General features: G+C 44.3%; 38 protein-coding genes and 2 tRNA genes. 7 read left to right on the top strand and 33 right to left on the bottom strand.

What is annotated here, in order from left to right; translation table 11 throughout:
- Positions 1 to 79: 79 nt before the first annotated feature.
- Both fusA and radA read right to left on the bottom strand, forming a co-directional pair.
- Positions 80 to 2,167 (bottom strand): elongation factor G, encoded by a 2,088-nt coding sequence (fusA, locus tag ACED42_RS06640; RefSeq protein WP_009847514.1) that lies wholly within the window; start codon positions 2,165 to 2,167, stop codon positions 80 to 82.
- A gap of 234 nt (positions 2,168 to 2,401) precedes the next feature.
- Positions 2,402 to 3,781: a DNA repair protein RadA gene (radA, locus tag ACED42_RS06645; RefSeq protein WP_009847515.1), complete on the bottom strand. Its 1,380-nt coding sequence runs from the start codon at positions 3,779 to 3,781 to the stop codon at positions 2,402 to 2,404.
- Positions 3,782 to 3,942: 161 nt separating this feature from the next.
- On the opposite strand from radA, the gene ACED42_RS06650 reads away from it, so the two are divergent.
- On the top strand, positions 3,943 to 6,291 hold the full coding sequence (locus ACED42_RS06650; RefSeq protein WP_017096670.1) for a PilZ domain-containing protein: 2,349 nt from the start codon (positions 3,943 to 3,945) through the stop codon (positions 6,289 to 6,291).
- 104 nt (positions 6,292 to 6,395) lie between these two features.
- Here ACED42_RS06650 and serB read toward each other — a convergent pair whose 3' ends face one another.
- On the bottom strand, positions 6,396 to 7,376 hold the full coding sequence (gene serB, locus ACED42_RS06655) for a phosphoserine phosphatase (protein ID WP_371701916.1): 981 nt from the start codon (positions 7,374 to 7,376) through the stop codon (positions 6,396 to 6,398).
- Between the two features lie 109 nt (positions 7,377 to 7,485).
- On the opposite strand from serB, the gene ACED42_RS06660 reads away from it, so the two are divergent.
- Complete coding sequence (locus ACED42_RS06660; RefSeq protein ID WP_371701918.1) at positions 7,486 to 8,097, top strand: YtjB family periplasmic protein; 612 nt, start codon at positions 7,486 to 7,488, stop codon at positions 8,095 to 8,097.
- 132 nt (positions 8,098 to 8,229) lie between these two features.
- On the opposite strand, the gene deoD is transcribed toward ACED42_RS06660, so the two are convergent.
- The 12 genes from deoD to ACED42_RS06720 all read right to left on the bottom strand — a co-directional run bounded on the left by deoD (position 8,230) and on the right by ACED42_RS06720 (position 19,345).
- Positions 8,230 to 8,949: a purine-nucleoside phosphorylase gene (deoD, locus tag ACED42_RS06665; protein WP_009847519.1), complete on the bottom strand. Its 720-nt coding sequence runs from the start codon at positions 8,947 to 8,949 to the stop codon at positions 8,230 to 8,232.
- Positions 8,950 to 9,013: 64 nt separating this feature from the next.
- On the bottom strand, positions 9,014 to 10,234 hold the full coding sequence (locus ACED42_RS06670; RefSeq protein WP_371701920.1) for a phosphopentomutase: 1,221 nt from the start codon (positions 10,232 to 10,234) through the stop codon (positions 9,014 to 9,016).
- A gap of 76 nt (positions 10,235 to 10,310) precedes the next feature.
- Positions 10,311 to 11,639 (bottom strand): thymidine phosphorylase, encoded by a 1,329-nt coding sequence (gene deoA / locus ACED42_RS06675; RefSeq protein ID WP_102257750.1) that lies wholly within the window; start codon positions 11,637 to 11,639, stop codon positions 10,311 to 10,313.
- Positions 11,640 to 11,747: 108 nt separating this feature from the next.
- Positions 11,748 to 12,524, bottom strand: a complete 777-nt coding sequence (gene deoC / locus ACED42_RS06680; RefSeq protein WP_102433379.1) for a deoxyribose-phosphate aldolase — start codon at positions 12,522 to 12,524, stop codon at positions 11,748 to 11,750.
- Positions 12,525 to 13,061: 537 nt separating this feature from the next.
- Entirely contained in the window at positions 13,062 to 14,324 is a 1,263-nt protein-coding gene (locus tag ACED42_RS06685) for a NupC/NupG family nucleoside CNT transporter (RefSeq protein WP_009847523.1), read from the bottom strand.
- 204 nt (positions 14,325 to 14,528) lie between these two features.
- The gene (locus tag ACED42_RS06690; RefSeq protein WP_371701923.1) at positions 14,529 to 15,341 is read right to left on the bottom strand and encodes a TatD family hydrolase; all 813 of its coding nucleotides are present in this window, start codon (positions 15,339 to 15,341) and stop codon (positions 14,529 to 14,531) included.
- A complete protein-coding gene (locus tag ACED42_RS06695) occupies positions 15,322 to 15,477 on the bottom strand; it encodes a DUF5363 family protein (protein WP_012604693.1) in 156 nt (51 codons plus the stop codon). Before ACED42_RS06695 ends, ACED42_RS06690 begins: the two co-directional genes overlap by 20 nt.
- 98 nt (positions 15,478 to 15,575) lie before the next feature.
- A complete protein-coding gene (gene prfC, locus ACED42_RS06700) occupies positions 15,576 to 17,156 on the bottom strand; it encodes a peptide chain release factor 3 (protein ID WP_012604694.1) in 1,581 nt (526 codons plus the stop codon).
- Positions 17,157 to 17,328: 172 nt separating this feature from the next.
- The gene (gene rimI, locus ACED42_RS06705) at positions 17,329 to 17,784 is read right to left on the bottom strand and encodes a ribosomal protein S18-alanine N-acetyltransferase (protein ID WP_029222735.1); all 456 of its coding nucleotides are present in this window, start codon (positions 17,782 to 17,784) and stop codon (positions 17,329 to 17,331) included.
- Positions 17,777 to 18,175 carry a DNA polymerase III subunit psi gene (locus tag ACED42_RS06710; protein WP_009847529.1) on the bottom strand — a complete coding sequence of 133 codons (399 nt, stop codon included), beginning with the start codon at positions 18,173 to 18,175 and terminating at the stop codon, positions 17,777 to 17,779. The genes rimI and ACED42_RS06710 overlap by 8 nt, the downstream gene beginning before the upstream one ends.
- Positions 18,176 to 18,330: 155 nt before the next feature.
- A complete protein-coding gene (locus tag ACED42_RS06715; protein WP_009847530.1) occupies positions 18,331 to 18,834 on the bottom strand; it encodes a GNAT family N-acetyltransferase in 504 nt (167 codons plus the stop codon).
- Positions 18,818 to 19,345, bottom strand: a complete 528-nt coding sequence (locus tag ACED42_RS06720) for an SCP2 domain-containing protein (protein WP_009847531.1) — start codon at positions 19,343 to 19,345, stop codon at positions 18,818 to 18,820. Before ACED42_RS06720 ends, ACED42_RS06715 begins: the two co-directional genes overlap by 17 nt.
- 257 nt (positions 19,346 to 19,602) lie before the next feature.
- Between ACED42_RS06720 and ACED42_RS06725 the strand changes: the two genes are divergently transcribed.
- From ACED42_RS06725 to ACED42_RS06735, 3 genes are all read left to right on the top strand, one after another.
- Complete coding sequence (locus ACED42_RS06725) at positions 19,603 to 21,642, top strand: EAL domain-containing protein (RefSeq protein ID WP_371701926.1); 2,040 nt, start codon at positions 19,603 to 19,605, stop codon at positions 21,640 to 21,642.
- 167 nt (positions 21,643 to 21,809) lie between these two features.
- A complete protein-coding gene (locus ACED42_RS06730) occupies positions 21,810 to 22,823 on the top strand; it encodes a peptidase U32 family protein (protein ID WP_009847533.1) in 1,014 nt (337 codons plus the stop codon).
- Positions 22,824 to 22,841: 18 nt separating this feature from the next.
- On the top strand, positions 22,842 to 23,720 hold the full coding sequence (locus ACED42_RS06735; protein ID WP_009847534.1) for a U32 family peptidase: 879 nt from the start codon (positions 22,842 to 22,844) through the stop codon (positions 23,718 to 23,720).
- An 84-nt stretch (positions 23,721 to 23,804) separates the two neighbouring features.
- Here the strand turns inward: ACED42_RS06735 and ACED42_RS06740 are convergent, their stop codons facing one another.
- From ACED42_RS06740 to rlmE, 17 genes are all read right to left on the bottom strand, one after another.
- Complete coding sequence (locus ACED42_RS06740; protein ID WP_009847535.1) at positions 23,805 to 25,142, bottom strand: MATE family efflux transporter; 1,338 nt, start codon at positions 25,140 to 25,142, stop codon at positions 23,805 to 23,807.
- An 89-nt stretch (positions 25,143 to 25,231) separates the two neighbouring features.
- The gene (locus ACED42_RS06745; protein WP_041472897.1) at positions 25,232 to 25,639 is read right to left on the bottom strand and encodes a MarR family winged helix-turn-helix transcriptional regulator; all 408 of its coding nucleotides are present in this window, start codon (positions 25,637 to 25,639) and stop codon (positions 25,232 to 25,234) included.
- 174 nt (positions 25,640 to 25,813) lie between these two features.
- A complete protein-coding gene (gene nlpI / locus ACED42_RS06750) occupies positions 25,814 to 26,737 on the bottom strand; it encodes a lipoprotein NlpI (RefSeq protein WP_009847537.1) in 924 nt (307 codons plus the stop codon).
- Between the two features lie 124 nt (positions 26,738 to 26,861).
- Positions 26,862 to 28,982 carry a polyribonucleotide nucleotidyltransferase gene (gene pnp, locus ACED42_RS06755; RefSeq protein WP_371701929.1) on the bottom strand — a complete coding sequence of 707 codons (2,121 nt, stop codon included), beginning with the start codon at positions 28,980 to 28,982 and terminating at the stop codon, positions 26,862 to 26,864.
- A gap of 360 nt (positions 28,983 to 29,342) precedes the next feature.
- On the bottom strand, positions 29,343 to 29,612 hold the full coding sequence (rpsO, locus tag ACED42_RS06760; RefSeq protein ID WP_004734493.1) for a 30S ribosomal protein S15: 270 nt from the start codon (positions 29,610 to 29,612) through the stop codon (positions 29,343 to 29,345).
- A gap of 218 nt (positions 29,613 to 29,830) precedes the next feature.
- Positions 29,831 to 30,784, bottom strand: coding sequence for a tRNA pseudouridine(55) synthase TruB (gene truB / locus ACED42_RS06765; protein ID WP_012604702.1), 954 nt, complete (start codon positions 30,782 to 30,784; stop codon positions 29,831 to 29,833).
- The gene (rbfA, locus tag ACED42_RS06770; RefSeq protein ID WP_009847540.1) at positions 30,784 to 31,197 is read right to left on the bottom strand and encodes a 30S ribosome-binding factor RbfA; all 414 of its coding nucleotides are present in this window, start codon (positions 31,195 to 31,197) and stop codon (positions 30,784 to 30,786) included. Before rbfA ends, truB begins: the two co-directional genes overlap by 1 nt.
- A 135-nt stretch (positions 31,198 to 31,332) precedes the next feature.
- Positions 31,333 to 34,023, bottom strand: a complete 2,691-nt coding sequence (gene infB / locus ACED42_RS06775; protein ID WP_009847541.1) for a translation initiation factor IF-2 — start codon at positions 34,021 to 34,023, stop codon at positions 31,333 to 31,335.
- Positions 34,024 to 34,045: 22 nt separating this feature from the next.
- Positions 34,046 to 35,533 (bottom strand): transcription termination factor NusA, encoded by a 1,488-nt coding sequence (gene nusA / locus ACED42_RS06780; RefSeq protein ID WP_009847542.1) that lies wholly within the window; start codon positions 35,531 to 35,533, stop codon positions 34,046 to 34,048.
- Positions 35,534 to 35,568: 35 nt separating this feature from the next.
- A complete protein-coding gene (gene rimP / locus ACED42_RS06785; protein ID WP_004734501.1) occupies positions 35,569 to 36,024 on the bottom strand; it encodes a ribosome maturation factor RimP in 456 nt (151 codons plus the stop codon).
- Between the two features lie 237 nt (positions 36,025 to 36,261).
- Positions 36,262 to 36,338, bottom strand: a tRNA-Met gene (locus ACED42_RS06790).
- Between the two features lie 53 nt (positions 36,339 to 36,391).
- Positions 36,392 to 36,476 (bottom strand) — tRNA-Leu (locus ACED42_RS06795).
- A gap of 16 nt (positions 36,477 to 36,492) precedes the next feature.
- Positions 36,493 to 36,825, bottom strand: coding sequence for a preprotein translocase subunit SecG (gene secG, locus ACED42_RS06800; protein ID WP_009847546.1), 333 nt, complete (start codon positions 36,823 to 36,825; stop codon positions 36,493 to 36,495).
- A 278-nt stretch (positions 36,826 to 37,103) separates the two neighbouring features.
- Positions 37,104 to 38,444: a phosphoglucosamine mutase gene (gene glmM / locus ACED42_RS06805; protein ID WP_371701931.1), complete on the bottom strand. Its 1,341-nt coding sequence runs from the start codon at positions 38,442 to 38,444 to the stop codon at positions 37,104 to 37,106.
- Between the two features lie 21 nt (positions 38,445 to 38,465).
- Positions 38,466 to 39,296 (bottom strand): dihydropteroate synthase, encoded by an 831-nt coding sequence (folP, locus tag ACED42_RS06810; RefSeq protein WP_017101804.1) that lies wholly within the window; start codon positions 39,294 to 39,296, stop codon positions 38,466 to 38,468.
- Positions 39,297 to 39,385: 89 nt separating this feature from the next.
- The gene (gene ftsH, locus ACED42_RS06815; protein WP_371701933.1) at positions 39,386 to 41,353 is read right to left on the bottom strand and encodes an ATP-dependent zinc metalloprotease FtsH; all 1,968 of its coding nucleotides are present in this window, start codon (positions 41,351 to 41,353) and stop codon (positions 39,386 to 39,388) included.
- Between the two features lie 107 nt (positions 41,354 to 41,460).
- The gene (rlmE, locus tag ACED42_RS06820; RefSeq protein WP_009847548.1) at positions 41,461 to 42,090 is read right to left on the bottom strand and encodes a 23S rRNA (uridine(2552)-2'-O)-methyltransferase RlmE; all 630 of its coding nucleotides are present in this window, start codon (positions 42,088 to 42,090) and stop codon (positions 41,461 to 41,463) included.
- 114 nt (positions 42,091 to 42,204) lie between these two features.
- Between rlmE and yhbY the strand changes: the two genes are divergently transcribed.
- Positions 42,205 to 42,501: a ribosome assembly RNA-binding protein YhbY gene (gene yhbY, locus ACED42_RS06825; RefSeq protein WP_004734509.1), complete on the top strand. Its 297-nt coding sequence runs from the start codon at positions 42,205 to 42,207 to the stop codon at positions 42,499 to 42,501.
- 124 nt (positions 42,502 to 42,625) lie between these two features.
- On the opposite strand, the gene greA is transcribed toward yhbY, so the two are convergent.
- On the bottom strand, positions 42,626 to 43,099 hold the full coding sequence (gene greA, locus ACED42_RS06830) for a transcription elongation factor GreA (protein ID WP_009847549.1): 474 nt from the start codon (positions 43,097 to 43,099) through the stop codon (positions 42,626 to 42,628).
- 515 nt (positions 43,100 to 43,614) lie between these two features.
- On the opposite strand from greA, the gene ACED42_RS06835 reads away from it, so the two are divergent.
- Positions 43,615 to 44,676, top strand: a complete 1,062-nt coding sequence (locus ACED42_RS06835; protein WP_017097307.1) for a porin — start codon at positions 43,615 to 43,617, stop codon at positions 44,674 to 44,676.
- Positions 44,677 to 44,782: the final 106 nt, after the last annotated feature.

A 44,782-nucleotide genomic window follows, 5' to 3' on the forward strand; every position in this document is an offset into this window, starting at 1 on the left:
CGCAGTATATTACAAACAATAAAAAGCCCCGCAAGCTTTCACTTGCGGGGCTTTTTTAGCTAATTTAGAAAAGGGCTAATTACTTACCAGCTTCTTTTTCTGCTTTAACTTTTGCAATCACTTCGTCAGCAACGTTAGTTGGACATGGTGCGTATTGCGCGAATTCCATAGAGAATTGGCCACGACCAGAAGTGATAGTACGTAGGTGACCGATGTAGCCGAACATCTCAGAAAGAGGTACGTCAGCTTTAATACGAACACCAGTAACGCCAGCTTGTTGATCTTTGATCATGCCACGACGACGGTTAAGGTCACCGATAACATCACCAACGTGATCGTCTGGAGTGAACACGTCAACGTTCATGATAGGCTCAAGAAGTTGCGCGCCAGCTTTAGGCATAGATTGACGGAATGCGCCTTTCGCTGCGATTTCAAATGCGATAGCAGATGAATCGACTGCGTGGAAACCACCATCGAAAAGTTCAACTTCAACGTCTAGCGTAGGGAAGCCAGCTAGTACGCCGTTATCCATCATGCCAGCAAAGCCTTTCTCAACTGCAGGCCAGAATTCTTTAGGAACGTTACCGCCCACAACTACTGAGTTGAACTTGAAGCCAGAACCTGCTTCACCTGGTTTGATACGGTAATCGATCTTACCGAATTGACCAGAACCACCAGACTGTTTCTTATGCGTGTAGCTATCTTCAATTGCTTGAGTGATAGTTTCACGGTAAGCAACTTGAGGAGCACCAACTGTTAGGTCAACGCCGTAAGTACGCTTAAGGATATCTACCTTGATGTCTAGGTGAAGCTCACCCATACCTTTAAGGATAGTTTCGCCAGTTTCTTCGTCAGTCTCAACTTGGAAAGATGGATCTTCAGCAACCATTTTACCGATCGCGATACCCATTTTCTCAGAACCGCCTTTATCTTTTGGAGATACAGCGATAGAGATTACTGGAGTTGGGAAAACCATTGGCTCAAGCGTTACTTGGTCTTTTGGATCACATAGAGTGTGACCAGTTTGAACGTTCTTCATACCAACGATCGCAATGATGTCACCAGCTTGTGCGCTAGTTAGTTCGTTACGGTCATCAGCTTGCATCTCAACCATACGGCCAACACGCTCAGTTTTACCTGTGAATGAGTTAAGGATCGTGTCACCTTTGTTCAATTTACCAGAGTAAATACGAACGAAAGTTAGAGCACCGAAACGGTCATCCATGATTTTGAACGCAAGCGCTTTGAAAGTTTCTTCAGTAGAAACGATAGCGTGGTTGCCTGTTTCTTCGCCGTTCTCATCCATTAGAGGTTGAGGATCAACTTCAGTTGGAGAAGGTAGGTAATCTACTACAGCATCAAGGATAACTTGCATGCCTTTGTTCTTGAACGCAGAACCACAGAACGTAGGGAAGAATGCGATATCACGAGTACCTTTACGGATACAACGTTTGATGTCTTCGATAGAAGGCTCTTCACCTTCCATGTAAGCTTCCATTAGGTCATCGTCTTGCTCTACAGCAGTTTCGATTAGCTCTTCACGGTATTGCTCAACGTCATCAACCATGTCCGCAGGAACATCTGTGATTTCGTAGTTTTCAGGAAGACCAGTGTCATCCCAAACGTATGCTTTACGGCTTAGAAGGTCTACAACACCCACGAATTCATCTTCGCGGCCGATTGGTAGAACCATAACTAGAGGAGTTGCACCTAGAACGTTTTTAACTTGGTCAACAACGTTGTAGAAATCTGCACCCATACGGTCTAGTTTGTTAACGAAGATCAGACGAGATACTTCTGATTCGTTAGCGTAGCGCCAGTTAGTTTCTGATTGTGGTTCAACACCACCAGAACCACAGAATACACCGATACCGCCATCAAGTACTTTAAGAGAACGGTATACTTCAACTGTGAAGTCAACGTGTCCAGGAGTATCGATAACGTTTAGACGGTGACCGTTCCAGAAACAGCTTACAGCTGCTGATTGGATAGTAATTCCGCGCTCAGCTTCCTGTTCCATGAAGTCAGTAGTTGATTCGCCATCATGTACTTCACCAGTCTTGTGGATCTGACCAGTTAGCTTAAGGATACGCTCAGTGGTAGTTGTTTTACCCGCATCAACGTGCGCGAAAATACCAATGTTTCTGTATTTCGATAAATCTGCCATTGTCTTACTCTGTTAATAGGATATAAAATGCGCGCAGAGTATATCACAATCTGTGAGGACTGATAGCTTTGCATGCATTTGGGACTAAAAAACTTTGCCTTTTTCTAACATATAGAAAAAGGCAATCTGAAGAAACAATCTAAATGATTGTTAAGTTTAGTGCTAACTTAAAGCGAAAATAGCGTTTAAGTTAGACTGAATTTCTGCTGTATAGAGTAGCTGAAGTGAGCTCAATTACAACTCATCAAAAGCATTAATTGCTTCCGATAATTTTTTCACACCGTGGATCTGCATTCCTGGAATGCCACCTTTAGGCATGTTAGCCGCTGGTACAATGGCTCTCTTGAAGCCGTGTTTAAACGCCTCATTTAAGCGCTCTTGACCGCTCGGTACAGGTCGAATCTCACCAGCAAGGCCTACTTCGCCAAAAACCACCACATCTTTTGGCAATGCGCGGTCTCTGAAACTCGAAAGTAAAGCCATTACCAATGCAAGATCAGCACTGGTTTCGGTTACTTTAACACCACCAACGACATTCACAAACACATCTTGGTCAGCCATTTGTAAGCCGCCGTGTTTATGCAGCACGGCTAGTAACAATGACAGTCGATTTTGCTCGAGACCAACAGCGACACGACGCGGGTTAGCCAGCTGCGAATAATCCACCAGCGCTTGGATTTCAACAAGGAGTGGACGCGTTCCTTCCCAAACTACCATCACTGAACTGCCTGAGGTTTCTTCTTCACCACGAGACAGAAAAATAGCCGATGGGTTGCTAACTTCTTTTAGCCCTTGCCCTGTCATAGCAAACACACCTAGCTCATTCACTGCACCAAAACGGTTCTTGTGGCTGCGCAAGGTTCTAAAACGACTGTCCGTTCCGCCATCTAACAGCACCGAGCAGTCAATAATGTGTTCAAGTACTTTTGGTCCCGCTAAGGTACCGTCTTTAGTTACGTGTCCCACTAGGAATACGGCAACGTTGTTCTGTTTCGCATAGCGCGTTAATGCGGTTGCCGATTCGCGCACCTGAGCAACACTGCCTGGAGACGATTGAACATCAGCGACATGCATAACTTGGATTGAGTCGATAACCATGATCTTAGGCTGCTCTCTTTCTGCAACCTGACAGATTTTATCAACATTGGTTTCAGAGAGCATCTTTAGGTGCTCTTTTGGCAATCCAAGTCGAGATGCTCGCATCGCAACTTGTTGAAGAGATTCTTCGCCAGTGACATAAAGTGTCGGTAACTGGGAAGAAAGCTGACACATAGTCTGCAATAACAGCGTTGATTTACCGGCACCAGGGTTACCACCAATAAGAATCGCAGCGCCAGGGACAACACCACCACCAAGTACACGATCAAGCTCTTTGAAGCCACTACTAAAGCGCGGGACCTCTTGCAAGTCGATTTCCGATAGCGTTTGAACCGAAGATTCAGTTGCACCACCAGCATAACCACTTAGTCGTTCATTGCGCGCGACCTGAGGTGAAGCGGCTAACCTAACTTCTGTAATCGTGTTCCAAGCACCACATGCATTGCACTGCCCTTGCCAACGTGGAAAATCAGCACCACAGTCATTACACACATAAGCTCGCTTTGCCTTAGCCATAAAACCTCAATAATTTGCTTGGTAACGGGTAAATGTTGCTATTTTGTGACCCCGTTGACCGTACAGCTGAAAATAAAAGTTGCAGTAGAACCTCGAATACCTAAAGATCAAATACAACTTGTCGATAACAATAAAGCACCATCCATTCTAACAAGAAAAGTATGCAGCAATCTGAAATTCTATCTGTAGCAGAACGACTTATTCCGGCCTACCATGCCGAAGATTTCGAATTCCTTCTTTCTCAAATGACAGAAGGCGAATCGCCGTCTCTAAAACTGCTCGTTAAAATGGAACTGAATCGTATCATGGCTCCGTGTACAAAGAGCATTGATTTACGCGGGCGTATTGATAATGAATGTCATCAATTCACGCTAGACGAGCGTAAACATTGGCTTGATGACATAGCTTTGAACGCGTATCAACGTGGTACTAAAAAATTTAAAGGTTATACCGAGGGCGTGTGGGAGTTAGTGATGACACCTCGCATTCAACCTCTTCGTAATATTGTTAAAACATCCTCTCAAGATGACCACGATATCACTAACGCTGATAGCCCCTATGAAGCAGAAGCCATTAACCTCGGTTACGATTTAAAACGCAAAGAAAACAGGCTCAAGATTAGCTCACAGGTTGAAATCACCACACCAAAAGGACAAAGCCTGCATGGTGTGACAGTTGATATTTCTCCGTCGGGTGCAAAGTTCAAGGTACCAAGGGCGTTTAAATACAACCTAGGGGAAATCATCAGTGTTAAATTCACTGAGCTTGTTGAAAAGTCACTAGAAGCCGATGTTAATGAGGCGGTTGAATTTCGTATTCTGGGTATTGATGAATCCTACGAGAACAATGCAGTTAAATTTTTAAGATGCATGAGAATCAGCGATACAACGAGTGTGGCTCGTTTACTCGATGAATCTCTAAATAGTGTCAGCAAGAAAACCAGCCATGAGAATCAAGATAGGCTCATTCGAACGCGAACTCGCGGTATTGAACACACCTATCTAAAGTACACCTGTAATCTCCCTCTATTCTTCAGTGGTAGTGAGTTGAAGCTCGCGCTGCTCACGGATAACAATCATCCCCAATGGCAATACTGGCATGATGAGCGTAACCAACAGGCTCTGGGTACTTTGTTCAACGAACAACGTATGAACTTACTCGCTAAGCCTGGCGTGAAGGGAACCAGTAACGTTATCTACTCTTTTACCCATGAACATAAAAATAAGACCTTGTTCTACTCGATGATGCTACCTGAAGCTTCTCGTGAAGAGAGGCAACTGTTCTGGCACATCGGCGGTAAACGTAAAAGTTGGAAGGCGTTCAAATTCTCGGTTTTCGAATTATCCGACTCTGAGCGACAAGCCTTAGCTGAGCATTCAGATACGCTTGCTCAAAGCTCTGCGCAACTGACTCATTGCGGTATCTTGCAAGAGATCGGTGATCACGAAAGTGCTGCCGATTACCTATTAAGTGAAAAACCACGCATTCCAAGCAGTGACCTTAATCGCTTTCGTCATCCGCGAACGGTGGTGGGGAACATTCAAAGTATCTACTTTGATTCCCAAAGTCGTCGTAAAGAACCGAGATATAGCTTTAAATCGCCAATTCAACTCACATCACAAGATAGCCCAACAATAAATGGACACACTGTAGACATATCAAAACGTGGCCTAAGCATTACCCTTGAACACCCAATGGTACTCAAGATTGATGATCCGGTTGTGGTGAATTTTAATGAACTGCAACTCTATGATAAAAACTTGCCATTAAGCACAGTGCCTTACCATGTAATTCGTGTAAGCCCGAACGGTTGCAATGTTCAATTGGTTATCACCGAGAATGCAAAAACAATGCGTACCATCGCCTTCCTCAATGGGCTTATCGATCAGAACCAAAGTAAGCTAAATAAGAAGCAAGAAATACTGCCCACCGATTCACTGCTTAAATCACTGCACACTGTTTTGCTTAACAAAATGGTCAGTAATCCAATTTTCATTGATAAGCCGGGCTCAACGTTGCGTTGTAAGCTCATTGGTGTGAACTTCCCGCTGAACAAGCATCTAGCGTTACTCGCTAAACTTGGGCACAACCAAAAGTTCTCACTGGAACCTATTTTTAAAGGTCACTCTAATTCACTATTAGCTGAGCCACTGAAAAGAATTGAAGGTGCAGAGCCAAAACATCATGACGTATACATTGCTGCGATAAAGTTTGGTAACAAGATTCAATCTGTACATACGAAGTTGGTGAAAGACTTTGCATCTACAAAAGAACGTATTTCGTTCATCAAGAAAGCACAAGATCTGGGTGATGTGTATGTACTGCGAGTCACTACCGCCCCTATCTTTAATCCATTAACCAGCTTGTTCCAATCAGACTTAGCCGAGCTTTCGCGCATCAGTATGCACCAAGCGAAGAAGTTAGAGAGTGAGGTCACCGCTTTTATTGGTTATGGTGAGATAGAGGACATTACCGATGAAGTATTGATTCGATTGGAACTCTCGCACTAAATAGCCAGATCAACTTACCGGTTTGTCGACTTATCGGATTTAAAAATAGAAAAAGCAGGCTCGTCACCTGCTTTTCTGTATCCGTTATACCACCCTAAATATGACTAAGGCTTCGCTTGCCAGCTGATTTTTTGCTGCTTAGCTAATACACCTGACAAGATACAAAGCACCCCACCTAAGCCAGCATAACGCACAGCAGTTTGAGCTTGTTGTTCAACTTTCGGTTTTGCATGGTAAGCAATCCCTAAACCGGCAGAACCCATCATAACCAAGTCATTGGCACCATCACCCACGGCAACGGTGTTATGCAGTTCCAGTTCATACTCTTCAGCAAGTTCTACCAAGATATCCGCTTTGGTCTGTGCGGAAACAACATCGCCTAATACTTCACCCGTCAATTTACCATTGACGATCTCTAGCGTGTTTGACTGAGCGTGGTCAAGATCAAGCGTATCTTTCAGGTAGTCTGAGAAATAAGTAAAACCACCCGATGCGATCGCCGTCTTCCAGCCAAGTTTATTCAGAGTATTCACTAGCTCAACCAAGTCTGGCATGAATGGTAATGACTGGCGCACTTGCTCTAAAATAGTTTCATCAGCGCCTTTCAGTGCTCCTACTCGTTGGCGTAGGCTCTGTTCAAAGTCGAGCTCGCCTTGCATCGCACGCTCTGTGATTTCAGAAACTAACTCTCCGACTCCTGCGAGCTTTGCTATCTCATCGATGCATTCAATTTGAATTGCTGTGGAGTCCATATCCATCACGATCAAACCTGGCTTAGATAAGTCTGGGACCTCGCTAAGGCAAGCATAATCAAGCTTCAGTGCTTGTAAAATTTCTTCGTGTGCCGGGGTTAAGTTCCCTGACATCAGTGCCACTTCGTAATGTCCCACCTTCCACGTATTGAGGATGGTGTTGTAGGTACCAGTGAAAAAGTCGATGTCATCAAATGATTGTGGAGATAAGTACTCACCGAACACAATCCAATTGGCTTTAGATTTGGCGAGTTGAGAAGCGAAACGTGTCTCGGGGAGTCGGGTTAATAATGTCGTATGCCTTTTAATCGGCAGATATTTCTGAGCGTCCATGTGTATGATTCCTAATTAACTATGCTAAACGTTAACCTATTGCAATTTGAAAACGCAAGTCTCAATATGTCTTAATCATAACATTTGTTTATTTCAGGCTTCGTGAAACATGAATGAATCATTGTTCTCAATACGTAACGCTTTACGAGTACTAGCCCTAATTCTGTTGGCTGCTATGTTCGTGGTAACAATTAAAAACACAGTAGTGATCAGTAAAGGTAACGAGAAGATCCAAGCAAAACAGTTGGAAACGCTGACCAAACTACTGATCTCACAGGCATCACTTTCAGCCAGTAAGATGATCACTCAGCAAGACCAAGAGCGCCTACTAGAGCTCACTAACCAACTGTCTCAGGATCGATTGGTATTTGATACCACCATCTACGATGCAGAAGGGATCCGACTGGCTTCGAGTGAAAAAGCGCTCTCGGTACGCGAGGTTCTTGGCTTAGACACACCTCTTTCAACGGCAAGTATCGGCAGGCAGCAACTCGTTGAACCTATTTACTCGCCAGAAAAAACGATCATCGGCTTTATTCGAGTGACCTTTGAAACAGGAAAAATGACGGCGATTTCTGATCACCATTACCGTAAGAGCGATCGTTACATGATCGGCATGGTCTTGATGGGGTTTGTAAGTGGTGTGCTGTTCGTCATGCTCATTCGTAGAAGAAAAACCAAGTCTGGGGAAAACTGGCTGCTTAAAAATGTCAGCTCTTAACGGCTTAGTTTAACAAATTCAATAAAAAGCCCCGAAGCTCAGGCAGCAACGGGGTTTTTGTTATCTATTAAACTTTTCGGTATCTATTAAGCTTTTTGAAATCTATTAAGCTTTTTGAAATCTATTAGCTGATTAGTCTTGGTCACCAAGAAGCACAGAGTCTAGTGCGATAACCATCATGTCATTGAAAGTCGTTTGACGTTCATCTGATGTGGTTTGCTCACCAGTTTTGATGTGATCTGAAACAGTACAAATTGTCAGAGCTTTTGCGCCGTATTCAGCACATACACCATAGATACCCGCCGCTTCCATTTCTACGCCGACAATGCCGTACTTGTCCATGACTTCGAACATTTCAGGATCTGGCGTGTAGAACAACTCAGCCGAGAATAGGTTGCCGACTTTGACGTCTACACCACGCGCTTTTGCCGCATCTTCTGCCGCACGCACCATTTTGTAATCCGCAATAGCCGCGAAGTCATGACCTTTAAAGCGAATACGATTCACTTTTGAGTCGGTACACGCACCCATGCCGATAACCACATCGCGTACTTTGATATCTTCGCTCACTGCACCACAACTGCCGACACGAATGATCTTTTTCACACCAAAGTCTTTGATCAGCTCAGTCGCGTAAATAGAACAAGATGGAATGCCCATACCATGCCCCATTACCGAAACCTTACGGCCTTTGTAAGTCCCCGTGTAACCAAACATGTTACGAACATCGCACACTTGAACCACTTCTTCTAGGAAGGTTTCAGCGATGTATTTTGCACGTAGCGGATCGCCGGGCATTAGAACTACGTCAGCGAAATCACCCATTTCAGCATTAATATGTGGAGTAGCCATTGAAAATATCCTTAATCTCAAAACAAAAAAGAAGAGAGAGGTTTCCCTCTCTCTTCGTTAACTATTATAGAAAGCTTGTACCGTGTCCCATTGGCGATGTGCCAAAGTAAGACGCTAAGCTTTGACCGATATCAGCGAAGGTATCGCGACGGCCTAAAGAGCCAGCAGGAACCTTGTTTCCGTAAACAATCACAGGGATATGTTCACGAGTATGGTCAGTACCTGGCCATGTCGGATCACAACCGTGGTCAGCAGTTAGGATAAGTACATCATCTTCTTTCATCATATCGATGATTTCATTGATACGGCCATCGAAGTACTCAAGTGCCGCTGCGTAACCTGCAACATCACGGCGGTGACCGTAAGCTGAGTCGAAATCAACGAAGTTAGTGAACACGATAGTGTTGTCGCCCGCTTCAGTGATCGCTTCTTTAGTTGCTTCAAATAGCGCAGGAATACCTGTTGCTTTCGTTTTCTGAGTAATACCACAACCCGCGTAGATATCAGAGATCTTACCGATTGAGTGAACATTACCGCCCTTCTCATCAACCAACTTCTGAAGAACTGTCGCCGCTGGCGGCTCAACAGAAAGGTCACGACGGTTACCAGTACGTTCGAACTGACCTTTACCTGGGCCAATGAACGGGCGCGCAATAACACGGCCGATGTTGTAGTCTTCTAGCTCTTCACGAGCAATCTGACAAAGGTCTAATAAGTTCTGTAGACCGAATGTCTCTTCATGACATGCGATTTGGAAAACAGAGTCTGCTGAAGTATAGAAGATTGGCAAGCCACTCTTCATGTGTTCTTCACCTAGGTTATCTAGGATTTCTGTACCCGATGAGTGACAGTTACCTAAGAAGCCAGATAGACCTGCACGCTCAAGGATGCGATCAGTCAGTTCTTTTGGAAAGCTGTTTTCTTTGTCGGTGAAGTAGCCCCAGTCAAACAATACCGGTACACCTGCGATTTCCCAGTGACCTGATGGCGTGTCTTTACCAGAAGACAGCTCAGCAGCGTGACCGTACGCGCCAATGATTTCAGCATCTGCATCCATACCAGGAGCAAAGCGACCTGTAGACTCTTTGTGAGCCATAGCTAAACCTAGCTTAGACAGGTTTGGCAGCGTTAGTGGACCTTTACGATCCGCATTGTCTGCAAGACCTTGATCACAATGGTCAGCAATGTGACCCATAGTGTCTGAACCTACATCACCGAATGTGTCCGCATCTGCTGTTTCGCCGATACCGAATGAATCTAAAACTAAAATAAATGCTCTTTTCATTTTCTTCACCAACTTATTGCTCTTTGCACCAGAACTCTGTTTATCGGCATACACAAGGTATGCCGATACCTGTTATTTACACGTCTTCAGAACGAATCTGACGGTAAACGTCTGGCGTTGCTGTATATTCTCCACCCACAGTGATTGCATTTTGTAATGCTTTTGCAGCTTCTTGCCACTGTTGTTCATTGCGAGCATGAATCATTGCTAATGGTTTATCGTCGCTTGCTACTTCGCCAAGGCGAATGAAGCTATCAAAACCGACTGCGTAATCAATGCTGTCTGTTGCTACGCGGCGACCACCGCCCATACCAACGACAGCCATACCAATTGCACGCGTATCCATCGCCGATACTACACCGCTTTCTAGCGCATACACTGGTTTAACAATTTCTGCTTTTTCTAGGTAGTTATCGTAGTTCGTTACGAAATCAGTTGGACCACCAAGGCCCGCTACCATTTTACCGAAGCACTCTGCTGCTTTACCGTTATCCAGTACTGCCATCAGCTTTTCACGCGCTTCGTCTGAATCTTTTGCAAGGTTACTCAGAACCAGCATTTCAGCACACGATGCCATCGTAATTTCTAGCAAACGAGGGTTACGATATTCGCCGGTTAGAAATTGAACCGCTTCACGTACTTCTACTGCGTTACCCGCTGAAGAAGCCAGAACTTGGTTCATGTCCGTTAGGATTGCCGTTGTTTTAGTACCCGCGCCGTTTGCTACTGCAACGATAGATTTTGCTAACTCTTCAGACGCTTCGTAAGTCGGCATGAATGCGCCTGAACCTACTTTTACGTCCATCACTAGAGAATCAAGACCAGCAGCCAATTTCTTAGACAGAATTGAAGCTGTGATCAACGATATGTTGTCGACTGTTGCCGTGATATCTCGAGTCGCGTAAACGCGCTTATCAGCTGGCGCTAAATCGCCAGTTTGGCCGATGATCGCTACGCCAGCTTCTTTGGTTACAGCACCAAACACATCGTTGGTTGGTGTAATATTGTAACCAGGGATAGATTCAAGTTTGTCTAGCGTACCGCCAGTGTGACCTAAACCACGACCAGAGATCATTGGAACGAAACCACCACATGCTGCCACCATAGGGCCAAGCATCAGAGAAGTTACGTCACCAACACCACCAGTAGAGTGCTTATCAACGATTGGGCCATCAAAGTTCATGTGGCTCCAGTCAATCACCATGCCCGAATCACGCATTGCACACGTCAGTGCGATACGTTCTGGCATCGTCATTTCATTAAAAAAGATAGCCATTGCGAATGCTGCAATTTGGCCTTCAGAAACCGTATTTTTAGCCACGCCTTGAATAAAGAAGTTAATTTCTTCAGTCGTTAGGACTTCACCATCACGTTTTCTGCGAATAATTTCTTGAGGTAGATACATTAGTGCCTCCCAAACTCTAGTGAGTATGGTTTGTAGGGAAAGAGGTAATATGGAGTGACTTAACACCACTCCATCAAACAGACTTTATTGTTATACCCGATAGGGAAATTAGTATGCTGCTGGATCAGCAGTTTGGTCTGTCACTTCTAATGTATTAAGAAGGTTAGTCAGTAGGCTTGAAGCGCCAAAACGGTAGTGCATGTTGTCTGCCCACTCAGCGCCTAGTAGCTCATCAGCCATTGCTAGGTAAGCTTGAGCATCTTCAGCTGTACGTACGCCACCAGCTGGTTTGAAACCAACTGTTTTAGCTACGCCCATGTCACGAATAACTTCAAGCATCATGCGTGCGTACTCAGGAGTCGCGTTTACTGGCACTTTACCTGTTGAAGTTTTGATGAAGTCTGCACCTGCTTCGATACAGATTTGAGAAGCTTTCTTGATCAGTGCTTCTTCTTTAAGTTCACCTGTTTCGATGATCACTTTAAGCGTGATGTCACCACAAGCGGCTTTACACTGTTTAACTAGCTCAAAACCCACTTCTTCGTTGCCAGCAATAAGAGCACGGTATGGGAATACTACGTCAACTTCGTCTGCGCCGTACGCTACCGCTGCTTTTGTTTCAGCAACAGCAATTTCGATGTCGTCATTACCATGAGGGAAGTTAGTTACAGTCGCGATGCGTACTTCTGGAGTACCTTGCTCACGCAACGCCTTTTTAGCTGCTGGGATGAAGCGAGGGTAAATACAGATTGCAGCGGTGTTGCCAACTGCAGTCTTCGCGTCATGACAAAGTGCCACTACTTTTTCAGTAGTATCGTCGTCATTTAGCGTAGTTAGGTCCATAAGTTTAAGTGCACGTAGAGCTGCTGCTTTTAAATCGCTCATTTCTATCTCCGATCAATATATTCAAATAGTTAACTACTTCACCATCCATCCAGTATAGATGGATATTTTAGTAATGCTCAGTAGTCACAAATGAACGGACTTGGTTCCCTGAAGACTTGATAACTTTCGCTACCAATTGCAATCCTTGTCACCGCACAGTACCAGTTTGGTCTATGGCACAACAAATCAGTCATGTTGTGTCTAACATCTATAGTGTATTGCTAATATAGCGTATTGCTAAGTTTGGCTTAATCCCAGAAGAATAACGTTCGAGCTAATCTCAATGTTACTTTCTTGCCAGCAGAGACATCCTATCCCTTTAGCTAATACATTATAGGTATCCATCAATAAATTGTAGTGCTCCTTAGAACGCAAACGGTTTGTATCTCAAAAAAACATTCTAGACCCATTTTCGACTCCAAGCATTCACTCATGCTAATGCTCAAAATCACTAGGCCCAAAAACAAAAAAGCCCCGCAGCAATTTCTTGCTACGGGGCGATATTATTATGGCGTCTATATTTCGATTTCTAACTGATTAGAAAGACAGGAAGAAGCCAGCAATTGTTGCTGCCATCAGGTTAGATAGAGTACCAGCTACAACCGCTTTAACACCCATACGTGCGATGTCGTGACGACGGTTTGGAGCAATACCACCTAGACCACCTAGAAGAATCGCAATTGAAGAAAGGTTTGCGAAACCACATAGAGCGAACGAGATAATTGCTTGAGTCTTAACAGACATTACTTGACCAGTCGCTTCAACGATTTGAGCGTTTTCACCGATGTACGGTACGAAGTTTAGGTATGCAACGAATTCGTTAACAACTGTCTTCTGACCAATGAAAGAACCAGCAATAGTTGCTTCTTCCCATGGAACACCAATGATGAATGCTAACGGTGCGAAGATCCAACCTAGAAGAAGTTCTAGAGTTAGGTTTTCCATACCGAACCAACCACCGATGCCACCTAGGATACCGTTGATAAGAGCGATTAGACCGATGAATGCTAGTAGCATTGCACCAACGTTAAGTGCTAGTTGTAGACCAACTGACGCACCGCCAGCAGCTGCATCAATAACGTTAGCAGGCTTGTCGTCGCCACCGTCGATGTCTGAACCTAGGTTCTCGTCAACTTCATCAGTTTCAGGCTTGATGATTTTAGCGAATAGTAGACCACCAGGTGCTGCCATGAATGACGCTGCTACTAGGTACTCTAGAGGTACACCCATAGATGCGTAACCCGCTAGTACACCACCAGCAACAGACGCTAAACCACCACACATTACTGCGAATAGTTCAGAGTTAGTCATTTTAGGAACAAATGGACGAACAACTAGAGGCGCTTCCGTTTGACCAACGAAGATGTTTGCAGCTGCAGACATAGACTCGGCGCGAGAAGTACCTAGAGCTTTCTGAAGACCACCACCAAGAACCTTGATTACAACTTGCATCGCACCAATGTAGTAAAGTACAGAGATAAGAGCAGAGAAGAAGATTAGTGTTGGTAGAACTTGGAATGCAAAGATGAATCCGATACCGTCAACTGAGAAGTTAACAAGGCTACCAAATAGGAAGCCAGTACCATCTTTACCGTAGTCGATCACGTTTGCTACACCAGCAGAGAAACCTGCAAGTAGATCACGACCCCAAGGGATGTAAAGTACGAATGCACCAAGTGCGAATTGGATAGCGAAAGCGCCACCCACTGTTCTTAGATTAATTGCTTTGCGGTTGTCGGATAGTAGTACTGCGATTGCAATCAGTGCAACCATTCCGACGAGGCTCATAAACAGGCTCATAGTTTATGACTTCCTTATTAGTTATTTATTGGCGTGTTACAAAATGGGGCTATAAAGCGGAGGCAATTATACTCATGCGACCACTAATAAAGTAATGCCGTCCTCACACTTTCGTAGAAGATTCATGTACCATTCACACGCAAATGTGAGCCAAATCACAAGCCAAGTGCAATTTACGCAAACGATAAACAAAAACCTTCGATTTTATTCACATATACCGAATGCGCGATGGCTACTTTGCCAAATTTGCGCTGCAACCGATTGCTTCGGTTCTTTTCTAAGCAAAAACAGTTCATTTAAGATCGTAACTAAATACTTGGAATGATTAACATTTCCTTGTTTTCCATGCATGGGCATATCCGGGGCATCCGTTTCTAATACCAGGCACTCAAGAGGCAGTTTTGAGATAGTGGTGCGTGTTTTTTGTGCTCTTGGGTAAGTAATCGTTCCACCGACACCAATATAGAAACCAAGCTGAATCCACGCCAAAGCCTGCTGTTCGCTCCCTGAAAATCCATGAATCACGCCACCCAAAGTAAATTTATACTGCTTTATTAGCTCAATAAGTCGGTTAAAAGACTTCCTTTCATGGATGATTAAAGGCAGCTTAAACGCCTTAGCTAGCTCTATTTGTTGAATGAAAAAACGCTCTTGTTTCTCCCGTGCAACATCGACAAAAAAGTCGAGACCACACTCTCCTATCGCAACACATTGACTGGTTTTTGATGAGAGTAATCGGCGAAGCTCTGAGAATTGCTCGTCATTGGCTTGCTCTAAAAAATAAGGATGGAAACCTAAAGCGTAGTAAACATTAGGGTAAGATTGAGCGATCTCACCAAGCTTCCTCCAGTTACTTTGGCCAATAGAAGGGATGATTAACTTCTCGACTTGCGCCTGTTTCGCCTCTTTAACGTAACCTTCAATACCTTTATCAAGTGAAAAACCTTGCTCAAAGATGTCAAAGTCCGCATGGCAATGGGTGTCAAACAGCGGAAATTCACTTAATTCTGGTGTCATCTTCCCTACTCTCTGTTTGTTGTCCTTGAGGATCACGGCGATAAGCCACGCAGCTGCGCTTATTTTCAGGCGTTAAGCCAAGCTCTTCGCACCACTTATCGTATTTATTAATCCAAGCTTTTATCCAACTGAACATACTTACCTTAAGCCTCTAACCTCAAATGACACGAATAAAAAAACGCCTATTGCAGAACAATAGACGTTTTTGTTTAACTCGAATAGAGCGCAGAGTGATTAGTGCTCGCGCGTCGCTCGGAACTGAACTTCTGGGAAACGTTCAGAAGCTAGGTTCAAATTCACCATAGTCGGTGCGATGTAAGATAGGTTATCACCACCATCTAACGCTAGGTTAGCTTGGCTCTTACGTTTGAACTCTTCTAGTTTCTTAGCGTCATCACACTCAACCCAACGTGCAGTTGCAACGTTCACACCTTCGTAAATTGCTTCAACGTTGTATTCCGCTTTCAAGCGCGCTACAACCACATCAAACTGAAGTACACCAACTGCACCAACGATCAGATCGTTATTTTGCAAAGGACGGAATACTTGAACCGCGCCCTCTTCAGAAAGCTGAACCAAGCCTTTTAGAAGTTGCTTCTGCTTCAATGGATCGCGCAGACGAATACGACGGAATAGCTCAGGCGCAAAGTTAGGAATACCTGCGAACTTCAAGCTTTCGCCTTGAGTAAAGGTATCGCCAATCTGAATTGTGCCGTGGTTATGCAGACCAATTATGTCACCCGCGTATGCTTTTTCAGCACGAGCACGGTCACCCGCCATGAAGGTTACTGCATCAGAGATACTGACGTTCTTACCAGTACGAACATGGTTCATCTTCATACCTTGGTCGTAAGTACCCGATACGATACGCATGAATGCGATACGGTCACGGTGTTTTGGGTCCATGTTTGCTTGGATCTTAAATACGAAACCAGAGAACTTCTCTTCAGTCGCTTCAACATCACGCTCATTTGCTTGACGTGTTTGAGGCGCAGGAGCCCATCGAGTTAGGCCATCAAGCATATGGTCAACACCGAAGTTACCCAATGCAGTACCGAAGTAAACTGGAGTCAACTCGCCAGCAAGGAATAGTTCGTGATCAAACTCAGGACATGCGCCAATAACCAATTCAAGCTCTTCACGAACGCTGCTCGCCAGATCTTCGCCAACAGCTTCGTCTAGTTCAGGGTTATCTAGACCTTTGATAATGCGAACTTCTTGGATCTCATGGCCGTGGCCAGATTCATACAAGATCGTTTCATCACGGTGAATGTGGTAAACGCCTTTAAACTCTTTACCACAACCGATAGGCCAAGAGATTGGAGCACAAGCCATACCTAGCTCGCTTTCCACTTCATCTAGCACTTCCATTGGGTCACGAACATCACGGTCAAGTTTGTTCATAAACGTTACGATTGGTGTATCACGTAGACGCGTTACTTCCATCAGTTTACGAGTACGATCCTCGACACCTTTCGCAGCATCGATAACCATCAAACAAGAGTCAACCGCGGTTAATGTACGGTACGTATCTTCCGAGAAATCTTCGTGTCCAGGAGTATCGAGTAGGTTGACTAGACAATCGTTGTATGGGAATTGCATTACAGACGTAGTTACCGAGATACCACGTTCTTTTTCCATCTCCATCCAGTCAGATTTAGCGTGCTGGTTAGAGCCACGGCCTTTTACGGTACCCGCTTTTTGAATCGCGTTTCCGAATAAAAGAACTTTTTCAGTAATCGTGGTTTTACCCGCATCCGGGTGAGAGATAATCGCAAACGTTCTACGTTTGCTCACTTCTTGTTGGAAAGACATAGTCGCCCTTTGCTGATCTAAAGCGTAAAAAGGGCAAGTAGATAATACTTGCCCTTGAATTCTGTGTGCGGATTATACAGAAAGCGTGTCACTTTCTAAAGGGTCAGTTTACACCCTATTTTGTGGCTCATTCCGGAGCTAGCGGTCTAGTTCGCGAAAAGACGTAACATGACTAGCTAAAAGACATAAAAAGATAGCTCATAATGATGGCGTCTTCGTTGCCTTGCTTGGTTGGATAATAGTTACGACGGCGGTCGACTTCATTAAAGCCAGCCTTCTCGTAAAGATTAAAAGCATTCACATTACTTTCGCGAACTTCCAGCCAAGCACTTTCCGCGTCAGCTTGTTCACACATATCGAGAAAGTGCTCAACCAAAGCCTTACCGTAACCTTTGCCTTGCTGCTTAGGGTCAACCGCTATCGTCAGCAAAGTAACCTCACCGACAATGTTCTGAGCATAGAAATAGCCGACAACCTTTCCATCGACTTCTAAAACACGGTGGCTGCCTCCACGACTATTAAGATCACGGATCATATTTTCAGACCAAGGATGAGAATGCGCGGTCTGCTCAATTTGCCAAATTGCGTCTAGGTGTTGTTCTGAAGTGGGTAAAAGTTGATTAGTCATAAGCACAAATTTGTTGCCATAAGTCGCGGCGATGTTGGTTATTACCGTTAATGTCAGACAGTAATGGAGATTGAAGTGTTTTTGCCTTCAGTTCATGGGCAGATTCGCAACCAGCAAACCATACCCATTCAACCGAACTTAAATCCACAGCAGACAAGTGTTGCGGTTGAAGGTGTAAAGCTTGAGATAAGTCGAGCTTGATACTTTTGAGTACTCGCTCAAACATCACGGCGAGATCATCCTGAGGTTTTTCTGGTGAAACCAACAGTAACTTGCAATCATTCGATAACAGAGTCAATTCAGATTCATAACCAGCCAAACGCTCTGGGTGACTTAACTCCCATTGGCTAATGCCCATCTCTTGTAGATATTGCGCGTGTGTTTGTGACATATCTAGCGGTCGTAACCTTTGGTTTGTTGGTATTAATATTCTTCGAGTGAACTTAAACGGTGCTCATTGGGGCTGATACTAACAAAAAATAAAGGAGCATCAAGCTCCTTTATTTAGACTAAATCAGTTTGTATCTTATTGAGTGGTAAATCAGCTTATAAGTCGTTGAACTCTGGGCTGTAAGCAATTTCACCAGAATGCCCAGCAAACGCCCCTTCTACCAACTCAATCGCTTGAAAAGCGCCTTCAGGCACATCCCAAACACAACTCAGGCCAAATTCGCTCGCCGCCTTGAAACCAAAACGACCGTAGTAAGCAGGATCACCGAGTACAACACAGGCTGGGTAACCAAAATCTACCAAAGTAGAAAATGCGTCTTCAACCAGTGATTTGGCAATGCCTTGATTGCGGAACTCTTCTTTCACGGCGAGAGGTGCGAGCCCCTGCCAGTTATGATCGTCACCATCAAGAGTAAGAGGGCTAAACATCAGGTGACCAACCACCTCCCCTTCATCAGAACAAGCCACCAGCGATAGCGTTAAATGGCTATTCTCACGCAAGCTCATAACCAAATTAGCTTCTGCATCCGTTTCAAAAACAGATTTCAATAAACGATCGATGACAAGTATATCTGCCGGTGCTTCAGTTCGAATAAGCATTCATTACCTCACTTTGTGTATCTGGGGATTGTACTCCCTTCTGCACAAAATCAGCTAATTGATTTAACAAAGTTTTCATAGGAGTCGGCAATAAGTCTAAATCGACGCTATCCATCAAATTTTTCACTTCCAAGCCTAGCTCGGTATCGCCTTCAATAGACAGTCGACGTTGGAAGAAAAGCGTATCTGGGTCTTCTTTTCGCCCAGCAATCAACACGAGATCATTTAGATTGCCACTAAAACTCACATCTTCATTGACCTCTTTATCAGCGACAACTAGTTGCTCATTTTTGTAGCTAATACACCAACTTAACCCCATATCTTTTATTGAAACTTTAAGCCACTTGTCTTCTAAGAACTCAAAATCACCATCCTCTAAAGCCTCCTTGAATACATTTTTCAATGCTTCTAATAAGGCTTTTTTTTGTACTGATTTTGGTAATAACTGGACTGGAGATCGCAAAATTGATGCGGCATTTTGAACTAGTTGAGTGCGTATCTTGTTTATCACGTGACTTATCCGTAACTTTGTCAATAATATAGAAAGCATCATAGATGATGTTGAGATCTCAGTTACTGTTATGTATCAAATTAATTCAGTTTGATGCTCGACCTTTAATATATTGATAATCACAGTTATAGTAACTCTGGTCATGAAAATCACAGCGAATCGCTGCACTCACAAGTAAACATCGATAGCTGAACAAAAAGTAATCAATGTTTATCGATAGTGAATATTCAAGCTCTTGGAGAATTGGTAGTACTTTGATGCCTCCCCAGCAACTACAACATTGGTTTACACAGCTTACTGCAAACAGCCCGTTCTTTTTTGCGGTACTTGATGCTCAACATAACTATTTTATGGTGAATGAGCGTTACTGTGATATTGCTGGTTTAAGTAAAACAGAGCTTGTAGGCATGAATGACCGCCAAACCTTGGGCGAGCAATTCTACCAACACCTTAAGCCTTACTATGAGCGTGCATTCAATGGCGAAACGATTGAGGCCGAAATCACCCTAAACGAAACGGCTTTAGACACTAGCCTTCATTTCAGCCTATCTCCGCTTACCAATGGTAAAAAGACTGAATACATCATCTTTCACGCCTTCGATACATCTGAAAACCAAGTACTTGTCCGTTCTTTAGAAGAGTCTGAAGCGAAATTCCACAAGCTATCTGACCTGCTCCCAGACGGATTGCTATTAGTTGAAAACGACTACATTCTGTCTTCGAACCCTGCAGCTGCGCGCTTACTTGGTTTTAACGCCACCACAGAATTGATTGGCGAAGAGTTAGGCCGATTATTTATCGATGAACAAACCAAAACAGTCTTTAATAATGACCTCAGCTCCATTATTTCTGAGTCTGGCTTGGTTTGTTTAACGGGTGCTCGATGTGGCTTTGAACGTAAAGTTCAGTTAAATATCGACTCGACGGTCATTCTTGGGAGCAGTACCCAACTCGTACTTATTCAAGACGCTCAAGAAACAACAAAACAATACACACCCGCTAACAGTGAAGATGCCTACATCGATACACTGACTAAGCTCTACAACCGACTTGGGTTTACCAAAAGCCTTGAGCAGTTCATTCACAACAAGACCCCTGTTGTGATGCTCTACTTAGACATCGATAACTTCAAAAATATCAATGACTCACTTGGCCACCACATCGGTGATAAAGTGATTAAAGAGGTCGCATCTCGCTTAAAACGACAACTGCCTCGTCAAGCTATTATTGGCCATTTAGGCGGTGATGAATTTGGTATTATTCTACCTGAGCCTGAACACCCACGAACACCTGAAATACTCTCTGAAAAGATCATATCTCTGATCAACCAACCCTTCGATCTCCACCATTTTAGTAAGCGTTTAGCCTGCTCGATTGGTAGTGTGAGCTTTCCTCACGATGGCAGTGACGCACGTATCTTGCTACAGAATGCTGACACCGCAATGTATGAAGCTAAGGATCGTGGACGCAACCGCCTGATCAAGTTCAACGAACAGATGAACAAAGAAGCGCGAATGCGACTGTGGCTTGAGATAGAACTGCAAAAAGCACTGCAACAGAACGGGCTTGAGGTTTGGTACCAACCAAAAGTAAATGCGCGTGACTTCACCATTAACGGAGCAGAAGCTCTGGTACGTTGGAAGCACCCTGTAGAAGGTTATATTAGCCCTGCCGCATTTATTCCAGTAGCGGAACGTGCTGGCCTTATTGAACAACTTGGTCGTGTGGTAATGCGCGAAGTATTTGCCACGGTGAAACGTTGGAAGATGCAAGGTATTTTACCTGGTCGCGTCGCGATCAACCTTTCACCAGAGCAGTTTGGTAATCCAAAATTGATTGATTTCATGGAGAAGTTGCTGCGTTCTACTGAGCTAGATCCTAGTGCGATTACCTTTGAGCTTACAGAAAGTGCCGTAATGAGTGATAGTGAGCACACGCTTCAAATGCTGAACGCGATTAAGAGACTTGGCTTTGCGTTATCCATTGATGACTTTGGTACGGGTTACTCTTCTCTATCTTACCTTGCTCGCTTTCCGATTGATGAGCTTAAAATTGACCGGGCTTTTATCTCAGATATCGATACCTTACCAAAGCAAATTACCGTAATTGAAAACATCATCAACCTTGGGAAATCTCTCGATTTAACCGTGGTTGCAGAGGGTGTCGAAACCAGTGAACAAGCAACCCTACTGTCAAACCTCAACTGTGGTTCAATTCAAGGTTTCCACTTCTATCGCCCTCAACCAAAACAAGAGGTTGAAGAACTGTTCGCCCAAAACCGTCGTCACAAGAATTAATTAAACACGCCCTCCAGCACCAAGCTAAAGCGTAAATTCGCCATTCGTCAGTACCTCAAATGGGGTAAAAGCAGATTTATCCATCTAAACCTGCCTTACATCAATTCCGTCATTCATAATTCTTCATAAAATACTCGCTTCAATTTTATTCTATTGGTAGTGAGCAAATGGAACTCTTATGCCCAGCGGGTAACTTACCTGCTTTGAAAACCGCTATTGATTGCGGTGCGGATGCTGTCTATATCGGATTCAAAGACGATACGAATGCCCGACACTTCGCAGGCCTTAATTTTGCGGGTAAAAAGCTCGATCGTGCTGTGCAGTATGTACATGACCGCAACAAGAAAATTCACGTTGCCTTAAATACTTTTGCTCACCCAAACGGCTTCGAACGCTGGACTAATGCTGTAGATAACGCCGCCGCACTAGGCGTTGATGCGCTTATCATCGCTGACATCGCGGTGCTCGAGTACGCTGCAAATAAATATCCAGAACTAGAGCTGCACTTATCAGTACAAGCATCTGCGACCAATGCAGCCGCTATCGACTTCTATCATAAAAATTTCAACGTTAAGCGTGTGGTATTGCCGCGCGTATTGTCGATCCATCAGGTCAAACAGCTTTCTCGTAACATCACTTCTGACGTTGACCTCGAAGTATTCGCTTTTGGTAGCTTATGTATCATGGCAGAAGGCCGTTGCTACCTCTCTTCATACATGACGGGTGAATCGCCAAATACGGTTGGGGCATGTTCTCCAGCAAAATACGTTCGCTGGCAAGAAACGGATGGCGGACTTGAATCTCGCTTGAACGAAATCCTTATCGACAAGTATGAAGCAGGTGAGAACGCAGGTTACCCAACGCTATGTAAAGGCCGATTTGAAGCAGAAGTAGATGGTGAGCGAAAGCGTTATCACGCACTTGAAGAGCCAACTAGCCTTAACACACTATCTATGTTGCCTGAGCTTTTCGCCGCGAATGTTGCTTCTGTGAAGATTGAAGGTCGCCAACGTAGCCCTGCTTATGTCGAGCAAGTCACTCGCACTTGGCGCGCAGCCATCGATCGCTACTTAGCGAACCCTGAACAATACCAAGTGGAACAAGCTTGGAATGCGACACTGGCGAATGTATCTGAAGGTACACAAACCACGCTTGGCGCTTACCACCGTAAATGGCAATAGAGCCAAATGGAGAACTCAATGAAATACGCATTAGGCCCTCTACTTTATTTTTGGCCAAAACAAGATGTTGAAAGCTTCTATGAGCAAGCAAAATCAAGCTCTGCCGACATCATCTACCTCGGTGAAGCGGTGTGCTCAAAGCGCCGTGAGATGAAAGCAAAACACTGGATGGACATAGCAAAAGAGCTGTCTGATTCAGGTAAGCAAGTGGTACTTTCAACCATGGCATTGCTAGAAGCCCCAAGCGAAGTCAACATCATGAAGAAGTACATTGATAACGGTGACTTCGCCATTGAAGCCAATGATGTATCTGCGATTCAACTGGCAAGTGAAAGTAAGGTGCCTTTTGTTGTTGGCCCTGCGGTGAACACCTACAATGCACGCACTCTGAACCTGTTCTTGAAACAAGGTATGACGCGTTGGTGTATGCCCGTTGAGCTTTCTCGCGAGTGGCTAAGCAACGTAATGAAACAGTGCGAAGAGCTTAATATTCGTAATAAGTTCGAAGTAGAAGTGTTTAGCCATGGCTACTTACCTCTTGCTTACTCTGCACGTTGCTTTACAGCCCGAGCAGAGAACAAAGCCAAAGACGATTGCGAAACCTGCTGCATCAAATACCCAACAGGTCTACAGGTCGAAAGCCAAGAAGGCCAATCGGTATTTAACCTTAATGGTATCCAGACGCAATCAGGTTACTGCTACAACCTAGTCAATGATCTACCGAGCATGCATGACTTGGTCGATGTCGTTCGCCTGAGTCCATTGGGTATCGACACTTTCTCTGAAATCAATAACTTCAGAGCGAACGAGCAAGGTCAAAAACCAATGAAGATTGAAAGCCGCCAGTGCAATGGCTACTGGCATCAGCTTGCGGGTTTAGACGTTAAAAACATCTAGTTTCTAGAGTTAAACCCATCAGCCACAGAGACAAAAAGGTCTAGCATTCGCTAGACCTTTTTAATTCTACTTAAGAAATACGACCTATGCCGCCGCTGTATTCATCGGTGAGACATCGAGCTTCTTTACATCTTTGTAGAGCATCACCATCACCACCACGCTTAGCGCAATATTAGACAGTGGGTACGCAACCCAGATCCCCGGCACACCGTACAACTTAGGCATAATGTACAAGAAAGGTAACTGGATAAGCATATTACCTAGCATGACAAACATCGCTTTACTGCCTTTGTTGACCGCCTGATAGTAAGCACCCGCTACCACTAAGAAGCCATCAAGCGCCAGTGCAAACATGTGCAATCGAATACCCAACACGGTGTACTCAACTAGCTGAGGTTCATCTGAGTTAAAGACTGACACAAACTCTCGTGGGAACGCGTTCAGAAGCAGCACGAACGCCACACCAATCAATACCGAACTCATCATCGCAATCTTAAGTAGCTTACGGATATTCGCTTGGTTACGCGCACCATGGTTATAACTCACCAATGGTTGCATGCCGTTGGCGATACCTTCAGCCGTGAGATAATAAACCGTCACTATGTAGCCCAAAATCGCGTAAGCACCAATCATCAACTGGTCGCCATATTGAGAGAACAACGCATTGTGCAGCGCAACCATCATCGAACCGTAAGCGTACATAAAGAAGCTTGATGTACCAATGGCAAAGATTTGTGGAATCACATCAAGCTTCAGTCTCAGTTCATTCCAACGCAAGCGCAGGTTTGCTCGACGTGAGAAGAAGTAAGCTAACCCCAAACCTGTTACTACAAACTGAGCAATCGCGGTTGCCAATGCAGCACCCTTCAACTCCCAACCAAGCTGAGCAATAAACAGATAATCCAGAGCTATATTGATCACCGCACCGACAATCATCAGTATGGTGGCCAAGTTCGGGCTGTCATCGTTACGCAGTAAAAACGGCATCGCGATCGAACCTAGCGTGAAGACACTCGCGCCAATCAGAATGTGTAAGTATTGTAGGCCAAGTTCATACACTCTCCCTTCTGCGCCCTGCCAAAGCAAGAAGTTATCAGCAAACAAAAACAGCAATGCAGAAACAATAGGTGTTATCGCCAACAACAAGGTTAAACCTGTTGCTAAGATCTCCTTAGCGCCTTGAGTATCTTTTTCACCTTGGCGAATCGAGACAAGCGCACCTGTACCTACACCCACCAACATACCAATACCGAGAATCGAACCAATCACAGGCCACGCAACATTGATACCTGCAAGTCCATCAGCCCCCACATAGCGGCCAATGAAGATGCCATCCACCACTTGGTAAAGGCCATTAACCAACATGGCAGCCACAGTAGGGATTGTGTATCGCCAAAACTGACGACTAATTGAGTTACTCATTTCTTACTCTACTTTCATCTGTGAGTCGCATATCAACAAGATATGACTCGAAAAATTAGTTAACAAGGCTAACTAAATATCTAAATTATTTACTTCAAAGCTTTATTTAATAATAGGTTTAGCTGCTGAGACTCTTGCTCAGACAAACGACTTTCCAATATCTGTGCCATGACCTGATAGATCTTACTTTCTTCTTCTAAGCCGACTTCAGCTTTGCTGGTCAATACGACCAACTTAGACCTCGCATCTTCGAGCGAAACTTTACGCTCAACAAGCCCCTTTCTCTCTAGTCTCTGAACCATAGTGGTTGCTGAAGGCTTTGTAACCTGCATCTCAATCGCAAGATCAGTCAATCGGATCGGTTCAGGAGAAGATTGAATGACCTTCAAATAGTCATACTCATTGAAGCTCAATTGGCAAATAGGATCTTCATTTACCTGAGTTCGCCATATCTTAGAGGCGAAGCGCTCAATCTTTTCTAAATTCTGGTTCAGCATACTCACCTAATCAAGAATCGCATTTAGTTAGCAAGGCTAACTATTTTAGTATTGTTTAAATAAAAAGCAATCAAAAGCGAGCCCCCCTTTTTTTGTTTATAAAAACGGAGCATAAAAAAGGAGCATAAAAAAACCGCTGACAGGCAGCGGTTCTTCGGAATCAAAATATATCGTTTACTTTGTGTCGGCTTTTTCTTCGGCCTCAGCCAACTTAACTTTTGCTAAGTGCTCGGCTTTAAGAGTAGTAAATATACGGCTTAGCTCTAAGAAAGAGTAACGATGCTCTACATATTCATACACATTGAAAGACACTGACAACTTGTACAGAGAGATCGCATTCGCGTAGTCCCCATTCATGTGGTAACGCTTAGCAAGGTAGAAATATGTCTCAGTTAGGCGCTGCGCAAGTAACGTGTTGTCACGAGTACCGGTCAAGATGGCCTTAAAAGCCTGCTCTTCAGTAATGTCATCAAGCATAATCGCGACTAATACCCAACCCCACTGCTCATCACGGCTCTCGTAACGTTTTTGCAAATCAAGCTTGGCTTGCTCTGGCGTGAGTTCGTGCTGAATGATATACAACCAAAGCGCACGGAATGGATCACTTGGGTCATCGGTATAATGCTTCGTCATCTCTTCATTGGCTAAATCATAACGTTCGCCGTAGTAGAGTGCGATAGAGCGGTTTCTTTCTGCGTAAGAGTTTGCAGGATCAAGCTCTAACGTAGAATCAAAAGATTCATAAGCGGCATCAAACTCCCCTACCTGCGTAAAGTAAACCCCCAAAAGGTTGAAGATATCAGGTTGAGCAGGGTTCAATGAAAGAGATTGGTTGAAGTCGAGACGTGCTAGATCACGCAGGCCAACACTATCGTAGTAGTTACCACGTTCAAACAGCATCTTAGATCGAACTTCATCATTCAAGTCCGGGCGCTGTAATAATTGACTAAGACGTGCAATTTGAACCTCTTGCTGAACGCTTGGTTGCAGCGGCACAGCCATTGGTGGATAAACCCAACGTGAGGTGTTATCTGATGTTGTCGCACAACCTGTCAGTACAAGCAGTAAACACATACTCGCGGTTTGAAACCATTTCACAAATAATTACTCCTGTTATGACCGCAATAAAAAAGGGGAGCGATATGCTCCCCTTTATAACATGCTTTTTTACCAATGGGTTAGAAATCACTAAAAAGCGATAGTCCCATTAATAGGCTAAGAATTACTCAGCAGCAGGTGCTTCGCCTTCAGCTGGCGTCTCAACTGCTTCTTTCATGCTTAGACGTACACGGCCTTGACGGTCAATTTCAAGAACCTTAACTGGTACTTCTTGACCTTCAGTTAGGTAGTCAGACACTTTCTCAACGCGCTTATCAGCGATTTGAGAGATGTGTACTAGACCATCTTTACCTGGAAGGATAGTAACGAATGCACCGAAGTCAGCTAGACGAGCAACTTTACCTTGGTAAATGCGGCCAACTTCAACTTCAGCAGTGATCTCTTCGATACGACGGATAGCTTCTTTAGCAGCTGCGCCTTCAGTAGCAGCAATCTTGATTGTGCCATCGTCTTCGATTTCGATTGTAGTACCCGTTTCTTCACAAAGAGCACGGATAACTGCGCCGCCTTTACCGATAACATCTTTGATCTTATCAGAGCTGATTTTCATTGTGTGGATACGTGGAGCGAATTCAGAGATATCTTCACGAGCACCTGAGATAGCTTCATCCATTACAGAAAGGATGTGCTTACGTGCACCTTGCGCTTGGTTAAGAGCAATTTGCATGATCTCTTTAGTGATACCTTCGATCTTGATGTCCATTTGAAGTGCAGTGATACCAGCGTTAGTACCTGCTACTTTAAAGTCCATATCACCTAGGTGATCTTCGTCGCCAAGGATGTCAGAAAGAACTACGAAATCGTCGCCTTCTTTAACAAGACCCATTGCGATACCCGCAACAGAAGCTTTGATTGGAACACCAGCATCCATAAGAGCTAGAGATGTACCACATACAGAAGCCATTGAAGAAGAACCGTTAGATTCTGTGATTTCCGATACAACACGAACTGTGTATGGGAATTCGTCAACAGAAGGCATTACTGCTTGGATACCACGCTTAGCAAGCTTACCGTGACCAATTTCACGACGCTTAGGAGAACCAACGAAACCAGTCTCACCTACACAGTATGGAGGGAAGTTGTAGTGTAGAAGGAAGTTGTCTTTCTTCTCACCCATTAGGCTGTCGATGATTTGTGCATCACGTTGTGTACCAAGCGTTGCAGTAACAAGTGCTTGAGTTTCACCACGAGTGAATAGAGAAGAACCGTGTGTACGTGGAAGAACACCAGTACGTACGTCTAGCGCACGAACCATGTCTTTTTCACGGCCATCGATACGTGGGTTGCCAGCAATGATGCGGCTACGTACTACGTTTTTCTCTAGAGAACCAAGCATGCCGCGGATTTCGCGCTCATCTAGGTTTTCGTCTTGTGCAATTAGAGCTTCAACAGTGTCGTTCTTGATTGCGCCAACTTGCTCGTAACGAGCCATTTTCTCAGTGATCTGGTACGCGTCAGATAGACGAGTTTCAGCAAGTTCAGCAACTTGAGCTTTAAGCTCAGTGTTAACTGCTGGCGCTTCCCAGTTCCAAGATGGAGTTGCAACTTCAGCAGCAAACTCGTTGATTGCTTTGATTACAACTTGTTGTTGGTCGTGACCGTAAACAACAGCTGAAAGCATTTCTTCTTCAGATAGGTTATCTGCTTCAGATTCAACCATAAGTACTGCGCCTTCTGTACCAGACACAACTAGGTCTAGTTTAGAGTTTTCAAGCTCAGTATTTGATGGGTTAAGAACAAGTTCGCCGTCGATGTGACCAACACGTGCAGCACCGATAGGACCATTGAATGGAGCACCAGAGATAGCAAGTGCAGCAGACGTTGCGATCATAGTGATCATGTCTGGGTTTACGTCAGAGTTGATAGAAACAACCGTAGCGATAACTTGAACTTCGTTTTTAAACGCACTTGGGAAAAGTGGACGAATTGGACGGTCAATCAGACGAGCTGTTAACGTTTCGCCTTCAGATGGACGACCTTCGCGCTTGAAGAAACCACCGGGAATTTTACCCGCAGCGTATGTACGCTCTTGGTAGTTAACTGTTAGAGGGAAGAAATCTTGACCTGCAACAGCTTCTTTTTTAGCAACAACAGAAACGAATACTGATGTATCGTCCATAGTCGCCATTACAGCAGCAGTAGCTTGACGTGCCATTACGCCCGTTTCTAGAGTAACGGTGTGGTTACCGTACTGGAATGACTTTACAACTGGTTTTTCAAACATTGTATATCCTTCATCTGAAAATCTCTTTTCAGAATAAGTGAATGAATGCTCAGCAATAACTAATCGCGACTAGTAAAAAAAGACGAGAAGTTCAATCAGACTAAACATCTGCTTTTAATAGTCGCGACCTATTGGCCGACATCTGTGACTGTTATTGTTGAGCTAATTAGGGTGCGAAATAATCAAACAATTATTCGCGTGCGAGAGTATAAACTATTTTCTTGGTAAGAGACATTTTCACGATTAAAAATCAGGTTAACCGCACAGAGAACCTTCATTTTTAACATTAAAAATATAACAGGCACAAAAAAAGGAGCATAAATGCTCCTTTTCTTCAAACTGTCTTTGCAGACATCGCTATTAGCGACGTAGGCCTAGACGCTTGATTAGGTCTTGGTAACGAGTAAGGTTTTTGCCTTTCAAGTAATCAAGAAGCTTACGACGGCTAGAAACCATACGTAATAGACCACGACGGCTGTGGTGATCGTGTTTGTGCGCTTTGAAGTGACCTTGTAGGTGGTTGATAGAAGCAGTAAGTAGTGCTACTTGTACTTCTGGTGAACCTGTGTCGCCTTCAGATTGTGCGTATTCTGCAACGATTGCTGCTTTAGTTTCTGCATTCAGAGACATAAATCTCTCCTGATAAGAGTAAGTTTATATTTGTAGCAGCCAATCTCTGATTCAGCCGCTACGCGAGCCGAGGATTATAGGGAAGTTTACGAATTGGTGCAATAACAATCGAACTAATGAAAAACGAAAAAAGCGAACCATTAAAATTAAGGGCTCGCTTTCTATATTATTGATTCGCTTTTCCAGGCTAAGCGCCAACACCTAACTAGGTTTCAGCGTTATGCTTGTGGCTCTTCATCTCTGAAAACAACCAAACGCTTCGGTGCAACTCGGCCATCTTCAGCAATCTGAGCAACACCAACAAACAGTTTCTCTTCACCACTTGTCATGCGAACCGTACCTTCAGTCGGCGCACCAGAAACCTGAACGGGCATACCGTGCTGAACTAGATCAGTCAGTTCCGCGTTTAAGTTAACTTCTGGTAAGTCTTCAACGGCTGTATCCATTGGCATTAATAGTGGATCAAGCAGCTCTTTGGGTGCAATTTCTTGCGCCTGCGCTTGCTCTAGGATCTCGTTCAACTGCTCCAAAGTCACCATACGATCGTACGGATACTTAGCAACACCAGTACGGCGAAGCATGGTCACGTGGGCACCACAACCTAGCATTTCACCAAGATCATCGGTAATTGTGCGGATGTAAGTGCCTTTTGAACAATGCACTTCCATCTCAACTTCATCACCTTCAAAGCGAAGCAGTTCAATAGAGTAAACAGTGATTTTACGAGATTCACGAGGCACCTCGATACCTGCACGTGCGTATTCATACAAAGGCTTACCTTGATACTTCAATGCTGAGAACATTGATGGAATCTGGTCGGTTTCCCCTTTGAAGCTTGCAATGCAGCGTTCAAGTTGCTCTTGAGTCACGTTAACATCTCGTGTCTCTACCACTTCACCATCAGAGTCAGAGGTATTGGTACGCTCACCAAGCTTAGCGATTACTACGTAGCGCTTGTCAGAATCTAATAGAAACTGAGAAAACTTCGTTGCTTCACCAAGACAAATTGGCAGCATGCCAGTCGCAAGAGGATCAAGAGCACCGGTGTGCCCTGCCTTCTCTGCAAAGTAAATACGTTTTACTTTTTGCAGTGCATCATTAGACGAAATGCCCGTTGGCTTATCTAACAGAATTACCCCGTTGATAGGGCGACCTTTACGACGGCGAGCCATTACTCTTCGCCCTTAGACTGAGTTTCGTCAGTGCGGCCAGACTCTTCTTGCTTACGCTTATCGTCGTTTAAAACTTCACTTACTAAGTTAGACATACGCATGCCTTCTACTAGTGTGTTGTCGTAAGTAAAACGCACTTCAGGCGTTAGACGGTGACGAATACGCTTACCAAGAGCCATACGAACTGGCACTTCATGCTCTTTAAGAGCAGCAAGACATGATTCAGGTGTTTGCTCACCGATACATAGGAAAGTAACGAACACTTTTGCGTAAGCAAGGTCACGAGACACTTCTACGTCTGAGATAGTTACCATACCGATACGTGAGTCACGAACTTCACGTTGTAGGATAAGCGCAAGCTCTTTTTGAAGCTGCTGAGACACACGTTGTGTGCGGCTAAATTCTTTTGACATTTTCTTTTCTCACTTAGAAAGATGGGGGGCTTGGTAATTACCAGCCCCCCATGGTGTATTCAACAACCGATTACCTTATTACCTTTATTAGTAATGTTAGTAACCTTAGTCAATATGTCGAGTCGTACAGACTGATTAGTCTAGAGTACGTTTAACCTCAACGATTTCGAATACTTCGATCTGGTCACCAACGCGAACGTCGTTGTAGTTCTTAACGCCAACACCACACTCGTAACCATTCTTAACTTCTTGAACGTCATCTTTAAAGCGACGAAGTGACTCTAGTTCACCTTCGTAGATAACAACGTTTTCACGAAGTACACGGATTGGGTTGCTACGCTTAATCGTACCTTCAGTAACGATACAACCAGCGATTGCACCAAGTTTAGGCGACTTAAATACGTCACGAACTTGTGCAAGACCAATGATTTCTTGACGGAATTCAGGAGCAAGCATACCGCCCATTGCCTGTTTAACTTCGTCAATCAGTTGGTAGATGATTGAGTAGTAACGTAGATCTAAGTTTTCGTTCTGAACTGTATTACGCGCAGTTGCGTCAGCACGAACGTTGAAACCAAGGATGATAGCGTTAGAAGCTGCAGCAAGCGTTGCGTCAGTTTCAGTAATACCACCAACACCAGAACCTACGATGTTCACTTTAACTTCGTCAGTTGACAGTTTCAGTAGAGAGTCAGCAATCGCTTCTACAGAACCTTGAACGTCAGCTTTAAGTACAACGTTAAGTTCAGCAACTTCGCCTGCCGTCATGTTCGCGAACATGTTCTCTAGTTTCGCTTTTTGTTGGCGAGCTAGTTTAACATCACGGAATTTACCTTGACGGTAGTTTGCAACTTCACGAGCTTTACGCTCATCACGTACAACAGTCGCTTCATCACCTGAAGCAGGAACGCCAGAAAGACCTAGAATTTCTACAGGGATAGATGGACCTGCAGTTTCGATGTCTTTACCGTTTTCATCACGCATTGCACGAACACGGCCGTACTCTTGGCCACAAAGAACGATATCGCCTTTGTTTAGAGTACCAGACTGTACTAGTACTGTTGCAACTGGACCGCGACCTTTATCAAGACGAGATTCAACAACAACACCAGATGCCATACCTTCTTTAACCGCTGTAAGCTCAAGAACTTCAGACTGAAGAAGGATAGACTCTAGAAGACCATCAATGTTTGTACCCTGTTTTGCAGAGATGTGAACGAAGATGTTCTCACCGCCCCATTCTTCAGGGATAACGTCGTATTGAGCTAGCTCATTCTTAACGTTGTCTGGGTTTGCACCCTCTTTGTCGATCTTGTTCACAGCAACAATCAGAGGAACGCCTGCCGCTTTCGCGTGCTGGATTGCTTCAATTGTTTGTGGCATTACGCCATCGTCTGCAGCAACAACAAGTACAACGATATCTGTCGCTTGAGCACCACGAGCACGCATAGCAGTAAAGGCCGCGTGTCCAGGAGTATCAAGGAACGTGATCATGCCGTTGTCAGTATCTACGTGGTAAGCACCAATGTGCTGCGTGATACCGCCAGCTTCGCCAGAAGCAACGTGTGCTTTACGAATGTAGTCAAGTGTTGAAGTTTTACCGTGGTCAACGTGACCCATGATAGTAACAACAGGAGCACGACCTTCAGCGATAGCATCGCTATCACGGTCAGCGAGTACTGCTTCTTCAAGTTCGTTTTCTTTACGTAGGATTACCTTGTGACCCATTTCTTCAGCAACAAGTTGTGCTGTTTCTTGGTCGATCACTTGGTTGATAGTCGCCATAGCGCCCATCTTCATCATTACTTTGATAACTTCAGTTGCTTTAACTGACATTTTGCTAGCCAGTTCAGAAACAACGATAGTTTCGCCGATAGCAACGTCAGATTTTGCAACAGTCGCTGACTTATCGAAGCCTTGCTGCATTGAAGTTGGTTTAGCAAGCTTACCTTTACCGCCACGACCACGTTGGTTACGACCACCACGGTTATTGCCAGGTTGAGTTGCTGGAGCTGGTTTCTTCTTGCGACGACGAGGTGCTTTCTCATCTTTTTTGTCTGCCGCATCTTCAGCTTCACGAGCGTAAGTAGAAGTCGTCACATGGTAATCCGCAGATTTCTCTTGCTCTTTCTTCTTCTTCTCTTCTTCAGACCAACGTTCTTGGTTCTCTTCTGCTAACTTACGAGCTTCTTCAACAAGCTTAGCTGCTTCAGCTTCGGCTTTACGAGTTGCTTCTTGCTCTTGACGAGCTTTAAGTTCATCCGCTTCTTTTTTCGCTTGTGCGTTAGCGTCTGCATTTTTTGAATTCATGTCTTTTTTAGCCTTTTCAGCTTGTGCGCGTTGAGCCTTCTCTTCAGCTTCACGTTTTGCATCCGCTTCACGTGTTACTTTTGCTTCGGCTTCGCGCTGTGCTTTCTCTGCAGCATCACGTTTCGCTTGCTCTTCAGCATCGCGTTGTGCTTTCTCTTCCGCTTCACGATTAGCTACTTCCTCAGCTTCACGTTTCGCTTCATCTTCAATAGTGCTGCGCTTCACGTAAGTACGCTTTTTACGTACCTCAACTTGAACATCCTTACTCTTACCGCCTCCAGCGGCAACACTTAGCGTGCTGCGGGTCTTGCGTTGAAGAGTTAAACGAGTCGGTTCTGTTTCACCAGAAGTATCGCCGTGCTCCTTTTTAAGGTGCGTTAGCAATGTTTGCTTCTCTGAATCAGTCACTTGGTCCGACCCTGCTTTCTTCATGCCTGCATCAGCAAGTTGTTCAATTAAGCGGTCAACTGGCGTACCAATCTCTTCACTCAGTGCTTTAACTGTTAATTGTGTCATACCGCTCTCTCTCCTTGCTGAATTATTCTTCGTCGCCGAACCAACAGATGTTACGCGCAGCCATAATTAGCTCGCCTGCACGCTCTGCAGTTAGGTCTTCGATGCCTTCTAGTTCATCAACGCCTTGGTCAGCTAGGTCTTCCAATGTCGCAACGCCTTTTGCTGCTAGCTTGTAAGCCATTTCACGCTCAAGACCTTCAAGTGCAAGTAGGTCTTCAGCTGGCTCAACACCATCGAAAGTTTCTTCTTTCGCTAGCGCTAGAGTTGTCAGTGCGTCTTTCGCGCGGTTACGCAATTCTTCAACGATACCTTCATCTAGACCATCTACTTCAAGAAGCTCGTTCACAGGAACGTAGGCTACTTCTTCAAGCGTAGAGAAGCCTTCTTCAACAAGCATTTGAGCAAAGTCTTCTTCGATATCTAGGTGCTTCATGAAGTTTTCAATAGAAGCAACTGCTTCTTCTTGGTGCTTCTTCTCTAGATCAGCAACAGTCATTACGTTCAGTTCCCAACCAGTAAGTTGAGACGCTAGACGTACATTTTGACCGCTACGACCGATAGCTTGCGCTAGATTGTCAGCTTCAACCGCGATGTCCATTGAGTGCGTATCTTCATCAACGATGATAGAAGCAACATCAGCAGGAGCCATTGCATTGATAACGAATTGCGCCGGGTTATCATCCCAAAGCACGATATCGATACGCTCACCGCCAAGGTCGTTAGATACAGCTTGTACACGTGCGCCACGCATACCAACACACGCACCAACAGGGTCAATACGTTTGTCGTTTGTTTTAACGGCGATTTTAGCACGAGAACCAGCGTCACGTGCAGCACCTTTAAGTTCAATTAGCTCTTCACCAATCTCAGGCACTTCAACACGGAATAGTTCAGCTAGCATTTCTGGCTTAGAACGAGTAACAAAAAGCTGGAAACCACGAGCTTCTGGCTTAACTGCGTATAGAAGACCACGAACACGGTCACCTGGACGGAAGTTTTCACGAGGAAGTTGGTCATCACGAAGGATTACCGCTTCAGCGTTGTTACCTAGATCTAGAATCACTGTGTCACGGTTAACTTTCTTAACTGCGCCAGTGACTAGCTCGCCTTCGTTATCAATAAACTGTTCAACGATTTGAGCGCGTTCAGCTTCACGTACTTTCTGTACGATAACTTGCTTAGCTGTTTGAGTCGTAATACGGTCAAACGTTACTGATTCGATATCATCTTCAATGAAACCGCCAAGTTCGATCTCTGGATCATCGTACTTTGCAGCTTCAATAGAGATTTCTTTTGTTGGGAATTCAACTTCCTCAACAGCTTCCCAACGGCGGAAAGTTTCGAAATTACCCGTTTTACGGTCAATCTCAACACGAACTTCGATTTCTAGTTCGCTTTTCTTTTTTGTTGCCGTTGCAAGCGCGATTTCAAGCGCTTCAAAAATACGCTCACGAGGAACTGCTTTCTCATTAGAAACAGCTTCTACTACCGCCAAAATTTCTTTGTTCATTAATCTAGCCTCTTAAGCTCTTCTCTCTAGGAGAACTAAAATTTAGGGATCAGGTTAGCTTTCGCAATATTGCTCAGGACGAATTCTTCTTCTTGTCCTTCAACCAATACTTTCACTGTCTCGCCTTCGATAGATTGGATATCACCTTTCCATTTACGACGGTTGCCGACAGCCATTTTCAAAACGATGCTTACCTCGTGACCAATAAATTGTTGGTAATGCTCAGCTTTGAACAGTGGTCTCTCTAAACCTGGTGAAGACACTTCAAGGTTATAAGCCACTGAAATTGGATCTTCAACGTCCATTACGGCACTTACTTGGTGACTAACTTCAGAGCAATCATCTACATTGATACCATTTGGTGAATCGATGTAAATGCGTAGCGTTGAGTGCTCACCAGCACGAATAAATTCTAATCCAACTAACTCATAACCTGATGCTGCTACTGGAGCGTCAAGCATTTCAGTAAGTTGTCTTTCTAAACCAGTCATTTAACCACTCCAGAAACAAAAAAAGGGCTCAAAGCCCAATTTAAATTCCAAGCAAACATTATCATCTAAATGCATTTATAAATGCTTAGATAACAAAAAACCCCGTATAAGCCGGGGTTTTTGTTGCTGGACCCTTATATGTTAAGTGTCATCATATTTGATATCACACTTAACTCACAGTGAGGTTCACACTGTGCAAACTTGCTACCAATACAAGCTATATAATAGCATTGAAATTGGTTGCGGGAGCCGGATTTGAACCGACGACCTTCGGGTTATGAGCCCGACGAGCTACCAAACTGCTCCATCCCGCGTCCGACTTGTGAGCATTATACGCCCAACAAGATGTTTTACAAGTTTGTAAACATGGTGCCGAGAGAGGGACTCGAACCCTCACACCCTAAGGCACTAGCACCTCATGCTAGCGTGTCTACCAATTTCACCATCTCGGCATCAAATCTTTACAGATTATTGTGGAATTTCGTCGCCTTGCGCCGGAACTTCACTCACTGCATCTTCAGCTTGTTGAATCACCTGACCTTGAGTCGGGTCAATCCACTGTGACTCAGTTTTATGTGTAGACATATTACCAAGCACTAAGCTAAGGATAAAAAATGTAGTTGCAAAAATTGCAGTCATTCGGGTAAGGAAATTTCCTGAGCCACCAGCACCAAACACAGTGTTTGAAGCGCCAGCACCGAAAGAGGCTCCCATATCTGCGCCTTTACCTTGTTGAATCAACACTAGGCCAATTACACCAAGCGCTGCCAACAGGTAAATCACAAGTAGAACTGTAAACATTTTTCCACCTATGTTCCTAATTGTTGAGCCAGCGCCGTTCAAAAAACTATTTTTAAGAACAAGGCTAGCGACCTCCTAACTGAAGGCCGAGCAATACTAGCGAATGCGACGATGACTGACAAGGGGAATTTACTAAAAAATAAGCCTTTACCAAGCAAGTGGTCAAAAAAAGGGCAAAAGGGACACAAAACTCATTTGCGTCCCTTTTTAATCATCACATAACTAAAACCCGGCCCCCACAAGTGAGACCGACTTCGCCTGTTACGGCAAACGTTTTATTAGCAATTCGCTTTTACTGCATCAGCAATTTTCAGTGCAGAACTCTGAACAAGTTCAGCATCTTCACCTTCGACCATTACGCGCAGTAGTGGCTCAGTACCCGATTTGCGTAATAGCACACGACCTTTCTCACCGAGTTCCATCTCGACTTCAATAACAGCCGCTTTCACAGCCTCTGCTTCTAGTGGGTTTGAATCACCACTGAAACGAACATTTTCTAGAACTTGAGGGTATAACGTCATACCTTGAGAAAGCTCATTCAGTGTCATTTCACTATCGACAACTGAGGCCAATACTTGCAGAGCAGCAACGATAGCATCACCTGTCGTCACTTTATCTAATAGGATAACGTGCCCCGAATTCTCAGCACCGATCTTCCAGCCTTTAGCTAGAAGTTGTTCCATAACGTAACGGTCGCCGACAGCAGCACGTACAAACGGAATACCTAACTGCTTAAGGCCGTTTTCCATCCCAAGGTTGGTCATTAGCGTACCAACAACGCCGCCTTTCAACTCACCACGACGTAGCGCATCGCGAGCAATAATGTAAGCAATTTGGTCACCATCAACTTTATTGCCTAGCTCGTCAACCATGATGATGCGGTCACCATCACCATCAAAGCCAAGACCTAACGCCGCTTTTTCTTCAAGCACTTTAGCTTGCAGAGCGCGCACATCAGTCGCACCGACTTCGTGGTTGATGTTAGTTCCATTTGGCTCCACACCAATCGCAACAACCTCAGCACCCAGCTCTTTAAATACAGCAGGCGCAATGTGGTAAGTCGCACCATGCGCGCAATCCACCACAATTTTCATACCCGCTAGCGTCATTTTGTGTGGGAATGTACTTTTACAAAATTCAATATAACGGCCTGCTGCATCATTTAGGCGTACCGCTTTACCTAATTCGGAAGATTCCACGCACTCGATATCTTTGTCTAGCTCAGCTTCGATGGCGAGTTCAATCTCATCCGACAATTTAGTACCTTCAGACGAGAAGAACTTGATGCCGTTGTCATAGAAGGGGTTGTGCGATGCAGAGATAACAATTCCCGCTTCAGCACGGAAAGTTTGTGTTAGGTAGGCAACAGCCGGTGTCGGCATTGGCCCCGTAAACGTGGCTTGAAGACCAGCAGCAGCTAAGCCAGCTTCTAAAGCAGACTCAAGCATGTAGCCAGAAATACGAGTATCTTTACCAATGATCACTTTCTTTGTGCCCTGCTTTGCAAGAACACGACCAGCAGCCCAGCCAAGCTTCAAAACAAAATCAGGTGTGATTGGGTACTGGCCCACTTTTCCACGTACACCATCTGTGCCGAAGTAACGTCTTTTATCAGACATATTGATTTTCCTTAATTATGATTAGTGATTGTTATTCATCACTTCGATTATCTTCATCGCTTCCAATGTATCTTCAACATCGTGAACGCGAATAATTTGTGCACCTTTCATTGCTGCGATTGTTGCGCAAGTAACGCTAGCGACCATGCAGTCAGCTGGGACTTTGTCTAGTAGCTTAAAGATCATCGATTTTCTCGACATCCCCGCTAAGACAGGCAAACCAAGCGTATGAAACTTTTCAAGGTGCGCTAATAAATGGTAATTGTGTTCGATGGTTTTACCAAAACCAAAACCAGGGTCAAGAATCAGCTGCTCTTTTGATATACCGACCGCCTCACAAGCTTCGACCCTTTCTTGTAAAAAGTCTTCGACATCTGTTAGAACATCTTCGTAGCTTGGATTGGCTTGCATGGTTCTTGGCTGACCTTTCATGTGCATCAAGCAAATAGGTACATTAGCCTCTGCGGCCACTTCTAGAGCTCCGGGCTCTTGCAGTGCGCGTACATCATTGATCAAATCCGCCCCTGCTTCAACAGCTTGGCGCATCACCTCAGCTTTGCTGGTATCAATCGAGATCCAAACATCAAACTTGGCGCGAATCGCTTTAATCGCCGGGATAACTCGAGCTAACTCCTCCTTTAAGGACACCTCTGGAGCACCCGGACGAGTCGACTCACCACCAATATCAATAATGCTAACGCCAGCCTGAATCATTCGCTCTGCTTGCAGTAAAGCATTATCTAATGAATTGAATTTTCCGCCATCAGAGAAAGAGTCAGGCGTAACATTGAGGATACCCATCACATGTGGGCGGTCTAAAACGAGCGTTTTATTGTGTGCTTTTAATATCATGGAAGGTGGGTCTTAAAGGTAAAAAATATCTTGGCCTAGAAACAGAAAAACCCTGAGCGTACTCAGGGTTTTAATTAATAGCTTAGCGATTAAGAATCTTTGTTTTGAGCGTCATCTGATTCAGATTTAGCTTCTTCAACTGTCGACTCTTCAGCTTTTGGCTCGGCTTCGGCTTTCTCTTCTGATTTAGCTTCAGGTTTAGCTTCTTCCTTTGCAGGTTCTGCTTTCGCCTGGTCACCCCAACCAGCAGGCTCACGAATGTCGTCTTTGCGTTCCATCAAGTCATCAATCTGACCTGCATCAATCGTTTCAAACTTCATTAGCGCATCTTTCATCGAGTGCATGATATCCATGTTCTCTTCAAGAATCTGTTTCGCACGAGCATAGTTACGGTCGATAAGAATACGAATTTCTTCATCGATTAATCTAGTTGTATCGTCAGAAACATGTTTCGCTTGGCTCATGCCGCGACCTAGGAAAACTTCGCCTTCTTCTTCAGCATAAAGAAGAGGACCTAGTTTTTCAGAGAAGCCCCACTGCGTAACCATCTTACGAGCAATATCAGTTGCACGCTCGATATCGTTAGACGCACCAGTCGAAACTTTGTCTTTACCGTAGATAAGCTCTTCAGCAAGACGACCACCGTACAAGCTAGAGATCATTGATTCTAGATGCTGGCGAGACATGCTTACGCGGTCTTGCTCAGGTAAGTACATAGTTACACCAAGCGCACGACCACGTGGGATGATTGATACTTTGTACACTGGATCGTGTTCAGGTACCAAACGACCAACGATTGCGTGACCTGCTTCGTGGTAAGCCGTTGACTCTTTCACTTCCTCAGACATCACCATTGAACGGCGCTCTGCACCCATCATGATTTTGTCTTTCGCAAGTTCAAACTCAACCATAGATACATTGCGTTTGTTACCACGAGCAGCAAATAGAGCCGCTTCGTTAACAAGGTTCGCAAGGTCTGCACCAGAGAAACCTGGAGTACCACGAGCAATCAGAGATGGTTCAACATCACCTGATAGTGGCACTTTACGCATGTGTACTTTAAGAATCTGTTCACGACCACGTACATCAGGTAGACCAACCACAACTTGACGGTCAAAACGACCAGGACGAAGTAATGCAGGGTCTAGTACGTCTGGACGGTTAGTCGCAGCGATAACAATAATACCTTCGTTACCTTCGAAACCATCCATCTCAACCAGCATTTGGTTAAGTGTTTGCTCACGTTCATCGTGACCACCACCAACACCAGCGCCACGTTGACGACCTACCGCATCGATTTCATCGATAAAGATGATACAAGGCGCTGCTTTCTTCGCTTGTTCGAACATGTCACGCACACGAGATGCACCAACACCAACAAACATTTCAACGAAGTCAGAACCAGAGATAGTAAAGAACGGTACTTTAGCTTCACCAGCAATCGCTTTTGCAAGCAATGTCTTACCCGTACCAGGAGGACCGACCAACAGGATACCTGTCGGGATCTTACCACCAAGCTTTTGGAAGCGGCTTGGGTCACGAAGGTAATCCACAAGCTCTTTCACGTCTTCTTTTGCTTCGTCACAACCAGCAACATCAGCAAACATCGTTTTGATTTGTTCTTCACTCATCATTCGAGCTTTGCTCTTACCAAAAGACATTGCGCCTTTACCGCCGCCGCCTTGCATTTGACGCATGAAGAAAATCCACACACCAATCAGTAAGATCATTGGGAACCATGAAATGAAGATAGTGCCAAGCAGGCTCTGCTCTTCAGGTGGTGTACCCTGAACTTTTACGTTTTGATTAATTAAGTCATCAAGTAGCTTTTGATCATAAACAGGCATGTAAGTTACATACTTAGAGCCACCACCACGACGTGTGAAAGTGATTTCGCTGTTATTGAACTGTGCGTCTTGAATCTGGCCTTGGCCAACTTCCTGTACAAACGTGGTGTAATCTACTGCTCTGCCGTTACTTTCCCCAGGGCCGAAGCTCTGGAATACCGACATCAACACTACCGCGATAACAAGCCACAGAATTAAATTTTTTGCCATGTCACTCAAGGTGTAAGCCTCTCGATAACTAATTGTAATTAAAGGTAGGGTACTACAGTTTGTAACCTGTAGCCATGTTGTTAACTCTCACTCTTGGAAGAGAATCGTTAACCTTTGTAACCAGTTGCTACGATAAACACTTCACGAGAGCGAGCTCGAGAAGAGTCGGGTTTTCTAACTTTGACTGTTTTAAACATCTCACGGACGTCCTTAACATATTGGTCAAACCCTTCGCCTTGGAATACTTTTACAACAAAACTACCATTGGTAGCTAGAACTTGTCGACACATATCCAAAGCTAATTCAACTAAATACATAGCTCTTGGCTGATCCACAGAATTGTTGCCTGCTATATTAGGTGCCATATCAGACATCACGACATCAACCATGTTTGGTTGTATACGTTCCAGCAACGCATCTAGCACAGCTTCTTCGCGGAAATCGCCTTGTAAAAAGCTCACTCCAGCAATCGGATCCATTGGTAACAAGTCACACGCAATGATTTGACCGTTGTCTCCGATAATCTTAGCAGCATATTGAGACCAACCGCCAGGCGCTGCACCCAAATCCACAATGGTCATCCCTGGAGTCAGCAATTTATCTTTCGTTTGAATCTCTTCCATTTTGAAATAAGCACGCGAACGATAGCCTTTTTTTCTGGCTTCATTTGCGTACTTGTCGTCGAAGTGTTCCTTCAACCAACGGCCTGAACTGGCCGAGTGTTTCTGTTTGCTCATTGGATACCTAAATTGGAGGAAAGTACTAATTGCTGAATAAATTATAGTCTTCAGCTTTAGATGGCGTTAAAATAGGTTTTTTCAACCCTAATACTAAATAAAATTGGCCGCGTAATGAACCTAAGTACCAAACAAAAGCAGCATCTAAAGGGCCTAGCTCACAGTTTAAAACCTGTTGTGCTAATGGGCGCAAATGGACTTACTGAAGCTGTTCTAGCGGAAATCGAATTAGCTCTAGACCACCACGAACTGATCAAGATTAAAGTTGCATCAGAAGACCGTGAGACTAAGCAACTGATTATCGATGCAATTGTACGTGAATCTAAAGCTGAGAAAGTACAGACTATCGGTAAAGTTCTAGTACTGTTCCGTCAGTCAGAAGCACGTAAAATCGAGATTCCACGCAAGTAAGCGAGCTTAATATAAGCTAACTTCATTAAAAGGAAGCCACTGCGCTTAGCTTTTAGTGTAGCGTGAGAAACGAAAAAGGTCGCATTAGCGACCTTTTTACTTATCAAAAACAAAGAAAATTCAATTAGATGTATTCTACTTTGTCGATTTCGAAGTCTTTATCACCACCTGGGGTAGAGATCAGTACTTCATCGCCTTCCATCTTACCGATAAGACCACGTGCAATTGGGGATTTCACAGAAATGCGACCCGTTTTGATATCGGCTTCATCTTCAGAAACGATTTGGTAGCGGAATTCTTCATCCGTATCTACGTCAATCAAAGTCACTGTCGTGCCAAAGATAATCTTACCTGTGTTATCCATCTGCGTTACATCGATGATCTGAGCCAGTGATAGCTTATATTCAATATCTCGAATTTGAGCTTCACAGATACCCTGCTCCTCACGAGCTGCGTGGTATTCAGCGTTCTCTTTCAAGTCACCGAGTTCACGAGCTTCACCAATAGCTGCTGAAATAATAGGACGTAGCTTAAGTAGGCGATCTAATTCGTCACGTAGCTGCTGAGCGCCACGTACTGTCATTGGAACCTTTTCCATTTTTTACCTCTATGCCAAAGCTTTCTTTGGCCAACATAAATCCACCCAACATACTTATTGGGTGATAGAAACAAAACGATTTGGCTTAGTGTAAACAAACTTTATGGCTAAATCACCTTTATTCCACTTTGCGTTATAAAAGCTTTATCTAGGTCTAAATTACAGACATCACAAAAATGAATAATAACCTCACCATCAATAAGTTGGCGATGAAATATCTAAAAAAAACAAAAATAAACCAAATAAACACAGATCACACTTTTATAAAAACCACACAAAATCAACTACTTAGATAGCAACAAACTCAATAAAACAGTGTGCATAATTTTTATTGATATCATTTTACTACCTGATGGTGGAACTTTAGGGTTAAAAAGTACCCCACGGATTGTTCTGGCAAGTTTCACGCTTTTGTTCTAAGCATGATTATGAAGCTTGATTAATACGAGCAATACACAAAAAGGATTCAAATCCTTGATAAATACCTTTATGGACAGTAATTAGGAATTAATAACATGAACAAGACTATGATCGCGCTTGCTGTATCTGCTGCAGCTCTTGCTACTGGTGCTAACGCTTCAGAACTATACAACCAAGACGGTACTTCTCTAGAAATGGGTGGCCGTGCGGAAGCTCGTCTATCTATGAAAGATGGTAACGCTCAAGACAATTCTCGAATCCGTCTTAACTTTCTAGGTCAAGTTGAAATCCAAGATGGCCTATACGGTGTTGGTTTCTACGAAGGCGAATTCACAACTGCTGAAAACGGCGAAGGCACTGACAAAAACAGCGACAGCCTAACTAACCGTTACGCTTACGCTGGACTTGGCGGTACATTCGGTGAAGTAACTTACGGTAAAAACGACGGCGCTCTAGGCGTAATCACTGACTTTACCGATATCATGGCTTACCACGGTAACTCTGCAGCAATGAAAATCAATGCTGCTGACCGTGCTGACAACATGCTTTCTTACAAAGGTCAATTCCAAGACCTAAGCGTTAAAGCAAGCTACCGTTTTGCTGACCGTACTGAACTAGATGCATCAGGTAAAGTTATTAGTGAAGCTAATGGTAACGCGAATGCTAAAGTAGCATCATACAGTGACAACAGCGCTGATGGTTACTCTCTATCTGGTATCTACGCAATCGGTGAAACAGGCGTTAAACTAGGTGCTGGTTACGCAAGCCAATACTCTGGTGATGAAGCTCAAGACGAATACATGCTTTCGGGTTCTTACACTATGGGCGACCTATACTTCGCTGGTGTATTCACAGATGGTCAAGTTGCTAAGAACGACGGTGATTACACTGGTTACGAAGTAGCAGCGGCTTACACTCTAGGTCAAACAGTATTCTCATCTACATACAACAACGCTGAAACTAATGGCGAAACGTCTGCAGACAATATCGCAATCGACGCGACGTACTACTTCAAGCCTAACTTCCGTGGCTACGTATCGTACAACTTCAACCTAATCTCAGCGGGTGACCAGTTCGGTACAGAAGGTACTAACCTACCTGCAACTTCAGCACAAGCTGAAGACGAGCTAGCTCTAGGTCTACGTTACGACTTCTAATTCTGATTATCTAATTGATTAATTAGTTAATTGAGAATCAAAACGCCCGCTCTATAGCTAACACTGATCATTTAAGCATTTTCCTGATCAGTTGAACGATCCTACA

Source organism: Vibrio sp. FF145 (assembly GCF_041439075.1).
GTDB lineage: Bacteria > Pseudomonadota > Gammaproteobacteria > Enterobacterales > Vibrionaceae > Vibrio > Vibrio tasmaniensis_A.

Coding starts and splice junctions, on each gene's coding strand:
- fusA (WP_009847514.1), bottom strand. CDS start 2,167: ATGGCAGATTTATCGAAATACAGAAACATTGGTATTTTCGCGCACGTT.
- radA (WP_009847515.1), bottom strand. CDS start 3,781: ATGGCTAAGGCAAAGCGAGCTTATGTGTGTAATGACTGTGGTGCTGAT.
- ACED42_RS06650 (WP_017096670.1), top strand. CDS start 3,943: ATGCAGCAATCTGAAATTCTATCTGTAGCAGAACGACTTATTCCGGCC.
- serB (WP_371701916.1), bottom strand. CDS start 7,376: ATGGACGCTCAGAAATATCTGCCGATTAAAAGGCATACGACATTATTA.
- ACED42_RS06660 (WP_371701918.1), top strand. CDS start 7,486: ATGAATGAATCATTGTTCTCAATACGTAACGCTTTACGAGTACTAGCC.
- deoD (WP_009847519.1), bottom strand. CDS start 8,949: ATGGCTACTCCACATATTAATGCTGAAATGGGTGATTTCGCTGACGTA.
- ACED42_RS06670 (WP_371701920.1), bottom strand. CDS start 10,234: ATGAAAAGAGCATTTATTTTAGTTTTAGATTCATTCGGTATCGGCGAA.
- deoA (WP_102257750.1), bottom strand. CDS start 11,639: ATGTATCTACCTCAAGAAATTATTCGCAGAAAACGTGATGGTGAAGTC.
- deoC (WP_102433379.1), bottom strand. CDS start 12,524: ATGAGCGATTTAAAAGCAGCAGCTCTACGTGCACTTAAACTTATGGAC.
- ACED42_RS06685 (WP_009847523.1), bottom strand. CDS start 14,324: ATGAGCCTGTTTATGAGCCTCGTCGGAATGGTTGCACTGATTGCAATC.
- ACED42_RS06690 (WP_371701923.1), bottom strand. CDS start 15,341: ATGACACCAGAATTAAGTGAATTTCCGCTGTTTGACACCCATTGCCAT.
- ACED42_RS06695 (WP_012604693.1), bottom strand. CDS start 15,477: ATGTTCAGTTGGATAAAAGCTTGGATTAATAAATACGATAAGTGGTGC.
- prfC (WP_012604694.1), bottom strand. CDS start 17,156: ATGTCTTTCCAACAAGAAGTGAGCAAACGTAGAACGTTTGCGATTATC.
- rimI (WP_029222735.1), bottom strand. CDS start 17,784: ATGACTAATCAACTTTTACCCACTTCAGAACAACACCTAGACGCAATT.
- ACED42_RS06710 (WP_009847529.1), bottom strand. CDS start 18,175: ATGTCACAAACACACGCGCAATATCTACAAGAGATGGGCATTAGCCAA.
- ACED42_RS06715 (WP_009847530.1), bottom strand. CDS start 18,834: ATGCTTATTCGAACTGAAGCACCGGCAGATATACTTGTCATCGATCGT.
- ACED42_RS06725 (WP_371701926.1), top strand. CDS start 19,603: ATGCCTCCCCAGCAACTACAACATTGGTTTACACAGCTTACTGCAAAC.
- ACED42_RS06730 (WP_009847533.1), top strand. CDS start 21,810: ATGGAACTCTTATGCCCAGCGGGTAACTTACCTGCTTTGAAAACCGCT.
- ACED42_RS06735 (WP_009847534.1), top strand. CDS start 22,842: ATGAAATACGCATTAGGCCCTCTACTTTATTTTTGGCCAAAACAAGAT.
- ACED42_RS06740 (WP_009847535.1), bottom strand. CDS start 25,142: ATGAGTAACTCAATTAGTCGTCAGTTTTGGCGATACACAATCCCTACT.
- ACED42_RS06745 (WP_041472897.1), bottom strand. CDS start 25,639: ATGCTGAACCAGAATTTAGAAAAGATTGAGCGCTTCGCCTCTAAGATA.
- pnp (WP_371701929.1), bottom strand. CDS start 28,982: ATGTTTGAAAAACCAGTTGTAAAGTCATTCCAGTACGGTAACCACACC.
- rpsO (WP_004734493.1), bottom strand. CDS start 29,612: ATGTCTCTGAATGCAGAAACTAAAGCAGCAATCGTTGCAGAATACGCA.
- truB (WP_012604702.1), bottom strand. CDS start 30,784: ATGGCTCGCCGTCGTAAAGGTCGCCCTATCAACGGGGTAATTCTGTTA.
- rbfA (WP_009847540.1), bottom strand. CDS start 31,197: ATGTCAAAAGAATTTAGCCGCACACAACGTGTGTCTCAGCAGCTTCAA.
- infB (WP_009847541.1), bottom strand. CDS start 34,023: ATGACACAATTAACAGTTAAAGCACTGAGTGAAGAGATTGGTACGCCA.
- nusA (WP_009847542.1), bottom strand. CDS start 35,533: ATGAACAAAGAAATTTTGGCGGTAGTAGAAGCTGTTTCTAATGAGAAA.
- rimP (WP_004734501.1), bottom strand. CDS start 36,024: ATGACTGGTTTAGAAAGACAACTTACTGAAATGCTTGACGCTCCAGTA.
- secG (WP_009847546.1), bottom strand. CDS start 36,825: ATGTTTACAGTTCTACTTGTGATTTACCTGTTGGCAGCGCTTGGTGTA.
- glmM (WP_371701931.1), bottom strand. CDS start 38,444: ATGTCTGATAAAAGACGTTACTTCGGCACAGATGGTGTACGTGGAAAA.
- folP (WP_017101804.1), bottom strand. CDS start 39,296: ATGATATTAAAAGCACACAATAAAACGCTCGTTTTAGACCGCCCACAT.
- ftsH (WP_371701933.1), bottom strand. CDS start 41,353: ATGGCAAAAAATTTAATTCTGTGGCTTGTTATCGCGGTAGTGTTGATG.
- rlmE (WP_009847548.1), bottom strand. CDS start 42,090: ATGAGCAAACAGAAACACTCGGCCAGTTCAGGCCGTTGGTTGAAGGAA.
- yhbY (WP_004734509.1), top strand. CDS start 42,205: ATGAACCTAAGTACCAAACAAAAGCAGCATCTAAAGGGCCTAGCTCAC.
- greA (WP_009847549.1), bottom strand. CDS start 43,099: ATGGAAAAGGTTCCAATGACAGTACGTGGCGCTCAGCAGCTACGTGAC.
- ACED42_RS06835 (WP_017097307.1), top strand. CDS start 43,615: ATGAACAAGACTATGATCGCGCTTGCTGTATCTGCTGCAGCTCTTGCT.